Genomic DNA, 57,671 nt, shown 5'->3' on the forward strand with positions numbered 1-57,671 from the left:
ATGGTGCAAGAGGCGGTCACGATCTACAACCAGGAGCGGCCGCACCTGTCTTTAAAATACAAAACGCCCGATGCGGTGCATCGAGCGTTAGGGTGAAATAGGTGTAAACCTATTTCAGGACTAGACACGCTGTTTTTCAGCCTGCTCCGGCTAGCGATCCGGGGTGTGGGGATCGAGTACTCGAGCGATGTCTCGCGCGCTATGCAGAACCCTCTCTATCTGAACATCTCTCTCAACAAGTGAGTAAAAAATCAGGTAGCGACCGTGGGCGATCATTTTCAGCCCCCTGGCACACTCCTCTCGGGAAATTCCTTGATTCGGTTGGCTGGTCAACTGATCACAGCGCACACGCAACTCACCAACGAAGGTCCGAGCACGTCCAAGGTTGTCACGAGCGATAAAGCGGGCGATCTGTTGCAGATCCTCTCGAGCCATTGCGGAAAATAACAACCGCGTCATAAGCGATTTTGCTCAGCTTCGATGTCATCTATAAGCGCATCAATCTCAGCAAAAACGGTGTCGGCTGCGACCGCCGGACGAGGATCGTTACGACTTGCAGCGATTGCCTCGCGCAATTCAGCCGCTCGCAAGCGATCCAGCAACTCCTGATAAGTCGCATGGGCCAAGAGATAGGCAGCTGGGCGATTATGGTTGAGAACGGCGATGGGCTCCGAACCGGCAAGCTCGATCACAGTACTGGGGCTGCGTTTCAATTCAGTAATGCTTACTGAACGACTAGCCAGCAGGTGCTCCATGACGCCTCCAAAAGTACGAAAAATAGTACCTTATAGTGCCCTTTTCAGCACGGAGGGTCAACGAACAGATAAATGGACAATGGCAGCTGAAAACTCAGGGGGAGGAAATGATTTTTTAAAGGGAATTCCTCAAATAGCTTCACTCCGTCGTCCAATCAAACTCGTCGTAATCCTCATCCTCGTCGTATTCCCCCTCAACCTCCTCTTCAAAGACGCCGTCTTCCTCAAGCACATCCTCTTCCTGCTGGCTCAGCAGAAATTCCTTACGCGCTTCAGTAATCGCGCGGCGCATCTCTTCGCCCTTTTGCGGGCAATTGAGGAGTTGGGCGATGCGGTCGATTTTTGGTGCCACGGTGTTCTCCAGCGATTCAGCTATGGCCCGATAGTGCGCGTTTTTGCGGGGCAATGCCAAATGGCTGGGCGAACAGGCGGTCAGTTCTGCTGGATTTTTTCCAGTCGGGCGTCGAGGTCGGCGTTGGGGTAGCGTTTGTGCAGGTTGTTGAACAGGGTGTCGGCCGCTTTTGATTGGCCGGATTCGCGCAGACGCAGGACTTCGCGCAGTTGTTCGTCGAGGCCGTTGGCCGGGGCGGCGGCGCGTTTGCTGGTTTTGGCTTCGTCGGCACTGAACGCTTCGCTTTGCATCGGCGCAGCCATTTCTTCCATCGGCGCGGGAGCGGACAATGCTTCGGGCGCTTGTTTGCGAGCCATCGGCGCAGCGGGTTTGGCAGCCGGGGCGAAGTCGAATTGGGGCTGCGGTTCGGGGGCGCGTTGTACCAGCGAGAGCATCAGGGCGACGCCGACGAGGCTGGCGAAGGCGACTTGCCAGCGCGGTTTGCGGCAGGCGTCGAGCCAGCGTTGCCACAGGCCTGGCTTCGGTGCCGGGGCTTCGCGGTGGGCAGCGTTGAGGATGAACGCGTCGAGGTGCGCGGGCGGTTCAGCGTTGTGCTGTTCGCGAACATGTTTGATCACAGGATCTTCGGGTGTCTGGCGGGCGTCAGTCATGTCAGTACCTCCTCGGCCAGCAGCCGACGCAGTTTTTGCTGGGCATAGCGCAAGCGGCTTTTGACGGTTTCCAGCGGTGTTTCGGTGAGGCTGGCGATTTGTGCCAGGTCGAGGTCGCCGTGGGCGCGAAGCAGGAACACTTCGCGCTGGTCGGCGGGCAGGGTTTGCAGTGCGTTTTCCAGGCGCTGGCTGTCGCGGCTGAGGCTCAGCAGTTGTTCGGGATCACTCGCCTCATCGCTGACCGCGTGCGCCTGTTCGTCATAGCTGTCGTGCAACGGTTGATGGGCGCCGTGCTTGCGCCAGTGGTCGATCAGGCGATTGCGGGCAATCTGGAACAACCAGGTACGAAAGGTCGCTCGTCCTTGTGGCTGACTGGTGCTGCGGATCAGGCTCAGCCAGGTTTCCTGAAAGACTTCGTCGACCAGTTCCGGTTTGCCGCTCAAACCGAGCAGAAATCGATAAAGGCCCTGACGATGACGGGCGTACAAGATCTCGAACGCCGCGCCGTCGCCCTCGCGATAACGCGCCAGCAGCGTTTCATCGCTGCTGGCGGCCGGGCTGTCTGGCGAAGCAAACAGCTGACTGATGAAGCCTTTCAGACGACTCACTATTCAATCCGTCGCTCAGTGGCCAGCGCATTCGATGCGGTTGAGGTGCGCAGGCTCTGCGCCAGTTCGACCAATTGCACAAACTCGCTACGCAGGCCGAAGCGGTCATCGCCCCGCGCGCCACGGGCCAGCGCTTCGGTGTCTTTCAAGCTGAAGTCGCCGGTGTAGCGAGCGTCCTTGAGTTGCTGGGAAAACGCAGCGACGGCGGCGGCAAAGCGCAAATCCTCGCTGGCCGGTGCGACTTGATTGGCAATCGGCCGCTCGATCAGCAGACTTTTCCCACCTTCGGGCTGTTGATATCGCACACGCAGCATCGCCAATTCCCCGTTCTTCTCGGCAATAGCCACACTCGATTTGCCGTAGCGCAGCGGTTCCAGCCAGCCCTTCTCGCCTGTCGGAACAATTTCATACAGCGCGGTCACCGTGTGTCCTGCACCGATTTCACCGGCATCGACTTTGTCATTGCTGAAGTCCTCACGCTTGAGCGCACGGTTTTCGTAGCCGAGCAGGCGGTATTCGCTGACCTGCGCCGGGTTGAATTCCACCTGCAGTTTGACGTTTTTCGCCACCACGGCAAGGGTCGAACCGAGTTGATCGACCAGCACTTTGCGCGCCTCGCGCAGGTTGTCGATGTAGGCGTAGTTGCCATCGCCTGCATCGGCCAGTTGTTCCATCAAGTGTTCATTGTAGTTATCCACACCAAAACCCAGGGTGGTCAGGGAAATACCGGTTTTACGTTTATCCACAGCCATTTGTTTAAGGCTGTCAAAGTTGCTGACGCCGACGTTGAAGTCGCCGTCGGTGGCCAGCAGGATACGGTTGATGCCTTTGGGAATGAACGATTGTTGCGCCATTTGATAGGCCAGTTCGATGCCCGAGGCGCCAGCGGTCGAGCCACCCGCCGTTAACTGCTCGATGGCGGTACGAATCTTGGCTTTTTCCCGTCCGGAAGTCGGCTCCAGCACAACGCGGGATTCACCGGCATACACCACCAGCGACACACGATCCTGCTCGCGCAATTGATCGACCAGCAGTTTCAGCGTGCTTTTGACCATCGGCAGACCTTCGCGGCGATCCATCGAGCCGGACACGTCCACCAGAAACACCAGATTGGCCGGGGCCAGTTCTGCCACGGCGCGGTCGGAGGCCTTGATACCGATGCGCAGCAATCGGGTGTGTGGATTCCACGGTGACGCGGCCAGTTCGGTGGTCACGCCAAACGGCGAGCCATCGCTGGGCAATGCGTAGTCGTAGGGAAAGTAATTGACCATTTCCTCAAGTCGCACCGCGCCTTCCGGCGGCAGGCGTCCCTGATTGAGCAGGCGACGGACGTTGGCGTAGGCGCCGGTGTCGACGTCGGCGCTGAAGGTCGAGACCGGGCTTTCGGCGACGCTGTGGATAGGGTTATCCGCCAGCTTCTGATACTGCTCACGCTGCTCGTCGCGATAGCCTTGTGGATAACTTTCCCGCGCGGGCATCGCAGCGAAACTGGCGATCGGTGCCGGGCGAACACTGCGCTTGGCCATCGCACTGTCGGCCAGCACAGCTTCATGCTGCACCATCGTTTCAGGCTGAGCCGGCGCGGCAACGGATTCCGGGTTGGACGAAACACCACAACCGGCGATGGCCAACAGCACGCCGACCGCAACAGGTCGCAGAAAAGGCAGGGAACGGGACATGGGGGCTGACCTCGGGATGAAATTGATCATTCATCCACTGAGACGGGCAGCCCTTTCAGTTCGGGTTAAACGCGACTGAAAAAATTTTCAGCGGTGATAACGCCGCACCGCACTGCTGTTGCGCAGCACATGGCCTTTGATTTTTTCCATCAGCTCGGCGCGGGTCAGACCGGCCGGCAGTGCGTCCGGGGCCAGGTCGAGGGCGTAGATCTGGATGATGTAGTGGTGCGCGCTGTCACCCACCGGTGGGCATGGCCCCATATAGTGAGTGTTGCCTTTGCTGTTGGTGCCGCCGACGCCTTCGAACGCGGATTTGGCACCGACGCCAGCGGCGATCTGGCGAGTGGTGGCTTTGATGCCGTAGTGAATCCAGTGATCGACGCCCAGGCCTTTCTGACCGTCCGGGTCGTGCATGACGATCGCGTAGCTTTGTGTACCGGCAGGGCCGGCGTTCCAGCTCAGCGCCGGCGACTGGTTCTTGCCGCCGCAACCGGCTGCATCGCTGGCCGCTGCCGAGGTGAACAGACGGTTATCGGACACACCAGGGATGCTGAGGGTGAAGCGCTCCTGGGCGGCCTGCGCCGGAAACTGCACGCAAAGGGCGACGGCAACGGCCGCCAGCCAAGGGTTGAGAGAGGTCAATCGGGTCATTCCGGGAGCACCTTGTGCAGTGGGGCCGTCGTCGGCCTGCAAACTATAGCTGTACCGTTCGTGCCGTGGCAGTGGCAAATGGCTGAACCTCGCACTGTTGCGCAAACTCGTAAGAGAAATGCCCGCGAGGAAGTCGAACATGTCCCTGCACCGTGTCGCCCGTTTCGCCGATGTCCCGCAAGACCGTGGCCTGGAAGTCAAAATCGGTGATTTGAAGATCGTTGTGCTGCGCGCCGCCGGCCAATTACGTGCGTTTCAGGGCGAATGCCCACATGCCGGCGCGCCATTGGCGGACGGCGCGTTGTGTCATGGTCGGCTGATCTGCCCATGGCACAAGGCTGCTTTCCGTATTGAAGACGGCGCCTTATGCGAACCGCCTGCCCTCGACAGCCTCAAGCGTTATCCGTTGGAGCTACGCGGCGAAGAGGTTTGGGTCGATGACCAGCCGATCGCCGATCCGCACACGCCACCGGCAGACGATTCACGCACGTTCGTGATTGTCGGCGCCGGTGCGGCGGGCACTGCATGCGCGGCGGCGCTGCGGGAAAAGGGATTTGGCGGGCGCATAAAAATGATCGACCGCGAAGCAGACGCCGGTTACGACCGCACCGTGCTGAGCAAATTTGTCCTCGCAGGCGAAATGTCGCCGGAAGAAACCCCGCCGCTGCGCGATGAAGATTTTTATAAAGAGCAGCGTATCGAGCGCATTCAAGGCGAAATCACTTCGCTCGACGCCCCAGCGAAAACCCTTCACCTGAACGATGGCCAAACCGTGAATTACAACGCCGCCGTGCTGGCCACCGGCGGCGAACCCAACCCCTTGGAGTTACCCGGCGCGGATCTGCCGCAGGTGTTCCTCCTGCGCTCAAAAGCCCAGGCCGAACAGATTATGCACGCTGCCCAAACCGATCAACGCGCGGTGATCATCGGCGACAGTTTCATCGCCCTCGAATGCGCCTCGGCGCTGCGCCAGCAGGGTCTCGATGTCACGGTACTCGCCCGCCACGCGATTCCTTTCGCCGCCCAGTTTGGCGAAGCCGTGGGCAAAGCCATCCGCGCGCTGCACGAAAAAAACGGGGTGAAGTTCATCACAGAGCATGAGGCCGTGGAGATCACCGGTCACGACAAAGTCGAGGCGGTTTTGCTCGACAACGGCTTGCGGATTGCAGCGGATCTGGTGCTGGCCGGCGTCGGCGTGCACCCGGCCACCGAGGCTTTCACGGTATTACCACGGGAGAAAGACCATTCACTGCGGGTCGACGGCGGCATGCGCGTATCGGAAGGTCTGTGGGCGATTGGCGATATCGCTACGTTCCCGCTCAACGGCCAGCCACAGCGCATCGAACATTGGCGCCTAGCCCAGCAACACGCGCGAATCGCCGCTGCCAACATGCTTGGCGGCGACGAGCACTATCTGGATGTGCCGTTTTTCTGGACGTGGCACTTCGGCAAGAACTACGACTACCTCGGCCACGCCGAGCATTGGGATGAAGTCGAGTTCATGGGCAAGCCCGAACAGCCGCCCTTCCTCGGGCTGTTCGGTCAAAACGGTGTTGTGGTGGCCGCTGTGGCTTGCGAAGAGGAGCGCGCCATGGCGCTGCTGGCCGAGCGAATGAAACAGCCGCTGCCGATCACAGAGGCCTGGCAGTTGATTCGCGAAGTCAGGTCATCCGGTTGACCGGCTCACGATTGTCGTCGTCTTCGGCATGCAAAAAGATCACTCGCGGGTGTTCAAGCGGTGCCAGCGGCGGCGGCAATTCGGCCTGCTGCACCGGCCAGAAATGCGTCACCACATGGCTGATGTCGCCTTCCTGATCGTTGTGAATGGTCATCACCCCCGGGGTGCGCAGCTTTTGCAAGCGGTCGTCGCACAGCTTGAAACTCTTGCTCAGCCCCTCATCGTCGACCACCGGCGCCGGCAGTCGGCGCTGGGCGAAGCTGCGGCTTTTGCGGTGCTGATAACGCGCCCAAGTAATGAGGATCACCGCGTTCACCACCGCCACCCACAGATAAATCTGCAAGGTGCCGAGCGCATCAAACGCCGAGCTATCAATGCGCGGCCCACCTTCGTGGGTTTCGACCAATGGCCACAGGCCTTGCACCAATAGATACAGCAGGCCAACCCAAGCGATAACGGTGAAGATCACATCGATCACGACCAGAAACGGCCGTTGGCGAGTCCGGATGATTTTCATTTGATGACCTCCTCTTCGTCGTCCCCGATCGGCTTGATGCCACGGTCAGGGCTGACCCAGCGCGCACGCTTCTGATGTTGGCCAAACAGCACCTTGGGAAAACTGACCAGCGTGGTCAGCAGGCTGACAAACCAGAACGCAATCGGATACCAGACCACCCAGAACATGGTCTTGCCCAACCCCGGCTCGTAGCGCCGGTCAATGATGATGCTGACGGCAAACTGCACTAGGCAGACAAACGCCAGCAACAACCCGGTAAACGCCGGCGGCATCAGGTGATCCACCGCAATGGCTTCGGGCATGACCACAAACTTGCCGACGCCCCAGAAGATCACCGACAACAGGAAAGTGAACGCCCAACCGGTGGACAGGCAGTATTCGAACAGCAACGGCCACAGGTAACGATGGCGGTACTGCCAGATGCCACGAATGTTCTTGAACAACACCTCGGCGCCGCCCTGAGCCCAACGCAAGCGCTGCTTCCACAGACCGCCGAGGGTTTCCGGCATCAGAATCCAGCACAGCGCGCGTGGCTCGTAGAAGATGCTCCAGTGATCGAGTTGCAGCTTCCAGCTGATGTCGATGTCTTCAGTGATCATGTCCGGGCTCCAGTAGCCGACCCGGTGCAGGGCCGTGCGACGGAACGCGACGATCACGCCCGACACCGTAAAGATCCGCCCGAACACTCGTTGTGTGCGTTTGATCAAACCGATGATCGACGAGAACTCCCCGACCTGCACCCGCCCGACCAGCGTGGAGCGTGTGCGAATCCGTGGATTGCCGGTCACTGCGCCCAACCGCGCGTTATCCAGCATCGGCGCGACCAGATAGGCTGCGGTGTTCGGCGCCAGCAGCGCGTCACCATCGATGCACACCAGATACTCACTGCGCGCCGCGATCGCACCCATGCGCAGGGCGACGGCCTTGCCCTGGTTTTCCGCCAGGTGCAGCACCCGCAGCCGTGGGTCTTCCTTGGCGATCCTGTCCAGCACTTCGGCGGTGTTGTCCTTGGAGCCGTCGTTGATCGCGATGACTTCGATGTTCGGGTAGTGCTGGGCCAGCGCCGCGTGAATCGTGTCGGCAGCGTTGTCGCCTTCGTTGTAGCAAGGGATCAGGATCGAGATCAGCGGTTCGCCCGCCAGCGGCGGCGGCAGGGTGTCGTCCTTCCACGGCCAGTGGCGTTCCCAGTGCAGCCAGAAATACAGGCCACCGGCAATCCACAACCCCGACATGAACAACGGGTAGAAGAACACGAAGTCCATCAGGAACTGGCCCGTCACGAGGAAAATCAGTCCCAGCGGCACGCCGAGGACGAGCGCCAGAACAAGCAGGGCTAACAGTCTATCCAGCATGTTATGGGTTCCATTTATTGGAGAGCGCAGGCCGGACGGTTTTCAGGTCCGGCAAGTTGTCGAGGAAGTTGTCCGGGTAGTAACCGAAACTGGTCGCACCCTGGCGCTTGAGACGGCCCATCCAGTCGGCCAGTTGTTTGCCATCGATGTCGGCCTGTTCTTTTTTGGTCCAGTCGCGCGCCTGCAATTCGAACACGGTGCGATTCAGCGCTCCGGGACGCTTTCTGACGGTTTCCACCAACGACTCCAGCCACGGGCCGGACTCTGCCTGGGTCTGTTTTTCCATCAGCGGCATCGCCATCGGCGCCGTCCAGTCGTAGGTCGCGAGGAAGTCGTCGAGGTTCTGTGCGTACCATTCTTCGCTGTGTGGATTGAGCATCGGCTCGGCGAAGATGTTGCGCGCGGTCAGCACCTGCGGGCCGCGAATGGCGCGAACCTTGGCCGTCAACTCGTTGGTGAAGTCGATCAGGTAGCGGCTCTTGAATCGGGTCCAGCGCTGCATCGCTGCCGGGTCATCGCGCAGTGCCGCGATCGAACCCGGCAAGCCGCTGGCCGCATAGGCTTTGAGCGCCGCCGGGCTGGCATCTTCGAAGTCCGAGAGCAACGCATCGTCGTGGTAGAGAATGCCGTTGACCGAGGTCAGGCGCGCCACGTCTTCGTAGATCTCACCGATGATCCGTCGCACTTCTGGATCGAACGGCGACAAGCGTTGGTACTGATCCGGATCCACCGACGTGGTGCCGGTCTTCGGGTCCCAACGGGTCACGCGCGGCAGTTTCGAGTCGAGACCAAAACTCAGCACCGGCATCCACGCGAAGACCTTCACGTTAGCGCGGGTACGTAGTTGCCAGGCGACGCGGTTAAAAATATCCGCACGCACCGGCAAGTGGCGGTTGGGGAAGTACAGCGAATGCACCAGGCCATCGCCCTTGGGATCGGCGAAGGCTTGCAGGAACACCGTGTTGGCGCCCAAGTCAGCGATGCGCTGCACCAGTTTGCCGAGGTTGATGTCCTGTTGCGCCGGGTCCGGGTCGTAGACATTGTCCAGATCGACATGCACCACGCGCATGACGAAATCCGACTGCACGTCGACGATACTGTTGGCGAAACGCGCGCCGTCAGGATCCGAGGCGACGAGAAAGCGCGGGCTGCTCATCAGGTTGTCGAGGGCGTCGAGACCGTCTTCGAGGGTCAGGGCCATTTCGTAGCCTTCCTCGCCCACCACGGTCAGCGAAGTACCATCCGCCGCGCCGTATGGCCAGACCCACACGCGCGGTTTCTTACCGGTGACTTTGCGAATTTTTTCCGAGATGTTGTTCACGTCGGTACGGATCCGCGCCTGGAAATCGGCCTCGGATTCATAGCGTTTGGTCACTGGGTCATAACGCCGGGTGGCCGCTGCAGGCTGCAGGTTGCCCTGCGGGTTGGCCAAAATACCTTTGTGGTTGGCGTCGGTGTGGGCAGCGATTTCCACCAGCCCGGAGCGTGAGATTTCGCGAATCTGATCCCAGGTCAGAAAGTCGGAACGCGGGCGCGGAGCACCGGCGAAATCCACTGGCTGGTTCAGCGGCGTGTCGATCCAGCTGCCGACCGGCGCCAGCAGCGCGTGCCAGTTGTAGGCGCGCAACACCGGCAGCACGCGGGTGTAGAAGCTTGAGTAACCGTCGTCAAAGCTGAGCAGGATCGCCTTCGCTGGCAGTTCCGGCCCGCCCTTGCGTGCGACCATGATCTGATCGACCGTCACCGGTTTGTAGCCGTTTTCCCGCAGCCACGCGAGTTGCTCGATCAGGCGCTCGGTACGCACCGCCACCACAGCCTGATCGGGGTCGCGATCTTCGACATCGTGATAGGCGATGCCCAACACATGATTTTTCGGCCACGGTTTTTCACTGGCCGCCACCGGGCGCTCCGATGGCGGGGCGAAGGCCGGGGCTTGCTGGGCGCAAGCGCTGGCCAGCAGCACCCCCAGCAAAAGGATGAATCGCGAAATCAAAGGCATCTTCAAACTCTTCTAGAAGCGGAAAGTGAGGTCGACGAGCAGACGCAGATCGGTCTCCCGATCACCGTCGTAGGGCCGGTTGATCACACTGAACAAACCGCCCACCTCGAACACGTCGTTCCAGGCATAACGTTGGCCGTAACCGAGCAACGCCATGCCGCCAGTGCCGTGATCACGCTGACTGTACGTCCCCGCGCCGGCCTGGAACTGCTGGCTCCAAGAGGTTTCGTAGCGGTGATAGAGCACGTGATTGACGTTGACCAGTGGCATGACGCTGAAGTCCGACTTCGGATTGAAGTACGGCACATCATCGGATTTGGAGTTGTGGCTGGTGCCGACTTCCAGTCCCGCATCGACCTGCACGTTCGGCGCGCTGTAGACGCCCTCGCGTCCGGTGAGCAAGGCTTCGACCCGGTTGTTGCCGTCGCTGAAGTGCGACGGGCTCACCGACAGCCGCCACTCGCGGCTTTCGTTGGCGCGCCAGCGAATGAAACCGCTGCCGCCATTGGCCTTGATGTCGCTGTTGAGCGCGCGCAACGGCGTCTCGGCCGACAGGTATTCGAGACTGCCGCCGTACTGCCAGTGGTCGTTGATATCGCGGGCGATCGCCAGACGTGCGCCCTGTTTGTCGCCGAAGCCGTAGGAATGGTTGGAGACTTCGGCTTCAAGCGTCATGTCGCGGGTGCGACGTTCCAGACCGACGCGCTGGAAACGGTGGTGGCCGGTGCCTTCGGCGAAGTCGCCAGTGACATAACCGGCGCCGGCGAACACGCGCCAGTCTTCATCGATGGGCGGACTGTACAGGGTGGTCTGAATACCGAAATCGCGACTCCCGCTGACCGCTCCGGCGTCGCCACTGCCACCGCCGTTGGCCTTGCCGCCGTAGGCTTCGACGCGCAGTTCGGACATGTCGTGGACTTCACGCTCGCGCGCCGCGCGCTGAACCTGACGGTTGTCCGGATATCGCGCCACCACGTCGTCGGTGAGTGCATCCATCTGCCGCCATTCCTGCAACGTCATGGCTGTGCGCGCTTGAGCGACTTCCAGGCCCATGTCGCGCGGCACCATGCTCTCGGTTTCCTTGAGCTGATTCTCGGCGCGGCGCGGCCAGTTGCGAGCCAGGTACAGATCGGCCTGTGCCAGACGCAGGCCGGTGTTGCCCGGCGCCTGTTCGACCAGCGTCTGTAAACGCTCCTCCCCGTGTGGCAGGTCGGAACCGTAGGTGCCGGCCTGTGCCGCGAGTTGTTGGGCGTCCATCCACTCATCGTTGGGATTGCCGATGGGGAGGCCTTTGAGTTCGGTGCGCGGGCGCTGGGACTTGGCTGCATCCTCGGCGACTTTGCGCGCTTCGTCGGCGCGGTCGCTTTCAAGCAGCGAGTAATACAGCGCTGTTGTGTCTTCCAGACGATCGCTGGCATCGGCGTCCGGAGCTGCCAGCACCTGACGGTAGAGGTCGGTGGCGAGTTCCGGCTGACGTTGATCGAGATAAGACGCCGCCACCCAACGCAGGGCGTAGGTCGGGATCTTCACGCCTTCGCCTTGCAGCTTCTGATATTCGCTGATGACATCGCCGGTGCGCGCGCGGGCCTTGAGTGCGCCCATGCGGTCGATGCGCCAGCGGATCACGTCATCGTGAGCGGTGGCGTCCGGGGTCCAGGTGGCGAGCAATTTGTCGTAATCGGCCAACGCGCGGTCGGCGATCACATAGCGTTCTTGTTCGCTGCGGGTAGCGAGTTCAGCGAGACGCACGCGCTCGGCAGCCAGATCGCCTTCGAGGCGGCGCAGGGTGACCGGATCGATCAGGCCCGGACGCTGATTGGCCAGACGCAGCGCCGGTTCCGGCAGACGCGCCTTTTGCAGCGCGACCACGTATTCGCGGGCGACTTCAGGTTTGCTGCCCGCGCGGATAAAGGCCTGATCGTATTCGAACAGGGCGTCGTACTGCTTGCCGGCACGGCTCAGCGCGTAGCCGAGCGCCAAACGACGGGAAGGGTCATCGGGTTTGGCCGCCACCAGCGCTTTGGCGCGGGTGACCGCTTCGTCGGGTTTGCCGGCGTCAGCCTGCGTCAGAGCCAGTCCCAGTTGCAGGTCTGCGTTATCCGGCTCCAGCGCCAGCGCCTTGTTGTAAACCTGAGTCGCCTGATCCCAACGTTTGAGGTTGCGATAGGCACGAGCGGTGGCGGTCAGCGCCTGAACCGGCAGCACACGGTCACGGCCCTGGGTTTCATAAACCTTGACCACTTCGGCGTCGAGTCCGGCCCAACTGGCGATTTGCAGGTGATCGCTGATCTGCCCGGTGGTCGCCTGACCCGGCGGCACCTGGCGCAGCACATTCAGCGCAGGCGTGGTTTGCCCGGCACGGGCATCCCGCACCATCTGATCGTAGGGTGTGTCGGCAAACGCCAAGGCCGGCCAGAGCAATTGGCTGCACAGCGCGACTCGAAACAAAGGGCGTAAACCACGATGTAATACAGGACCATCAATACGCGGCATTCGTCAGCATCCTTACATGGCTAGCCGGGTCGTAATGCCCTCCTTGCCCATTCGTAACGGGGCCGAGCCAGGAACGCTCAGCCAAGCTTAGTCAGGCAGTTTGCATGCAAGCGAGGACCGAAATTCAGAACACAATAATTGTTCAGAATCGGCCGGCGGCTCGGCCGCGACACCGAAAAGCCGAACGCCAGACAGCAAAACGCCCGGCGTCTGTGGGTACAGAGGCCGGGCGTTTCTATTAAGAGCGCAGTATTACTGCACTTGCGTGACGCCCGCGAACTTGCTCATCAGGAAGCCGACGAACTGCTCGACGGTCATCTTCTGGCCGTTGAATTCCACCTGATTGGCGGCGTAATGCAGCTTGGTCACGACGTTGGTGCCTTCCACGATCGCCAACTGCGAGCCGACGGCCATCCCGGAGAACATGTCAGCCGCGCCGGTAGCGCCATCGACGATGGCTTTGGCATCAGTCTGACCATCGAGTTGCGCCTGCACGCTGAGCAGATCAATCAGCATCGGCTTGGACACGGTGATATTGAGATCAAGCAACGCGATCAGCTGTTTGCCCAGTTGATCCGGCGGCAGATCCATCGATTGCGGCTTGGTCAGGTCGATCACCAGATTCGCGCGGCTCTCACCGTTGGCGGTTTTCAGCGACAGATTCTCCAGCGCCACTTGCGGGCCGGCGGCCAGCAGTTTCTGCAGGTCAGCCTTGACCTGCGCCGACTCGGCTTCGGTCAGGTTCAGCTCCGGTGCCGGCAGTCCGGCTGCCGTGGCTTCTGCGGCGGCTTTTTCGTATGGCTGCAGTTTGGTCTGGTAGATCTGCATCAGCGACATCGTCGACGGGATGTCGAGGTTTTTCAGGCTCATGGCCATGCTGGCCGAGCCGATTTTCTTGTCGTTGAGCGTTACTTCACCCACCGTGTAGTCAGCACGGCCGGACGCATTGCTGCCGTTTTCTTCGGTGAGGTTCTTCATTTCGAAGTTCTTCACGCCGAGCACCGATTGCTTGGTGCCGAAGGTGGTTTTGCTGTTGGACAGCTCCAGGGTGTTGTTGCCGGTGTAGTAGCCGTAGCTGCTCTTGGTGAGGTTGCTCGCCAGGGTCAGACCGTTGAGTTCGATCTGCACCGGCGCCTGATCTTCAGCCACAGTCACCAGTTTCAGGCTGTCCATGTAGCCGTCAGCCTTGACCTTCTGTGCCTGGGCGCTGGCGGAGATGTTCAGGGTCAGGCCGGAAAACTTCAGGCTCGACTGCTCATCCAGCGCGGTTTCCAGTGGCAGCAGGTCGACGGTGCTGGTGGTGGACTCGTCGTAGCCGATGTTGGTTACGCCTTTGAGCGGGGCAGCGCCCTTGGTGGCGGCGAACCATTTTTCGGTGGCCGGATTCTTTTCCAGCTGGTAGTTGCTGGTGGCCATGACCGGCAGCCATTTCAGCGACACCAGACGCGAGAACGGCAGCGGGCCGTGCTCGATGTGGTCGACGAACAGCAGCTCGACCGGCGCATCGCCAAACATCTCGCCTTCACCCTTGAGGCGATAGTGCGCGGTGCTGGTGAAGGTGTGGCGCTCCAGCGACACCAGTTCCAGCGACGCGGTGCCGTTGGAACCGGCCATGGCGGTTTGCAGTTCTTTGTTGGCGTTAGAGACGGCGTTGTTCAATACGCCTTCGATCTTGGTCCCGGTGTACCAGGCCCCGCCTGCGCTGATCGCGCCGATGGCAACAACAATTCCGAGTAGCACGCCTGCTGATTTATTCATGAATGACCTGATCGATTTCCGTGGCTGAAAGTGTGGTCGTCTTCCCTGAACCCGTGACCGGGTTGCGGCTCGACTCCGCTGAATTTAGCGGTGGAGATTAGCACTGGGCGCGGGAGACGGCTCAATGTTTAAAGGTGAAAGAGTGTCTATGGGGAGTGTGGACAGTCGACAGACTGGAAGAGTTTCAGTGTTTTTGAGGGTGCTATCGCGAGCAGGCTCACTCCTACAGGGGAAACGCATTCCAAATGTAGGAGTGAGCCTGCTCGCGATGAGGCCAGTCGATTCAGCGGAAATCAGGAGTACTGAACCTCGATCTCATCGAGTTGATGATCAAAGCTCTTCAGCCGCGCCGTCCAGGTATACACCAGCACCTCGAAATCCCGATCGATCACCGCCCCGCCCGGCCCATCGGCGCGTGGGTCGCAGAAATCCAGTTGATAGCGTTCGCGGGCCATGGCCGTGGCGACGTCGGACAATTCCCGGGCATTGTTCAGCCAGTGCCAACCTTCGCTGTCGATCTGCTTGTCGAGCTCCAGACACTGCTTCTTCAGCGCTTCGAGGCTTTTTTCCAGCGGCGTGCCAGTGAGTTCGCCCATGACTTCGGCGAAAGTCCGGCCGGGCTGCCAGTAGCTGCCCCAGAAATATCGGTCGAACACGGTTTCGACCTTGCGCAGGGCAACTTTGGTGTCCCAGATCAGCACCAGGGTCTTGCCCTGTTCAAGTTGTCGCTTCTTCACCCGCTGAACCTGGAGCGATGCCCAAGCCACCACCACGATTGCCATGACCGCAATCAGCGCGACGGCGCTGTCGAGGAAAACCATGGCCTTGTCGATCTGGTGGGCCAGCATGATGCCGTAAAAATAGGTGGCCGAGAGCAGCACCAACGCTACGAGGGCGCACCAGAAGCCGAGAGCGTAAGGGTTTTTCATTATTGGTTTCCCCTAGACCAGCGCTAGCAATGTGCGCTGAAGGGGCGCTTTGCACGGGGCGCCCCTTCAACACTTCAAAGCATAGCTATGGCCTCAGGGTTTGCTCGGGCTTGAAGCTTGCGTTCGTCCGCTTTCCCAGCCGCCGCCCAAAGCGAGGAACAAATCGATCTGGCTCATGGCGACTTGCGTGTTGGCGGCGGCCAGCTGCGCCGTGACATCGGTGTAGGTGCGGGTTGCTTGCAGGTCGGCGAGGAACGACTCGCGCCCGGCCTGGAAGAAGCGGTGCGTCTGGTCTGCGGCGAGTTTCGCCGACTGCTCGGCGTCGGCCAGGGCATCGCGGCGTTGCAGTAACGCGCTGTACTGGGCCAGACCGGTCTGTGTTTCGCGAATGGCGTTGAGCACCACGCCGTCGAAATGCGCCAGTGCGCCTTGGGTCGACGCTTCAGCTTCGCGGATTCGCGCGCGGGCGCCGTTGGTCGGGACTTTCCAGCTCAGCGAGGGGCCGAAACCCCAGCGGTTGGTCGATGGATCACCCAAGTCGTCAATAAGACCGACGGTGCCGATGGTCGCGCCGATGCTGATGTCTGGATACAACTCGCCGGTGGCGACGCCGATGCCCGCAGTCGAAGCGGCCAGTCGACGTTCGGCCTGGCGAATATCCGGGCGACGCTTGAGCAACGCGGCGCCGTCACCGACCGGCACCAGTTGGGCGATTTTCGGCAACTCGGCGCAGGTCGCCGTGCCGGCAGGCAACTGATCGACCGGTTTGGCCAGCAGCATCGACAGGCGAAACAGCCCGGCCTGACGCGCCGCTTCATAGCGCGGCAGCTCGGCGCGCAGGGATTTGAATTGGGTTTGCGAGCGAGTGACCTGGGTTTCATCACCACGCCCGGCGTCACGCAAGCGCTGAGTCAGCGTGGTGCTTTGCGATTGCAGGTCGAGGGAGTGTTGGGCAATTTCCCGTTCTTCATTAGCCGCGCAAACCTGGGTGTAGGCGCGAACTACGTCGGCCACCAAGGTGATGCGTGCAGTGTCAGCCGCCGCTTGAGTCGCATCGGCGTTAGCCTTAGCGCCTTCGATACCGCGTTGCAGAGTGCCCCACAGATCGAACTGATAAGAAGCGCTGATGCCAATATCGCCGACGTTGTCGACCGGGACTTTTTCCGGCAGCAAAAACGCCTGACCGGATTCCTGCAAACGCTGGGCGCCCATCTTCACGCCGGCGCTCCAGCCACCGGCCGCCTCGGCCTCATCGACTTGCGCGCGAGCCCGCGCAAGGTTCGCTGCCGCCACGCGCAGATCAGTGTTGGAGGCCATGGCCTGCTGCACCAGTTGATCCAGTCGCGGATCCTTGTACAACCGCCACCAGTCCGCCGGAACCGGCGCCGACACCACCGGTTTGCCCGAAACGGCCAGTTCGCCCTGAAAGTCCTTGCGCTGAATCGCCGCGTCATCGGGCACCTGATAGTCCGGCCCGACCATCTGACAGGCCGAGAGCATCACACCCAACCCGGCGATCATCAGGGCCCTGTTCATTGCGCGGGCTCCTGCTTTTGATCGTCGATGATCGAGACGGTGGCGGTACGCCCGGCAATCATGCGGAAGTCCGCCGGCACATCATCAAAGGCAATGCGCACCGGAATCCGCTGCGCCAGCCGCACCCAACTGAACGCCGGGTTGACGTTGGGCAACAGGTTACTGCCGCTGGTGCGGTCGCGGTCCTCGATGCCGGCGACGATGCTTTCGACATGCCCGCGCAGCTTGGCGCGATCGCCGACCACGCGGATATCCACCGACTGGCCGACATGAATGCCGTCGAGTTTGGTTTCTTCAAAATAGCCGTCGATGTGGAAGGAATTGCTGTCGACCACCGACAACACCGGGCGCCCGGCGGTGACGAACTCCTGCGTACGCGGCGCGCGGTCGTTGACGTAACCGTCCACCGGGCTGCGGATCACCGAGCGATCAAGGTTGAGTTGGGCGCTGTCCACCGTGACCATGGCTTCGGCCAATGCCGATTGCGCGCGGGCCACGCGGGACTGGCTTTCTTCCAGTTGCTCGGCCGGCACCAGATTGCCGAGGCCACGGTTACGCTTGGCTTCACGTTGCGCCTGCGCCAGGGTTTCTTCGCGATCGGCAACGGCGGCTTTGGCCTGACGCAGGGCCAGTTTGAAACGGTCCTGGTCGATGCTGAACAGCACCTGGCCGCGCTTGATCAACTGGTTGTCCTTCACCTCGACCTGCTGGATCAGCCCGGACACGTCCGGCGCGATCTGGATGATGTCGGCACGGATATGGCCGTCACGGGTCCAGGGGGCGAACATGTAATACATCACCATGCGCCAGACGAGGACAACGGCAAAAGTCACGATCAGCAGGGTGAGTACCACGCGACCGATAGTCAAAAACGGTTTTTTCATGTCATCAGGTATCGACTGAGTGAGTCCACGCCGTACAGCAGCACGGCGTAGAGCGCCACGTTGAACAATGCCCGGTGCCAGACCAGACGGTAAAAGTGCAGCCGCGTGAGCACGCTGTGCACCAGCAGAAACAGCACATAAGTGATGCCCATCAACACCAGCAGGGTCGGCAGGAAAATGCCGCTGATGTCCAGATCACCGATCATAGGGGCGCTCCATCGGGCAGCGGTTCTTCGGGCTCGGCGCTGGAAACGAATTCGACGCCGGGCAGCAACGCCAGACGCAAACCGCTCAAGGCGTGCAACAGATGTAGTCGGGTTTCTTCGTCACCATGGCCATTGAGCGCGCGGCGGGTGCGGTCCATGGTCATCAGCAAGGCGCTCGGCGCCGGCAGGCGTTCGCCAGCCTTGAGGCAGGCGCGGAAATACTCGCCGACTTCGGCGACCACTTGCTGCAACAGCGTCTTCGGCACGCCGTTCACGCGTGGGGTATAGGCGAGCAAATCAAGCAGGTTCAGGCCCACGCGCACTTCGCGCATGGCGATGCCGGTGTCCTGGCCGGTCAGGGCCAGACGCGGAAGATGCTGCATCAGGCGATCGAGCAGTTGCACGCCCAATTGCCGGTGTTCGGCTAGATTCGCCGGTTCGGTCATGTCGACGATGTCTTTCCAACTGAACCGGGTCAGGCGCTTGGCCGCCAGCTCGGCGCCGAACGGACGCGCCACCAGCGTCCAGATAAACGCGAACAACAGACCCATCGGCCCCGCCAGGTTGGAGTTCACGAAGGCGAAGAAGTCCGCGTCATACGCGCCCTGAATACTGATGAACGACGAGGTGTTGACCAGCGTCAGGAGCATGCCAAGGTAGAAACGCGGCTGCACCGTCAGGGTGCCGACGCAGATGAACGGGATGGCAAACGCCAGAACCAGCATCGGGAAGTCATGCAGGTTCGGCAGAATCAGAAACAGATAGAGACTGGCGAACAGCACCGACATGCCCGTCCAGAAAAAGAACCGGTAAATCTGCGGCGCCGGGTCGTCCATCGAGGCGAAGAAGCTGCACGCGACCGCCGCCAGAATCACCGCACTGCCGCCGTCCGGCCAGCCGAGCAGAATCCACAGCACCGAGGCGACGATGATCGCCAGAATGGTCGAGGCCACCGAGTACATCATCAACCCACGGTCGAGAAACGGCGTCAGCCGACCAAGACGCCAGTGGCGATACACCGCGCGCCAGCTGTCCTGCCGCTCGCAGAGAATCGCGTCCTGCAAACTGCGGCAGTCCTGCCACAGATCGATGAATTCGCCGAGGCGGTACAAAGCGTTGGAGAACAACAATTGCTTGCGATCTTCCAGCGCTTGCGCGCTCGGTTGCAGGGCTTCGAGTTGGTCTTTCAGCGCTTGCCAGCGGTCGAGATCGGCATCCTGATGGCTGAGCCATTCACGGGTCGCGGCCAGCAGCGGCGCGAATTTTGCCACCAGTTCCGGCGTGCGCCGTTCGAGGGCGTAGAGCGAATCTTCCAGCGCATCGATCACTGGCAGCAGATGAATCATCCGTCCGCGCAACTCCTTGGTGTTACGCACGGTTTGCGGCCGAGAGCCTTCGTGGGGCAATTGGCCGATCATCAATTCGAGGCTGTTGAAACTGGCGACCATGGCCATGCGCAGGGCGGTGACTTCTTCGGGCTGCACGTCACGGCTGAGAAACTTCAGGCTGTAAGTCGAAGCATCGGTGAACCACTTGCTCACGGCATCGTTGAACACCGGCGCCAGGCGACGCGGCCAGAACATCGCACCGACCACGGCGGCGACGGCGATGCCGAGGAAAATCTCTTCGGTGCGCGCTTCTGCGACGTCCCACACCGCCAGCGGGTTATCCACCACCGGTAAGGCGATCAGCGGCAAGGTATATCCTGCGAGCATCAACGCGTAACTGTTGGCCGTGCGCAGATGCAGGGACAGGAACAGCAGAATCCCCGTCCACAACGCGATCACCACCACCAGCACATAAGGGCTCTGCACAAACATCGGCACGAAAAAAACCGCCGCTGCGGCACCGAGAAAAGTGCCGACGGCGCGGTACAACGCCTTGGAACTGGTCGGCCCGAGAAACGGGCTGGAGACGATGTACACCGTGGCCATCGCCCAATACGGACGTGGCATTTGCATAAGCATGGCGATGTACAACGCGATCATCGACGCTGCAAAAGTACGAACCCCGTAGAACCAGTCCCGGGCCGGCGGAATGCCAGTGAAAAAATCGTTCAAGAATTAACCACCAACGGCGGATTGGCCGCCTCAAAAGCTCTGAGTACCCGAAGCGTAGCCTCCAGATCGCTCTGATCGATCCCTTCGAGCACTTCGTGACGCAAGCGCACCAGTTCGATTTCCACCGCCTGCACCAGTTCACGGCCGGTATCGGTCAGGCTCAGACATTTGGCGCGCCGATCCTGCGCATCTTCAGTGCGGCAGACATACCCGGCATGGCACAACTGATCGAGCAAACGCACCAGCGACGGACTCTCCATCCCGGCCGCCTGCGCCACCTGCACCTGACGCACGCCCTCACCCAACCGGCCGATCATCAACAACGGCACGGCGCAGGCTTCGGAGATTCCGTAATTGACCAGCGTGGTCTGGCAGATCTTCCGCCAATGCCTGGCGGCCACCACCATGGCACTGCTGATGTTCATCTGGAGAGCGTCGAGGGTATCGGGCACGAGAAAATGCACACTGTTAGTTTGCTAACTATCAATATCGCATCGGAGGGGAAATTCAGTCAAGTTTTGAAACAAATTGATTGTCGGCCGAAGAGAAGCGACAAGGATGGGACGAAATCAACTTTTTTTGGCGTTCTCGTAAACACTGCTGCGCTCGCGTTTACCTACCGCGACAACAGAGACCACGACTCGCTCATCGATTACCTGATAAACCAAACGGTAACCGGAAGCCTTGAGTTTGATTTTGTAACAGTCGGGCATCCCGTGGAGCGCGTCCGCTGCGATTCTCGGCAGCGTCATTCTTTCGGCGAGCTTCTTTTTGAATTGATCTCGGAGTGTGTGTCCCAGCTTGTTCCACTCTTTAAGTGCCGACGGCAAAAACTCGAGCTTATAGGTCATCCAGGCTTACCGAAATAGGCGTTTCATGGCTGCGCGAACGCACGATTTCAGCCAGCTCCAAATCATCAAGCCGCTCCATCATTGCCTCGTAAACATCGGCTGGCACCATGTAGCCCATGACGCGGTTGTGGTTCAGAACGGCCACAGCCCCACCCTGTGCGCCGCTTAAAACAGCAGATGGGTTTTTCTTCAACTCGGAAACACTGACAGCCATATCGGCCAGAACATTTTGCATAATAAAAGACCTCAATTGAGGTCGTGATATTGGTCCATTTTTTGATCATAGACAACCGCAAAACGATCCGGCTAAAAGTGCTCGCCATTCAGTTAGTCCTACCGCCCCTTACGCAATAACACATCCAACTGATCCACCACCTCCGCCCAATCGGCATCACCCAGAATCTCGTCGCGCAAAAAACCTGCCTGACTCTTGCTTCAGAAAAACGCATCCGCCAGGTGCAGTTCGGGTTTGAGTGGGGAGTGTGTGGCGATGAATTGGTCGATGCTGGTGGGGTCGTTGTTCAGGCCGAGTTGTTTGAACAGGGATGGCAGACTGTGGGTCGGGCTTTCCATTAAGCAACTCCTTCAAAAATGTGGTGTGTGGAAGATTCATCGCGAGCAGGCTCACTCCTACAGGTTGAACGCGTTCCCATTGTAGGAGTGAGCCTGCTCGCGATGGCGTCAGCAAACCCGCTACAAAAATTAATGACTCAACTCTCGCACCTCGGCATGCGGCACCATTTTCAAAAACTCGGGCATGCTCATGTGCAGGAGGTAGTTGTGGTTGCCAGCCTCCAGATAGATATCTTTCTGCCGAGTCAGCAGCGGGTCGATGACCATGTCCAACCCGTAGGAATCCCCCAGCGGCGGCACCGCGCCGCGCTCGCAGTCGTCGAAGATGTGCGCCAGGTTGCTTTCGCGAGTCAGTTGCCATTCGCCGCTGTTGCGGACCTTGCTCAAGTCCAGGTGATGACTGGCCGGCAGCACCGCCATCAGGTAATGCCCGTGGTGGTCGTCGAGGATCACCGATTTCGCCACGCGCTCGGCGGGCACCCCGGAAACCCTTGCGGTTTCGAGGCTGCTGGACGAGTGCCGGTGGGCGACGATGTCATATTCGCAATGCGCCCGGGTCAGGCTGCTTTGCACCTTTTTGGCCATACGCATGATGCACCTCGGTGTTGCGCTGAACGCTGTTGCCGTGTCTTTGAGTCTAGTTCGGCACACCGCTGGCGCAGGGAAATCCGCCCACTGGACACCTGCGCACATTACTCAAATTTCAGGCCGATCGAGTTACTCAAGGGAATGACGGATTTGTCGGGTAAATCCTGAAGGCCTCAACCACGCGGCGATTACTTCACGACATCCGGTAACGTTGCGGCCATTTCTGCTGCCGGATACACCGACTCCCATCCCCCACCCAACGCCCGGTACAACCCGACCATCGCCAGCGAAACCCCGGTGGAGCTTTCCACCCACTGCTCCTGAGTCGCGAGCAACGCGCTCTGCACGGTGAGTACGTTGACGAAATCGACCACGCCTTCGACGTATTGCTGTTGCGCGGTGCGCAGGGCGATCTGATTCTGGCGCACGGCTTCGGCGAGGCTGTCGCGGCGACGCTGGCTGGCGTTGTAGGCGGTCAGTTGATCGTCGATCTCGTGCCAGGCGCGCAGTACGGTTTGCTGGTAGCCGATGGCCGCTTCCTGTTGCTGGGCTTCGCGCAGGTGCAACATGCCGCGCAGGCGGCCGCCGTCGAACAGCGGCAGGCTGAATTGCGGGCCGATGCCGAACGCGCGCGAGCCCCACGAACCGAAGTCACTCAACTGCATCGCTTGCGAGCCGAGGTTGCCGGACAGGGTGATGCGCGGATAGAAATCGCCCTTGGCCACGCCGATGTTGGCGGTGGCCGCATGCAGCCGCGCTTCGGCCTGACGGATGTCCGGACGGCGCTCGGCCAGTTGCGACGGCAAGCCGATGGCGACCGTGAGCGGCGACTGCGGCACCGCCGCGTCTGTGGATAACGCCTTGGCCAGGGCTTGCGGCGGCTCGCCCATCAATAAGCTGATGGCGTTGATCAGTTGCGATTGACGCTGTTCCAGCGCCGGCAGGCGCGATTCGATGGCCGCAACTTGCGCGGCGGCTTCGGCGACGTCCAGATCCGTCGCCACGCCATCATTCAGACGCAGCTGTGAGAGCTTCAGACTGTGGCGGGCAACGTCGAGATTTTGCTCGGTGACGGCGCGGGTGTTCTGCACGCCGCGCAACTGAATGTAGTTCTGCGCAGTGTCGGCGAGGACGGCGAGCAGCACTCCGCGACGGTCGTTTTCGGCAACTTCGAGGTTGGCATCGGCAGCTTCGGTTTCGCGGCGCACGCGGCCCCAGAAATCCAGCTCCCACGAGGCCGAGAAACCGGCGTCCCACAGATTGAACGCGGAATCGCCGTTTTGCCCGGACGGATCGTTCAAGCCCTCGCCACTGTTGCGCTTGCGTGCGTAACTGCCGGTGGCGGCGGTGTTGGGGTAGCGATCAGCGGTGATTACCTGACGCGCGGCGCGGCTTTGTTGCAGGCGGCTGCTGGCCAGTTGCAGGTCGAGGTTACTGCGCACGGCACGTTGAGTCAGGGCCGAGAGTTGTGGGTCGTTGAAGACTTCCCACCAGCGTTCGTTCAGCGGTTCGCTGACGGCTCGGCTGGGGGCGGATTTGGCGGGTTTTGCCCAGTCGGCGATTTGCGTGGCTTCGGGTTTCTGGAAGTCAGGCCCCACTGTGCAGGCGCTGAGACTTACCGCGAGCAGGGCACCCAAAGCGAGTTGCTGCCAGCGGCCTCTTCGCGAGCAGGCCCGCTCCCACATTTTGGAATGCGTTTCTCCTGTGGGAGCGAGCCTGCTCGCGAAGGCGTCAGTTCGTTCAAAGAAGCTCATCGCTGAGTCACCTCGCGCACCGATTTCGCCGAGCTACGCGTATCGATACTCGCCTCGACCGACATCCCCACACGCAACCGCTCGGCCAGTGGCTGCCCAGGCTCCAGCACAATCTTCACCGGAATCCGCTGCACCACTTTGGTGAAGTTGCCGGTGGCGTTATCCGGTTTCACCGCCGCGAAGGTCACGCCGGTCGCTGGCGCAATACTCTCGACGCGGCCGCTCAGTGCCTCGCCACCAAGGCTATCGACGCGCACTTGCACTTGCTGGCCCGGTTGCACGTCCGTCAATTGCGTCTCCTGAAAGTTGGCAACCACATAGGCCTGCTGCAACGGCACCACCGCCAGCAGCTTGCTGCCCGGCGTCACATAGGCGCCAACGCGCACGGCACGCTCGCCGACCATGCCGTCCTGCGGCGCGGTGATGCGCGTGTAGGAGAGTTCGAAACTGGCGATTTCCAGCGCCGCCTGTGCATGTTTCAACGTACCTTCAGCAGCATTACGCTGGGCGGTGAGGATTTCCACCTGCTTGCGCTCGGCCGCCAGTTTCGCGCTCGCCGTGTCCAGCCGCGCGGAGGCCTGATCGATACGCGTACGGGCCTGCTGCGCGTTCTGTACCGTACCGGCACCCACGCCGGCGAGGTGGTTGTAGCGATTCAATTCCTGCTGGGCAAACGCCATTTCAGCCTTGGCCGAGACCACCGAGGCCTGCGCCTGAGCGATCACCGAGGTCTGGCGTTCGAGCGTGGCCTTGGCGTTCTGCAACTGCGCGCGCGCGACCAGGGTTTGCGCATCCGCGGCCTCAGCGGCGGCACGCAAATCACGATCATCGATCAACGCCAGCAACTGCCCGGCCTGTACCCGTTGGTTGTCTTCTACCAACACTTCCTTGATGAAACCGGCCACGCGCGGCACCACTAAAGTGAAATCAGCGGAGACGAAAGCGTCGTTGGTATTTTGCTGGGTACGTTTGCCAAAAAGGCCGGGCACCGCCATATACAACAGCACGCCCACCGCCAGCGCAGCAGCGACGGCCACCGCGAGTTTTTGCTTTGCTTGAGTCGTCATAAAAACCTTCATTTTCAGTACAGCAATCAAGTCGGTGCGCGTGGCGGGAAGATCCGCGTCGGCAGCCAGAAAATCAGCAGGATCAGCGCCACTGCAACGCCGGCCATGCACACATAGAGATCAGAAGAAGTCAGCACCACGGCCTGTTCATGCAGGCGATGGGCAAGGCCCGGATCGCTGCGGTCGGCCAACGGTGAGTTGCCGAGGCTGTCGACCAGCATGGTCGAGTGAAAATGCAGACGCGCCGTGGTCAGCGCCTCGAGCACCCCGGTGGCGATCACTGCCGCCAGACCTTTCACGGTGTTGAACCAGGCCGAGGCAAACGGCCCGTCCGTTGGCTGGATGCTGCCGGTGGAGAGCATCAACAGCGGCAGTACCGACATCGGCTGACCGAAGATCTGCAGCCATTGCAGGACGTAGAAATTGTCGCGAATCCATTCCGAGGTCAGCAGCGAGCCGCCCAAACAGGATGCCGTCAGCATGCTTAAACCGATGCCAAGCACCCAGCGGCAATCGACCCAGCGCAGGTTGCACATCGCCGCCACCAGCGGCAGCGCGATCAACTGCGGCAACGCCGCGATCAGCATGATCGGCGCGGTCTGCACCGGGCGATAACCCTGCACTTGCGCCAGATAGCTCGACGGAATCAACACCACCGCTTGCAGCACCACCAACACGCCGGCCAGGGTCATCAGCGCGAACGCCAGGTTACGGATGCCGAGCATCTGCAACTTGAAAAACGGAATCGGCTGCGACCACTCGTTGATCAGGAACGCCACCAGCAGCAGCGACCCCGAGCCGAGCAGTGCGCAGATCAGATCCGACTCGAACCAGTCCAGCCGATTGCCCTGCAACAGGCCGATCACCAGCATGCAGATCGCCGGAAAACCCAGCAGCAGGCCTTTCCAGTTGAACGTCTTGAGGCGCTCCAGCCGCAGCGGGTCCTGCGGGATACCGTAACCGACCATGACCATGGCGATCAGGCACGGCACGATGATTTGCCAGAACGTCCATTGCCAGCCGACGTATTCGGTCCACAACCCCGCCAGCGGCGTGCCAAGGCCGGGGCCGAAGGTGGCCGTCAGCGCGTAACCGGCCAGGCCATAAAGTTTGAAGTTCGGCGGCAGGAAGCGCAGGGCGACGGTCATCAGCATCGGCGGCAACGCGCCGCCAGCCAGACCTTGCAGGGTGCGCATCAGCAGCAGGCTTTCGTAGTTCGGGGCAAAGGGGCACAGCACGCCGAGCAAGGTGAACAGGCTGATCGCGCAGAGGGTGAAGCGGCGCAGCGAGAACGTCACCGAGCACCACGGCGCGAACGCCATGGCCGCGACCGAGGTGGCGGTGTAACTGGCGACGAGCCAGGTGCCTTCGTCGTAACCAATGTTCAGCGCGCCGCGAATGTCGGCCAGGGCGACCTTGGTCACCATCTCGTTGAGGCCCGACACCAGCACCGCGACCAGCACGCCGACCAGGCCGATGATGATCCGCGCCCCGAATGCCGGTGGCGCGGCCGCCGTCGCCGGGCTGGTCGCGGCCATTGGCGCCGGGACCGTCAGGGATGTCATGAATGCAAACTCCGGAGGGAAAAATACCGGAGCATCTTAGTCGGGCTTAGTGCTGACGAAAATTGACTTATTGGCAGGATATAAGTGTGTCAAACACAACGATTAACCCTGTAGGAGTGAGCCTGCTGGCGATGGCATCGTTTCAGTCGATATCTACGTTGACTGATACACCGCTATCGCGAGCAGGCTCACTCCTACAGGGGTTTGTGTCGATTGTGGGATTAGGGTTGCGCGGCGAGCCAGGTCTCATCGCAGCAAGTCTTGAGGGTTTCACGCAACCAACGGTGCGCCGGGTCCTTGTCGAAGCGCGGATGCCAGGCCTGGGTCAGCATCAGGGTCGGCAACGGAATCGGCAGGTTGAAGGAGCGCAGCTTCAAGCCCAACCGCCGCACGCTCAACAGCGCTTCCTTGGGCACCGGCAGGATCAGGTCGGAATCCGGCAGAGCAAACATCGCCGCATGAAAACTCGGCGCAATCACTGCCACTCGCCGCTCCAGCCCAAGCGCATTCAGAGCCGTATCGATCGGCCCACGCGCAATGCCACGCCGCGACATGCTGATGTGGGAAAAACCGGCATAACGCTCGGCAGTGATTTCGCCGTCGAGCAGCGGATGATCCTCGCGCACCAGGCCGACGAAATGCGTGGAAAACAGGTTCTGCACTTTTACTTCCGGGGTCACCGGGCGGGTGTTGCTGACGCTCAGGTCGATCCGGCCTTCTCGCAGCGCTTCATCGTCGCCATCGCCTTCCGGGACGAAGCGCAGTTCACAGTGCGGCGCCTGCTGGTCGAGGGTGTCGAACAGTTTGCCGCCGTACACGCCGATGAAAAAGTCATTGGCGCGAATGCTGAAGCGCCGACGCAAACTGCCCAGTTCCACAGTGTCCGCCGAACGGAACAACAGCGCGGCCTGCTCGACCACATCACGCACCTGTTCACGCAACTCCAATGCTTTGGGTGTCGGCACCAGGCCCCGGCCGGCGCGCACCAGAATCGGATCGCCGATGGCTTCGCGAATGCGCGTCAGGGTTCGGCTCATGGCTGCCGGGCTGAGGTTCATCCGTCTGGCGGCGCCAACCACGCTGCCCTCGTCGAGCAAGGCGTCGAGGGCGACCAGAAGGTTCATGTCCGGGAGTTGCATGCTGAGCACTCATGGCTGATCTGGATTGATCTGTGCGCAATGCTAGCAAACATTCAGCTAATGAGGCGGTGGCCGGACCGACGCTTTCGCGAGCAGGCTCGCTCCCACATGGGAATGCATTTCAAATGTGGGAGCGAGCCTGCTCGCGAAGGGGCCGGTCGGAGCGCGACAAATTACCGCTGCATCCCCCACCGCTTGACGGTCACCCGTTCCAGCGTGTCGAACACCAGATTCTCCACCAGCAACCCGATCAGGATCACCACCGCCAACCCGGCAAACACTTTGTCGGTATACAGCTCATTGCGATTCTGAAAGATGTACCAGCCCAGGCCGCCCTTGCCGCTGGTCGCACCGAACACCAACTCAGCGGCGATCAACGTACGCCAGGCAAACGCCCAGCCAATCTTCAGCCCGGCGAGAATCGACGGCAGCGCCGCCGGGATCAGGATAAACAGCACAAAACGCATGCCCTTCAAACCGTAATTTCGCCCGGCCATGCGCAGGGTTTCCGAGACGCCGAGAAACCCTGCATAGGTATTCAACGCCAGCGCCCACAACACCGAATGCACCAGCACAAAAATCAGGCTGTTCTGCCCCAGCCCAAACCACAGCAAGGCCAGCGGCAGCAGGGCAATCGCCGGCAGCGGATTGAACATCGAGGTCAACGTGCTCAACAGATCGCGACCAAACTGCGTCGACACCGCCAACGTGGTCAGGGCAAACGCCAAGACAATGCCAATCAGATACCCCTTGAGCAGCACCACCAGCGATATCCACACCTTGCCCAGCAATTCGCCGCTGAGCAGACCGTCGTAAAGCGCATGACTGGTCTGCACAAAACTGGGCAGCAGCAGATCGTTGTTCTGCACCCGGGCGACGATTTCCCACAGCACCGCGAGCAAAATCAGGATCAGGCTTTTACGCAGCCAGCCCTGTTGCCATAAGCGTTGACCGATAGGTAATTCGCGCTCGACCGGTACGCTGGTCAGCGGCTGCAGCACGGTTTCGAATTCATGTCTTACAGATGATGATTGGCTCATCGGGCAATCCTCCAGGCCGCTCAATAAGCGATGCGAATGTCGTTGAAGTCATGGTCGAGCTCGGTTTCCGGCGACTGGCCTTCATCGAACAACAGCCGATGAATGCGCCGTGCCGACTCCTGAAACGCCACACCGCCAAGGCTTTGCAGGTTGTATTGATGGCTATGGACTTCCGCCCTCACCCGCCCCGGATGCGGCGACAGCAACAGGATGCGATTGCCGACCACCAGCGCCTCTTCAATCGAGTGGGTGACGAACAACAGGGTGAAGCGCACTTCCTCCCAGAGCAGCAGCAACTCCTCCTGCATCTTGCGTCGGGTCAGTGCATCGAGTGCGGCGAACGGCTCGTCCATCAGCAGGATTTTTGGCTGCATCGCCAGCGCCCGGGCAATCGCCACCCGCGCTTTCATACCGCCGGACAAGGTATGCGGATAGGCATCGGCAAACGCCGCCAGACCGACTTTTTCCAGATAGTGCAGTGCACGTTCTTCGGCTTGTTTTTTCTTCAGCGTGCGCGAAGCGAGCAGTGGAAACATCACATTCTGTTTGACGGTTTTCCACGGCGGCAGTTGATCGAATTCCTGAAAAACTACTATCCGGTCAGGCCCCGGCGCATCAACGCGCTGGCCTTGCAGGCGGATCTCGCCTTCGCAAGGCTGGATGAACCCCGCGACGGCTTTGAGCAAGGTGGATTTACCGCAGCCGGATGGGCCGAGCAGCACGAAGCGATCCTGTTGATCGACTTCAAAACTGACCTGGTGAGTCGCTCGGACGACGCGTTGCGGCGTGCGGTATTCCAGGCTGACCTGGTCGACCGCCAACAGCGCTTGCGCCGTGGCGACCGGGTTGCTGGCCGCGTGGCCTTGCAAAGGGGCATTCATCTTGGTCAGCTCCCTTGCAGCGGTTTGGCGTCCTGGAAGAAGTAGTCCTTCCACGATTCAGGCTTGTTCTTGATGGCGCCGACGCGGTAGAGGAATTCGGCCAGTGGGTAGGTATTTTTCGGCGTGACGCTGAATTCGAACTGCGGGTTTTCGATGATTTTCAGCAAGGCGGCGCGGTCGATTTTGGCTTTGGTCACGCGGATGTAAGTGTCGGCCGCCGCGCCTTTATCGTTCTGGGCGAACTGCGCAGCTTCGGTCAGCGCTTCGACGAAGGCTTTGTAAGTCTTCGGGTTCTCGTTGCGGAATTTCTCGGTGGCGAACAGCACCGTAGGCGAGTTCGGACCGAGCACGTCGTAGGAATTGAGCACGACATGCACGTTGGGGTTTTCCAGCGCCTGATCCTGGAACGGCGGGTTGGAGAAATGCCCGGTCAGCTCGGTGCCGCCGGCAATCAGTGCAGCGGTGGCGTCCGGGTGCGGAACGGCGATGGTGTATTTGTCGAGACGATTGAATTCCTTGTCGCCCCACTGCTTGGCGGCCGCGTATTGCAGGAAGCGCGACTGCACGGAGACGCCCACCGCCGGGACCGCAATGCGATCTTTCTCGGTGAAATCAGCAATGGTCTTGACCTTGGGATTGTTGCTCACCAAGTAGTACGGAAAGTTGCCCAGCGAGGCCACGGCTTTGACGTTCTGCTTGCCGTGGGTGCGATCCCAGATGGTCAGCAGCGGGCCGACGCCAGCGCCGGCAATGTCGATGGAGCCGGAGAGCAGCGCATCGTTGACCGCCGCGCCACCGGACAACTGCGTCCAGTCGACCTTGATGTCGAGGCCTTCCTGCTTGCCGTACTTCTCGATCAGGCCCTGATCGCGCACCACGTTGAGCAATAAATAGACGATGCCGAACTGCTCGGCGATGCGGATTTCACCTTCGGCGTGAGCCACGGTCGGCGCCACCAGGCTGCCGGCAATCAGACTGAAACCCAGGCCGATGGCCGCGGCCAGCGGCGCAAATGGAAGACGTTTGGACATGATCGAATCTCCGGCAAATCAGAAAGGCGCGTCGCCCTGAATGGTCGTGCGATACAGCTTGCGGCGCAGGTGCGCAGGGCAACCGGCGGCGAGATGGATCAGGGAACGGTTGTCCCAGAACACCATGTCGTGGGGCTGCCATTGGTGGCGGTAGATGTTGTGCGGCAGCACGCTGTGGGCGTAGAGCTCGGCGAGCAGTTGTTTGCTCTCGTCGTGCGGCAGGCCAACGATGCGTGTGGTGAAGCCTTCACTGACGAACAGCGACTTACGACCATTTTCCGGATGGGTGCGGGCAATCGGGTGCACCACTTCGGCGACTTGGGCGAGTTGCTCGGGAGTCAGGGTCGGGCGCCAATTGCCTTCGAATTTGGTCTCGCTGTAACGCGCGGTGTAGGAGTGCGCAGCCGAGCGGCCCTCCACCGCTTTGCGCAGCGCCTCGGGCAGGCTGTCCCAGGCTTTGTGCATGTCGGCAAACAAAGTGTCGCCACCCTCCGACGGCAACTCCTGCGCATGCAGCATCGAGCCGAGGCTCGGCAGCTCTTTATAGGAAAGGTCGGAGTGCCAGAACTTGCCGGCATCGCCCAGACCGATGTTCTGGCCGTTCTCGACGATGTTGGAAACGATGAGGATTTCCGGGTGGTTGGCCAGCAGGAACTGCTTGAGCACGTGGATCTGCAACACGCCGAAGCGGCGGCTGAAGTCGATCTGCTGTTGTGGGGTGATGCGCTGTTCGCGGAACACCACGACGTGGTGATCGAGGTGCGCGCGGTGAATGCGCGAGAAGTCCTGGTCGTTGACCGGACGGGTCAGGTCGAGGCAGATGATCTCGGCGCCGACGGCACCGCTGAACGGGCGAATTTCGAAGGTTTGCGGCGCGGCGGTCGCGGCGCTTGGAGTGGCAGTAGCTGCGGACATCTTTCAATCTCCCACGCACGGCGCGCTCATGGGCGCGCGCGTCGATCAGAAACTCACGCTGGATTGCGTGTTGGTTCAGGTCGTGCGGCGCGCCGATTGGTCGGCAGGTACGCAGGGGAGTGACTTTATAGCTATAAGAATTGGAAATTAAATACCGTTAGCGAATAACGATATGGCTAATGGTGAGGAATGGACGGGATGGTGAGTGACGGTTTTTGTCACTTACTGACAGGGATGTGGAGTCAGGACTGCCGCCATCGCTGGCAAGCCAGCTCCCACAGGGTTCTCAGCTGGACACAAATATGGGCCCGATACAAAAACCTCTGGGAGCTGGCTTGCCAGCGATGAGGCCAGTTGCCAATGAAGATCTACCGCTCGTGCAACGCCTCGGCACGCGCCCGAATGATCGGCTTGAGCAGATAACTCAACACCGACTTCTTGCCGGTGATGATGTCCACTGACGCGACCATCCCCGGGATGATCAACAACGGCTTCTCATCGGTGCCCAGGTGGCTGCGCTCGGTGCGCACCTTGATGATGTAGTAAGTGGTTTTCTTGTCTTCGTCGGTGATGGTGTCGGCGCCGATCTGCTCCAACTGGGCTTTCAGCCCGCCGTAGATGGTGTAGTCATACGCGGTGAATTTCACGATCGCTTCCTGCCCCGGATGCAGGAACGCGATGTCCTGCGGGCGGATCTTGGCTTCGACCAGCAAGGTGTCGTCCAGCGGCACGATTTCTACCATGTCGCTGCCCGGCTGGATCACGCCGCCGATGGTATTGACCAGCAACTTGTTGACGATGCCGCGTACCGGCGAGGTGACCAGCGTACGGCTGACCCGGTCTTCCAGCGCTTTGCCGGTGGCCTGGGCCTTGTTCAGGTCGGTGCGGGCTTCGTTGAGCTGGGTCAGCGCTTCGCTGCGGAATTTGCCGCGAGTCTCGTCAATCTTGCGCTGCACTTCCTTGATCGCCGATTCAGCGCGGGGAATAGCCAGAGTCGTGGCGTCGAGCTGACCACGGGTTTCCACTTCGGCACGCTTGAGACGCAGCACTTCTACTGGGGATACCGCGCCCTGCGCCACCAGTGGCTCGGACATGTTGATTTCCTGCCGTTGCAGGCCGAGTTGCTGGCGATATTGCGCCTGCTTGGAGCTGAATTCGCGCAGCTCTTGCTGGCGCTGGATCAACTGCTCCTGCAACCCGCCGATCTCGTCGTGCAATTGCTGGCGGCGGCTGATGTAAAGGGATTCTTCGCTCTTGGCCTGACCCGGCACCGCTTTGACCACGTCTTCCGGGAAGTTCAACGGACGGTCATCGACTTCGGCGCTAAGGCGCTCCACGCGCAGCAACATCGACTGCCGATCGGCTTCGGTTTCGCCGACGTTGGAGGCAAATCGTGTGTCGTCCAGACGAATCAGCGGCGCGCCGGCCTCGACGATCTGGCCTTCCTTGACGAACAGTTCGGCGACGATCCCGCCCTCAAGGTTCTGGATTTTCTGGATCTTCGACGAAGGAATGGCCTTGCCGTCGCCCTTGGTCACTTCGTCGATCACGGCGAAATTGGCCCAGAGCATCAGAAAGACGAAGAAGCCGATGATCGCCCAGATGGTCAGGCGAACGACGCGCGGGGCGTCTTCTATCAGCGCCTTGTTGACCTCCGGCAGTGGCTGACCCTGCAGCGATGCGGAGCCTTTGAAGTAACGACGGATCGAATCCTTGACACCCGACTTAAGCAACACTGATCTGCCCCTTCTTCAACGCTTCCATCACGGCGGCTTTCGGGCCATCGGCGAGAATCTGTCCACGGTCGATCACCAGCAGGCGATCCACCAGCGACAGCAGTGATGCCCGGTGTGTCACCAGCACCACGGTCTTGTTTTCAATCACCGCCGCGAGGCGTTGCTTGAGGCGTTCTTCACCGGTGTTGTCCATGGCGCTGGTCGGCTCGTCCATCAACAGAATCGGCGGATTGAGCAACAATGCCCGGGCCAGGGCGACGTTCTGGCGTTGGCCACCCGACAGGTTCTGCCCGCGCTCGCCGACTTGCAGTTCATACCCTTGCGGATGCAGACGGGCGAATTCGTGAACGCCGGCCAGTTCAGCGGCTTGCAGTACCAGCTCGTCTTCTACATAGCGCGCGCCGGAGACAAGGTTGTCGCGCAGGGTGCCGGCGAGCAACTGGATGTCCTGCGGCACGTAGCCGATGTTGTAGCGCAGTTCGCTGACGTCGATCTGGCGAATATCCACGCCGTCGACCAGCAACGCGCCGTCGTCCGGCTGATACAGGCCCACCAGCAGTTTCGCCAGCGAGCTCTTGCCTGAACCGCTGCGACCGATGATGCCGATCTTCTCGCCGGGACGGATCACCAGGTTGATGTTCTTCAACGCCGGGTTCTGTTGTTCCGGGTAGGTGAAGTTGAGTTGACGGCATTCGATGGCGCCTTGCAGAACCTTGCGGCTCAGTGGGCGCTCTTCGAAGTTGCGTTCTTGCGGCAGCTCCATCATCTGGTCGACCGAGGTCATGGTCACCCGAGCTTGTTGATATCGGGTCAGCAGACCGGATAGCGAGGCCAGCGGGCTCAGTGCGCGGCCGCTGAGCATGTAGCAGGCAATCAGGCCGCCCATGCTCAGATGACCGTCGATGATCTGATAGACGCCGAAGACAATCATGATCACCCCGGCCAGTTGCTGGATCAGCAGGGTGATGTTCATCGCCAGACCGGACAGCATTTTCACCCGCAGCTCCAAGCGGCTGAGGGTGCCGATGGTTTGTTCCCACTGGTATTGGCGTTCGCTTTCGGCGTTGTTGACCTTCACCGCGTCGAGGCCGGCGAGGGTTTCGATCAGGCTCGATTGACGCTCGGCGCCGAGGGCCATGGTTCGCTCCATGGTCGCCACCAACGGCTTCTGCAGGGCATAGCCGATCAGCAGAGCGATCGGGAACGCCAGCACCGGAATCCACACCAGATGCCCGCCAAGAATGGCGATGACGATGAAGATCAGGATGGTGAACGGCAAATCGATCAGGCTGGTCAGGGTCAGCGAAGCGAGGAAGTCACGCAGGCTCTGAAACTCGTGGATGTTCTGGGCGAAGCTGCCGACCCGCGCCGGGCGGTATTTCATGGCCATGCCGACGATGCGTTCGAACAGCGTCGCAGAGATGATCAGGTCGGTTTTCTTGCCGGCCAGATCCAGGCACAGGCTGCGCAGGCTTTTGAGGATCAGGTCGAAGATATAGGCGCCGGTGATGCCCAGCGCCAGCACCCACAGGGTCGCTTCGGCCTGGTTTGGCACTACGCGGTCGTAGACGTTCATCACGAACAGCGGCGCGGCCATGGCAATGATGTTGATCAGGAAACTGGCGGCGATGGCGTCGGCGTACAGCCAGCGCGAACGCTTGAGGGTGTCGCGGAACCACGAGCGGGCGCGTGGAATCAGCGTGCCGTGGTTGACGTCGAATTTGTGTTGCGGCTGGGCGAAGAAGACTTTGCCGGTGTAGTCATCGGCAAGCAGTTCGCGGCTGACCACCGATTCGCCGCCATCGCTTTCGCTGAGCAGCACCCGGGCCTGGTTTTCATCCTGCCAGCCAAGCAGCACAGCACTGCGGCCGTCCTTGAGCAGCAACAACGCCGGCATGGCGATCGCCGGAATTTCTTCCAGCTTGCGTTGCAGCACCCGACCTTGCAGGCCGGCGCGAGCCGCCGCGCGGGGCAGCAACTCGACACTCAGACGTTGTTTGGGCAGCGGCAGGCCGGTGGTCAGCATCGCCGCGCTGGCGGGTTTCTGGTGCAGCATGCAAAGGGCTAGCAGACCGTCCAGTAACGGATCGTCGTGCAACGCGCGTGGATCATGACTGAGATGAACTCGACTGACTTCTGATTCCACGCTCGACACTCTTTGGCAATTGAAAAGGGATAACTCAATTCATCCCAGGCAACTGGACCTTGGGCTTCACGTCGTTCTGCACAACGGATGCCAACGGTGCGACCACTCCCTGGCTTCTGAGCAACTCGCCCATGGTCGCCTTGATTCGGTATTGAGTAAATAACTGAATGTTTTTGATTTCAGCCAGACGCCGCGAAGCGGTGAACAACTCGTTTTCGCTGTCGAGCAAGTCGAGCAAGGTACGTTCGCCGAGGCTGAACTGACGCTGGTAGGCGGTACGCACCGAGGTGCTGTGATCGACGTATTGCTGAGCGATTGGCACCTGGGCGTTAGCGTTGTTCAGGGCGTTCCAGGCCAGGCCCAGCTCTTCATTCAACTGACGCAGGGCGTTGTTGCGGATGTCCAGCGCCTGGTTTGACAGGTACGACTTGGATTCCAGATCAGCTTTGTTGCTACCGCCCGAATACAGGTTGAAGCGCATGCGCAACATGGCCTGCCATTCGTTGCTGTGGCCGTTCTGGCCGTCGAGATCGTTGTCGGCGGTGCGGCCCAGCTCGGCGTCGAAGCGTGGGTAGAACGTCGACTTGGCGGTTTGGTATTGCTTCTCTGCAGCAGCGATGTCGGACTCGGCCGAGCGCAGGATCGGGCTGTTTTCCAGCATTTGCGCGCGCGCTTCGTTGAGGTTGGCCGGCATCATCGCCATGAACGGCGCCGGACGCTCCAATTGATCAGGCATCTGGCCGACGGCGCTGAGGAAGTTGGTCTCGGAGTCGGCGAGGTTGGTCTGCTCGGTGATCAGGTTGTTGCGGGCCTGAGCCATCCGCGCTTCGGCCTGATCGAGGTCGGCGCCACTGCCCACGCCACGCTGGGTACGCAGCTGAATCTGGTCATAAATGCGCTGGTGGCTCTTGAGGTTTTCTTCAGCCAGTCGCACGAATTCGCGGCGGGTCAGCACATCCAGATAAACCTGGGCCACGGTTAACGCAGTGCGCTCCGAGGTGCCCAGCAGCGAGTAAGCGCGGGAGTTAACGTTGGCTTGTTGACGCCCGACTTCACTGGAGGTCGCAAAACCGTCAAAGACCATTTGCGAAAGACGTAAACTTGACTCGCTGCGGTTCAGGGTTTCCCAATGATTGCCGCCACCGTTGGCGCGGGTGGTTACGCTGTCGGTGCCTTCACGGCCATAACCGCCCAGCAGATCGACCTTGGGCAGGTATCCCCCCTTCGCTGCCTTTAATTGATAATCCGCAGCTAAACGACTGTTGACCCCTGCCTGGATTTCCGGATGGACATCCAATGCCTGTTGCATGGCTTCTGGTAAGGATTGTGCTTGTGCGAAAGACGCGGCGAGAGCGAAGGGTAGAGCCTTGAACAAATGCGAACGCATGGTAACGATTTCCCAGAACTACTTGTCTTGAATCACAGCTAAACGTGCTGCTGCGTCGGATGATTGGCAACCGGATTGACCGTATGTCGGAAAGTTCGAAACAGGAACTGGATCACACGCAAAAGGACAGGTCGCCGCGGAAATATCAATGTGACATTAGTGGGGCGATTGTTTAGGATGGCACCCATAAGGTCAATAGTTTGGCATAAAGTTAATCGCGAAAGAATATAGCCAAATTATTGACGAACGCATGCGTCAAAACTTGTTTAGCAAATTTTTAAAGTACGTCCAGACTGAATCGGCATCCATGCCATCAGGTCCATGGAAGTCAACTGAACGTGACACCCCGGAGAGTCTTCAATGAGCAGTGTTGTTGCCATCGTCAAAAGCATTGTCGGTCAGGTATTCGTGGTGTCCCCAGAGGGCGTACGTCGCGTACTCGTTGAAGGCGACCGACTGTTTGTCGGCGATCAGATCGACACCGGTCTGTCGGGCGCCGTATCGCTGGAACTGGCTGATGGCCGCACCCTGGATCTGGGCCGTGAAACCCAGTGGAGCGCCAACGCGCCCGACTCCAGCACTGACCTGGCCGAAGCCACCGCGCAGGCGGCGCCGTCGGTAGAAGAACTGCAGCAAGCCATCGCTGCGGGCGTCGACCCGACTACCGCACTTGAAGCCACCGCTGCCGGCGCAACCGCCGCAGGTACGGGCGGCGCGGCGGGTGGCGGTCACAGCTTCGTGATGCTCGATGCCACGGCGGGCCGCGTTGATCCGACCATTGGTTTCCCTACGGCGGGCATCAACGCTGCGGGCCAAATTGCGCAAGACATCACTGGCGGCCAGACCACCGACACCACCACCAACGCCCTGCGTGAGTCGACCCTGAGCCTCAGCGCCACGCCGACCATCACCGAAGCCGGCGGCGTGCTGGTGTACACCGCGACCCTGACCCAGGCGCCGCTGACCGACCTGACCATCACCCTGTCCAACGGCGCGGTGATCGTGATCCCGGCCGGTTCCACCACCGGCACCGTCAACGTGCCATTGGCGCCGAACGACACCGTTTATAACGACCCGACCCAGATCGACGTGACCGTCACCGGCACCACTGGCGGCAACGGCATCACTGTGACCCCGCCAACCACCCCGGCCACGACTCAGGTCACCGACACCCTCGACACCACCACCGTCACCCTGACGGCCGGCCCGAGCGTTACCGAAGGCGGGCAGATCACCTACACCGCGACCCTGACCAACCCGGCGCAAACCCCGGTGACCGTCACCCTGTCGAACGGTTCGACCATTACCATCGGCGCCGGCCAGACCACCGGCACCGTCAACGTGCCGACCCCGGCCAACGACGTCTATAACAACGGCAGCACCGTCACCACCACTATCACTGGTGCCACGGGCGGCAACTTCGAAAACCTGGTGCCGAACCCGACACCGGCGGTGACCACCATCACCGATTCGATCGATAACACCGGCCTGACCCTGACCGCCACCGGCAGCGTCGTCGAGGGCGGCCAGATCACCTACACCGCGACCCTGACCAACCCGGCGCAAACCCCGGTCACCGTCACCCTGTCGAACGGTTCGACCATCACCATTGGCGCGGGCCAGACTACCGGCACCGTCAACGTGCCGACCGCGCCAAACGACGTCTACAACAATGGCGGCACCGTCAGCACGACGATTACCGGCGCCACAGGTGGCAACTTCGAAAACCTGGTGCCGAACACCACGCCAGCGACCACCACCGTTACCGATTCGATCGACACCACCAGCGTCAGCCTCACCGCGACCGGCACCGTCGTCGAAGGTGGCCAGATCACCTACACCGCGACCCTGAGCAACGCTGCGCAAACGCCGGTCACCATTACTCTGTCGAACGGCTCGACCATCACCATTGAAGCCGGCAAAACCAGCGGCAGCGTCAACGTGCCGACTGCGGCCAACGACGTCTACAACAATGGCAGCACCGTCAGCACCACCATCACCGGCGCTACCGGTGGCAACTTTGAAAATCTGGTGCCGAACCCGACGCCAGCGACCACCACCATTACCGACTCCGTCGACACCACTAATCTGTCGCTGAGCGCGACCGGTTCTGTGGCTGAAGGCGGTTCGATCGTTTACACCGCGACCCTGACCAACGCCGCGCAAACCCCGGTGACCGTGACCCTGAGCAATGGCTCGGTGATCACCATTGAAGCGGGCAAGACCACCGGCACCGTGACCGTTCCGGCGCCAGCCGATGACGTCTATAAAGACGCCGGCAAAGTTGAAGTGACGATCAAGGACGCCACCGGCGGCAACTTCGAGAACCTCGTTCCGAGCACCATCCCAGCCGTAACCGAAGTGACCGATACCATCGACACTTCGACCGTCAAACTGAGCGCCGATACGTCGGTGGCTGAAGGCGGCACCGTCACTTACACGGCCACCGTTGGCGCGCCAGTGACCGGTTCGCCGGTCGTGGTGACGCTGGCCAATGGTCAAAGCATCACCATCGAAGTCGGTAAAACCACCGGCACCGTGACCTTCACCGCGCCAAACGATGCGTTGACCGGTAATGCACCGCTGAGCAACTCGATCACTGGCGTGTCTGGCGGCAACTACGAAGATCTCGTGGCCGACAAGACCCCGGTTTCGACCACCGTCACCGATACCGTCGACACCACCAATCTGTCCCTGAGCGCGACTGGTTCCGTGGCTGAAGGCGGTTCGATCGTTTACACCGCGACGCTCACCAACGCTGCCGGTTCGCCGGTTACCGTGACGCTGAGCAACGGCTCGGTGATCACCATCGAAGCGGGCAAAACCACGGGCACCGTGACCGTTCCGGCGCCTGCCGATGACGTCTATAAAGACGCCGGCAAAGTAGAAGTGACCATCGACAAGGCCACTGGCGGCAACTTCGAGAACCTGGTTCCGAGCACCACGCCTGCCGTGACCGAAGTGACCGATACCATCGACACTTCGACCGTCAAACTGACTGCAGACACCTCGGTTGCTGAAGGCGGCACCGTCACCTACACCGCCACCGTTGGCGCGCCGGTTACCGGTTCACCGGTTGTGGTGACCTTGGCCAACGGCCAGAACATCATCATCGAAGTGGGTAAAACCACCGGCACCGTGACCTTCACTGCGCCGAATGATGCGCTGGTTGGACAGGCCCCGGTGACCAATGCAATCACCAACGTGACGGGCGGCAATTACGAGAATCTCGTTGCCGACAAGACGCCAGTCAGCACCACGGTGACTGACACCACCGACACCACCAATCTGTCGCTGAGCGCTACCGGCTCCGTGGCTGAAGGTGGCCAGATTACTTACACCGCGACCTTGACCAACGCCGCTGGTTCGCCAGTCACCGTGACCCTGAGCAACGGCTCAGTCATCACCATCGAGGCGGGCAAAACCACCGGCACCGTGACCGTTCCGGCACCTGCCGATGACGTCTATAAAGACGCCGGCAAAGTCGAAGTGACCATCAAGGACGCCACTGGCGGCAACTTCGAGAATCTGGTGCCAAGCACCGTTCCGGCCGTCACCGACGTCACAGACACCATCGACACCTCGACGGTAAAACTGAGCGCTACCGAAACTGCCGCTGAAGGTGGCACCGTCACCTATACCGCCACTGTGGGCGCGCCAGTGACCGGTTCGCCAGTGACTGTCACCCTGGCCAACGGTCAGAACATCACCATCGAAGTCGGCAAAACCACAGGCACCGTCACCACCACCGCACCGAACGATGCGTTGACTGGCCAAGCCCCACTGACCAACTCGATCACCAACGTCAGCGGCGGCAACTACGAAAACCTCGTGGCCGACAAGACGCCGGTTTCGACCAACGTCACCGACACCGTCGACACCACCAATCTGTCCCTCAGCGCCACCGGTTCCGTGGCCGAGGGCGGTTCGATTGTTTACACCGCGACGCTGACCAACGCCGCCGGCTCGCCGGTGACCGTGACCTTGAGCAACGGCTCGGTCATCACCATCGAAGCGGGCAAAACCACTGGCACCGTGACCGTTCCGGCGCCTGCCGATGACGTCTACAAAGACGCCGGTAAAGTTGAAGTGACCATCAAGGACGCCACGGGCGGCAACTTCGAGAATCTGGTGCCAAGCACCGTTCCAGCCGTCACCGACGTCACAGACACCATCGACACCTCGACGGTAAAACTGAGCGCTACCGAAACTGCCGCTGAAGGTGGCACCGTCACCTACACCGCGACTGTTGGCGCGCCGGTGACCGGTTCGCCCGTCGTGGTGACCCTGGCCAACGGCCAGAACATCACCATCGAAGTCGGCAAGACCTCCGGCACCGTCACCACCACTGCACCGAACGACGTATTGGCCGGTCATGCACCGCTGACCAACTCGATCACCAACGTCAGCGGCGGCAACTACGAAAACCTCGTGGCCGACAAAACCCCGGTCAGCACCACCGTCACCGACACCGTCGACACCACCACTGTTTCGCTGACCGCCACCGGCAACGTCAACGAAGGCGGGCAGATCGTCTACACCGCTACGCTGACCAACCCGGCCGGCACCCCGGTGACCGTGACCCTGAGCAACGGCTCGACCATCACCATCGAAGCTGGCAAGACCACCGGCACCGTAACCGTTCCGGCGCCAGCCGATGACGTCTACAAAGATGCCGGCAAAGTCGAAGTGACGATCAAAGAGACCACGGGCGGCAATTTCGAAAACCTGGTGGCCAATCCGACGCCAGCGGTGACCAACGTCGCCGACACCGTCAACACCACGCACCTCACCCTCAGCGCTGAAAGCTATGTGCTCGAAGGCACATCGATCACCTACACCGCGACCCTGACCAACGCCGCGCAAACCCCGGTGACCGTCAACCTGAGCAATGGCCAGACCATCACCATCGAGGCTGGTAAAATCAGCGGTTCGGTGACCATCGCGGCGCCGAGCGATGACGTCTACAAAGACGTCAGCAAGCTCACCGTGACCATGACCGATGCCACTGGCGGCAACTTCGAGAAGCTCGACGTCAGCAAGACCCCGGTCAGCACCACCGTCAATGACACCGTCGACAAGACCACATTGACCCTGAGCGCCAGCGACACCGTCAGCGAAGGTGGCCAGATCACCTACACCGCGACCCTGAGCAATCCGGCCGGCACCGCCATGACCGTGACCCTGGCCAACGGCGCGGTGATCAACATCGCTGCCGGCGCCACTAGCGGCTCGGTGAACTTCGCAGCGCCGGCGAACACCCCGTACATCGACGGCGGCAAGGTGCAGACCGCGATTGCCAGCCACAGCGGCGGCAACTTCGAGCAGGTCGATGCCAACCGCTCGGCGGTGGTTACCACCGTCACCGACACGGTCGACACCACCAATATCAGCCTGAGCGCCACCGGTTCGGTCGCCGAGGGCGGTTCGATTATCTACACCGCGACCCTGACCAATGCCGCCGGCACGGCCATGACCGTGACCCTGAGCAACGGCGCGGTGATCAACATCGCCAAAGGCGCGACTACCGGCACCGCCACCGTCGCGGCCCCGGCCGATGACGTGTACAAGGACGCCGGCAAAGTCGACGCCAGCATCACCAAGACTACCGGTGGCAACTTCGAAAACCTGGTCGTCGACAAGACACCAGCGGTGACCAACGTCACCGACACCATCGACAACAGCACCGTCTCGCTGACCGCCACCGCCGGCACCGTTGAAGGTGGCGTGGTGGTTTACACCGCATCCGTGACTGCTCCGGTGACCGGTTCGCCGGTTGTCGTGACCCTGTCCAACGGCCAGACCATCACTATCCCGGTCGGCGCCAGCAGCGGCAGCGTCAACTTCACTGCGCCGAACGATGCACTGGCCGGCGGCAACACGCTGAGCGTGAAGATCGACAACGCCAGCGGCGGCAATTACGAGAATCTGGTTGCCGACAAGACCCCGGCCGTGACCTCGGTGACCGACACCGTCGACACCACTAACCTGTCGCTGAGTGCGACCGGCTCCGTGGCCGAGGGCGGTTCGATTGTTTACACCGCGACACTGACCAACCCGGCCGGCACGCCGGTAACCGTGACGCTTTCGAACGGCTCGGTGATCACCATCGAGGCGGGTAAAACCACTGGCACCGTGACTGTTCCTGCGCCTGCCGATGACGTCTATAAAGACGCCGGCAAAGTCGAAGTCACCATCAAAGAAGCTACTGGCGGCAACTTCGAGAATCTGGTTCCAAGCACCACGCCAGCCGTGACCAACGTCACTGACACCATCGACACCTCGACCGTCAAACTGACCGCTACCGAGTCTGCGGCGGAAGGTGGCACCGTCACTTACACCGCGACTGTCGGCGCGCCAGTCACCGGTTCGCCGGTTGTCGTGACCCTGGCCAACGGTCAGAACATCACCATCGAAGTCGGCAAAACCACGGGCACCGTGACCTTCACGGCGCCGAACGATGCATTGACCGGCAATGCGCCGCTGACCAACGCGATCACCGGCGTGACTGGTGGCAACTACGAAAACCTCGTGGCCGACAAAACCCCGGTCAGCACCACCGTGACCGACACCACCGACACCACTAACCTGTCGCTCAGCGCTACCGGTTCGGTGAATGAAGGCGGCCAGATCACCTACACCGCGACCCTCACCAACGCTGCCGGCACGCCAGTGACCGTGACGCTGAGCAACGGCGCCGTGATCACCATCGAGGCCGGTAAAACTACCGGCACCGTGACTGTTGCTGCGCCAGCCGATGACGTCTACAAAGATGCCGGTAAAGTCGAAGCGACTATTTCCACTGCTACCGGCGGCAACTTCGAGAATCTGGTGCCGAGCACTGTGCCGGCGGTGACCACCGTCAACGACACCATCGACACCTCCACCGTATCGCTGACCGCCACCACGAACGTCGCCGAAGGCGAAACCGTGGTCTACACCGCGACCGTGACCGCGCCAGTGACCGGCTCGCCAGTCGTGGTGACGCTGTCCAACGGCCAGACCATCACCATCGCGGTCGGCGAAACCAGTGGCACCGTGAACTTCGTCGCGCCGAACAGCCCACTGGCGGGCGGCAGCTCCCTGAGCGTGACCATCGACGGCGCCACTGGCGGCAACTACGAAAAACTGGCGGTCGACGGCAAGTCCGCCGACACCACCGTGTCGGACACCACCGACACCACCAACCTGAACCTGACCGCGACCGACTCGGTGGCTGAAGGCGGTTCGATCGTTTACACCGCAACGCTGACCAACCCGGCAGGCACGCCGGTAACCGTGACGCTTTCCAATGGCGCCGTGATCACCATCGAGGCCGGTAAAACCACTGGCACCGTGACAGTTCCTGCGCCAACCGATGACGTCTACAAAGACGCCGGCAAGGTCGAGGCGACCATTTCCACGGCAACCGGTGGCAACTTCGAGAACCTGGTGCCGAGCACTGTTCCAGCTGTCACCAACGTCACCGACACCATCGACACCACCACCGTCAAACTGACTGCGACCGAGTCGGCGGCTGAGGGTGGCAGCGTTACTTACACCGCGACCGTGGGTGCGCCAGTCACCGGTTCTCCGGTCACTGTGACCCTGGCTAACGGTCAGAACATCACCATCGAAGTCGGAAAAACCACCGGCACCGTGACCTACACTGCGCCGAACGATGCGTTGACGGGTCAGGCTCCACTCAGCAACTCGATCACTGGCGTGACTGGCGGCAACTACGAAAACCTCGTTGCCGACAAAACCCCTGTTTCGACCACTGTTACCGACACTGTAGACACCACCAATCTGTCGCTCAGCGCTACAGGCTCCGTGGCCGAGGGCGGCTCGATCGTTTACACCGCCACGCTGACCAACGCTGCTGGTTCGCCAGTGACGGTGACCCTGAGCAACGGCTCGGTCATCACCATCGAGGCAGGCAAAACAACCGGCACCGTGACCGTTCCTGCGCCTGCCGATGACGTCTACAAAGACGCCGGTACCGTACAGGCAACCATCACCAACGCCACAGGCGGCAACTTCGAGAACCTGGTGCCGAGCACTGTTCCAGCCGTCACCAACGTCACCGACACCATCGATACGTCGACGGTCAAACTGACGGCCGATACGTCAGTGGCTGAAGGCGGTACTGTCACTTACACCGCGACGGTTGGCGCGCCAGTCACCGGTTCTCCGGTCACTGTTACCCTGGCTAACGGCCAGAACATCACCATCGAAGTCGGAAAAACCACCGGCACCGTGACCACCACTGCACCGAACGATGCACTGACCGGTCAGGCGCCGCTGACCAACTCGATCACCGGTGTAACCGGCGGCAATTACGAGAATCTGGTGGCCGACAAGACCCCGATTTCGACCACGGTCACCGATACCGTCGAAACCACCAACCTGTCGCTCAGCGCAACTGGTACCGTGGCCGAGGGTGGTTCGATTGTTTACACCGCAACCCTGACCAACGCGGCCGGCTCGCCAGTCACCGTGACCCTGTCCAACGGCGCCGTGATCACCATTGAGGCCGGTAAAACCACCGGCACGGTGACTGTTCCTGCGCCAGCCGACGACGTTTACAAAGACGCCGGCAAAGTCGAAGCAACCATTTCGACCGCGACCGGTGGCAACTTCGAAAACCTGGTGCCGAGTACCGTACCGGCAGTGACCAACGTCACCGACACCATCGACACCACCACCGTCAAACTGACAGCGACAGAGTCGACTGCTGAGGGTGGCAACGTCACCTACACCGCGGCTGTCGGCGCGCCAGTCACTGGCTCGCCGGTCGTCGTAACCCTGGCAAACGGTCAGACGATCACCATTGGCGTTGGCCAGACCACCGGTACTGCGACCACCACGTCTTCAAACGACGCATTGACTGGCCACGCTCCGCTGACCAACTCGATCACTGACGTAACAGGTGGCAACTTCGAGAACCTGGTGGCCGACAAGACCCCGGTTTCGACCAATGTCACCGACACTGTCGACACCACCAATCTCTCGCTGAGCGCGACCGGTACCGTAGCCGAGGGCGGTTCGATTGTTTACACCGCAACCTTGACCAACGCCGCTGGCTCGCCAGTCACCGTGACCCTGTCCAACGGCGCTGTGATTACCATCGACGCCGGTAAAACCACTGGCACCGTGACTGTTCCTGCTCCATCGGATGACGTCTACAAAGACGCCGGTACCGTACAGGCGACGATCAGCAACGCCACCGGTGGCAACTTCGAAAACCTCGTGCCAAGCACGACGCCAGCCGTGACCAGCGTTACCGATACCATCGACACCACCACCGTGAAACTGACGGCAACGGCTACTGCGGCAGAGGGCGGCAACGTCGTCTACACCGCCACGGTCGGTGCTCCAGTGACTGGCTCGCCAGTTGTGGTAACGCTGGCCAACGGTCAGACCATCACCATTGGTGTCGGCCAGACCACTGGCACCGCGACCACCACCGCACCAAACGATGCGTTGACCGGTCATGCTCCACTGACCAACGCGATCACCAACGTGACTGGCGGCAACTACGAAAACCTCGTGGCCGACAAAACGCCGGTTTCGACCACCGTCACCGACACCGTCGACACCACCAACCTGTCTCTGAGTGCTACAAACTCGGTTGCAGAGGGTGGCCAGATCACCTACACCGCGACTCTGACCAACGCCGCTGGCTCGCCAGTGACCGTGACCCTGAGCAACGGCTCGGTGATCACTATCGAAGCGGGTAAAACCACCGGCACCGTGACCGTTCCAGCGCCAACCGACGACGTCTACAAAGACGCTGGCACCGTTCAGGCCACGATCACCACCGCCACGGGTGGCAACTTCGAAAACCTGGTGCCGAGCACGACGCCGGCGGTGACCAGCGTTACCGATACCATCGACACCACCACCGTGAAACTGACGGCGACGGCTACTGCGGCAGAGGGCGGCAACGTCGTCTACACCGCAACCGTCGGTGCGCCAGTAACAGGTTCGCCTGTCGTCGTGACTCTGGCCAATGGTCAGAACATCACCATCGAAGTGGGCAAAACCACTGGCACCATCACCACGACTGCACCGAACGATGCGTTGACTGGCCACACTCCACTGACCAACTCGATCACCAACGTGACCGGCGGCAATTACGAGAATCTCGTCGCCGACAAGACTCCGGTCAGCACCACCGTGACTGACACCGTCGACACCACCAATCTGTCGCTCAGCGCTACAGGCTCCGTGGCCGAGGGTGGCTCGATTGTCTACACCGCGACCCTGACCAACGCTGCTGGTTCGCCAGTGACCGTGACGCTGTCCAATGGCGCCGTCATCACGATTGATGCAGGCAAAACCACTGGCACTGTGACCGTTCCGGCACCAGCCGACGACGTCTACAAAGACGCTGGCAAGGTCGAAGCAACCATTTCCACGGCAACCGGTGGCAACTTCGAAAACCTGGTGCCGAGCACTGTTCCAGCTGTGACCAATGTCTCCGACACCATCGACACCACCACCGTCAAACTGTCGGCGACCGGTACAGCGGCTGAGGGCGGCAATGTCGTCTACACCGCCACCGTTGGCGCGCCAGTAACCGGCTCGCCTGTCGTCGTGACATTGGCCAATGGTCAGCAGATCACTATCGACATCGGCAAGACCACTGGCACCGTGACCACCACCGCACCGAACGATGTGTTGACCGGCCACACTCCACTGACCAACTCGATCACCAATGTCAGCGGCGGCAATTACGAGAATCTTGTTGCCGACAAGACTCCGGTTTCGACTACCGTCACCGACACAGTCGACACCACCAACCTGTCGCTCAGCGCGACCGGCTCCGTGGCCGAGGGTGGCTCGATTGTCTACACCGCGACGCTGACCAACGCCGCTGGTTCCCCAGTGACCGTGACGCTGTCGAACGGCGCCGTGATCACTATCGACGCGGGCAAAACCACTGGCACCGTGACCGTTCCAGCACCAACTGACGACGTTTACAAAGACGCCGGCACCGTGCAGGCCACGATCAGCACCGCCACGGGTGGCAACTTCGAAAACCTCGTGCCGAGCACGACGCCAGCCGTGACCAGCGTCACCGATACCATCGACACCACCACCGTCAGACTGACCGCAACCGGTACAACGGCCGAGGGTGGCACTGTCACTTACACCGCCACTGTGGGCGCTCCAGTCACCGGCTCGCCAGTCACCGTGACCCTGGCCAACGGTCAGAACATCACTATCGAAGTCGGCAAAACCACTGGCACCGTAACCACCACCGCACCGAACGATGCGCTGACCGGCCACGCGCCGCTGACCAACTCGATCACCAACGTGACTGGCGGTAACTACGAGAATCTCGTCGCCGACAAGACTCCGGTCAGCACCACCGTGACCGATACCGTCGACACCACCAACCTGACGCTGAGCGCCACGGGCACCGTGGCCGAAGGTGGACAGATCACCTACACCGCGACCCTGACCAACGCTGCTGGTTCGCCAGTGACCGTGACGCTGTCGAACGGCTCGGTGATCACCATCGAAGCGGGCAAAACCACGGGCACCGTGACCGTGCCGGCTCCGGCTGACGACGTCTACAAAGACGCCGGCACCGTGCAGGCGAGCATCACCGGCACCAGCGGCGGCGGCTTTGAAAACCTGGTAACCAGCAACACACCAGCCGTGACCAGCGTCACCGATACCGTCGACACCACCACGGTCAGCATCACCGGCAGCACTTCGGTGACCGAAGGCCAGACCGCCAGCTACACCGTCAGCCTGAACCATCCGGCGCAAACCGAAGTGACCCTGAAAATCGTCTACAGCGGTACCGCTGCCGACGGTTCGGACTTCACTGGCGTGTACACCGTGAAAATCCCGGCAGGCGCCAGCAGCGCGCAGTTCAACGTCGCGACCATCAATGACAAGATCACCGAAGGTACCGAGAACTTCGTGGTCAAGATCGACTCGGCCACCGGTGGCAACTTCGAGAACCTCGCAGTCAGCGGCACCAATGGCAGCGTCAGCACCTCGATCATCGACAACGATGCGCCACCGGTCATTGATCTGGACGCCAACAACTCCAGCGGTGCAACCGGTGCCGACTACAAGGTGACCTTCACCGAAAACACTCCGGGCGCGGGTGTGTCGATTGCCGACACCGATATCAGAATCACCGACCCGGACAGCACCATGCTGACTGGCGCGACTGTGGTGCTGACCAACCGTCAGGACGGCGATGCGCTGAACCTGGGCAACAGCGTCAATGGCATCACCATCAATGCCAACAGCACCAACGGCACGGTGACCCTGACCCTGTCGGGCAACGCGACACTGGCCGACTACATGCAGGCCATCAAGAACATCAGCTTCACCAACAGCAGTGAAGACCCGAGCACTGTGCCGCGGATCATCACCGTGACCGTGACTGACGGTGGTAACTACTCCAACACCGCGACCACCACGGTCAACGTGGTGGCAGTCAACGACGCGCCAGTCGCAGCGCCAGTCAACGTCACCGGCACCGAAGACACCCCGCTGATCCTCGGCTGGTCGACCTTTGGTGTGACCGACGTCGACAGCCCGGCGAGCAGCCTCGGGGTGAAAATCACCCAGCTGCCGGGCGAAGGCAAACTGCAGTACCTGGACGGTTCGACCTGGAAAGACGTCGCCAACAACCAGACCTTCAGCAAGGCTGACATCGACGCCGGCAAACTGCGCTTCATGCCGGATGCCAACGAGTCGGGCGTGAACGGTTACGGCGGCACCGGCCTGGGCAACAACCAGGCTGACTACGCGCAGATCAAGTTCCAGCCAACCGACGGCCAACTGCTGGGCAACACCGGCACCGTGAAGATCGACATCACGCCAGTGGCGGATGCCCCGACCGTGAGCGTGGCCGACAACAGCGTGAAGTCCACCGGGCTGATCAAGGAAGTCTGGACCGGTCTGTCGGGTCTGGGCACCAACGGCAACGGCGCGGATTCGACCACGCTGAAAAACGTGATCGACGGCGCCGGCACACCGAACTCCAGCGGCACCGTGAACAACGTGCAGTCGGACGGCAGCGTGACCGCCGGTACCGCCTCGAAAACGTCGGGCCTGATCTATCTGGAAGCCGGCAAGACCTACACCTTCAGCGGTGTCGGCGATGACAGCTTGCTGGTCACCATCGGCGGCAAGAACGTGGCCTCGATCACGTGGGGCGCGGGCGGCAACCTCAATGGTTCGTTCACTCCGACCACCAGCGGCTACTACACCCTGGACATCTACCACCACAACCAGAGCGGCCCGGGCAGCTACGACGTCAACCTGTCGATCAACGGCGGCGCAGCAGTCGACCTGAGCAGCGCCGGCGTGCCGATCTACACCGGCGTGAAGGATCTGGTGAATGCCGGTGTGACTGTCTCCGATCTGCACGGCACTAACGGCGAAGGCTATTACGACGGCTACAAGCTCAACACTGGCGCCGAAGGCACCACGGTGAAACTGTCGGCAGTCTCCACCGCGCTGACCGACACCGACGGCTCGGAAACCCTGAGCGTGAAGATCAGCGGCGCGCCGGTCGGCTCGGTGCTGAGCGACGGCGCAGGCCACAGCTTCACCGTCACCGCGAGCAATGGCGAAGCCAACGTCACCGGCTGGAACCTCAGCAGCCTGACCGTGACCCCGCCGACCTACTACAACGGCCAGTTCAATCTGACCGTCACCTCGACTTCCACCGAAGCGGTGGGCGGTTCGGCGAGCAGCACAGCGACCATTCCGGTCACCGTGGTGCCGGCGGTCTACAACGCCGTGACCGCGACTTCAGGTGACGACACCGTCACCGGGACTGACGGCAACGACATCGTCGTGGCTGACATCGGCGGTCTGACCGTGGTGCCTGGCACCAACTACAACATCGCGTTCATGGTCGACAGCTCGGGCAGCATGAGCACTTCGTCGCTCAACGCCGCGAAGGACTCGCTGACTTCGGTGTTCAACACCCTCAAGCAAAGCCTGGGCGGCAGCAACTCGGGCACGGTGAACATCTTCCTGGTGGACTTCGATACCCAGGTCAAACAGTCGGTGTCGGTGAACCTCAACGACCCCAACGCCCTGACCAAACTCAAGGCAGTGCTGGACTCGATGACGTCCGGCGGTGGCACAAACTACGAGGACGTGTTCAAGACCACGGCCAACTTCTTCCAGAGCGCTGAAGCGGTGGCCAACACCGGTGCGAAGAACCTCACGTACTTCATTACCGATGGTCAGCCGACCTACTACCAGAGCAGCGAGTCGACCAACCCGTACCTGTACGGCAACAAAACCCTCGACAGCCTGATCACCACCAGCAACTACAAGTTGGGCACAGCCGTCAGCCTGTATCCAGACAGCACGCACCAGATCGATATCAGTGCGACGGGGTCCGTGACGGTCTGGAGCAAATCGGGCAACAACTGGTCGTACCAGACCTTCGGCACGCTACACGCTCAGGGCGACGGCACCTATGAGTTCTCCAACCTCTCGGGTACCGGCAGCAGCACCACAACGGCCACCACCGACAACTCGACGAGCAGCTTCGCATTGCTCAGCGGTCTGTCGAACGTTGAAGCCATCGGCCTCAACAGCGGCGTCAGCCTCAACGACCTGAAACCGTACGATTCGGACAAGACGCCGCAGACCAACATCGATCCGAAGGATCTGGCCAACTCGATCATCGGCCACACCGAAGCGACGATGCCGGGCAACGACACCGTCAGCGGTGGCAACGGCAACGACATCCTGTTCGGCGATCTGGTGAGCTTCAACGGCATTGCCGGTGAGGGTTATCAGGCGATGCAGGCGTTCGTGGCCAAGGAAACCGGCGTCGACGTCAGCAAAGTCACCACCAGCAACGTGCACCAGTACGTCACCGAGCACTATCAGGCGTTCGATGTGTCCGGTGCGCATGACGGCAACGACACCCTGCTGGGCGGCGCGGGCAATGACATCCTGTTCGGCTCGGGCGGCAACGACCTGCTCGACGGCGGCAAAGGCAATGACATCCTGCTCGGCGGCACCGGCAACGACACATTGATCGGCGGCCAGGGCAACGACATCCTGATCGGTGGTTCGGGTGGTGACACCTTTGTCTGGAAATCGGGCGACACCGGCACTGATGTGATCAAGGACTTCAAGGCTGCCGAAGGTGACCGTATCGACCTGCGTGATCTGTTGCAGGGCGAAACCGGCAGCACCATCGACAACTTCCTGAAGATCACCACGGTCGATGGCGTGTCGTCGCTGCAAGTCAGCTCGGGCGGCAAGTTCAACTCGGCCGACGCCGCTGCTGCAACACCGGACGTGACGATCAAACTGGAAGGCAACAACTGGTCGAGCGCCAACATTCACAACCTGATTGCCGGCAGCGACCCGACCATCAAGGTCGACCACAACAACAGCTGATCCGTGAACAACGGCCGCCCTTATGGGGCGGCCGTCACGTTTGCGCCCGGCGAAGCGGTGACGATTTCATCGCCGCACCGCATACTTGCGCGCAGTTGGCTATGCTGCTGACAGCATGACGCTGGTTCATTTCCGAGGGATGCTCAATGTTTTACGTGCAACGCGATGCGCAAGGCCAGTTGATTCGCGTGGAAGCCGCAGCGTACGCCGAGGCCACGGAAACGCTGCCGGCCGATCACCATGAAATCCAGGCGTGGTACGCCAACGAAGCCGTGGAAAACAGCCTCAAACAGCTCAAGCAGAGCGACTTTGAAATGATTCGGGTACTCGACGACCTGATTCAGGTGCTGACCCAGAAAGGCGTGATCCGCGTCACCGACCTGCCACCAGCGGCGCAGGCCAAATTGATGGATCGGACCCAGGCGCGGGAAGCGTTGGGTGGGTTGAGCCAGCTCATTGATGAAGATGAAAGCGGCTTGATCTGACCCGGGACCTTGGGTGACTGGACTGACCCTTTCGCGAGCAGGCTCGCTCCCACATTGGAATGCATTTCAAATGTGGGAGCGAGCCTGCTCGCGAAGGCGGCATCACTGACACCACCGCACTAAAAGATTACTTCCAGGGCTTGGGCTCACCGAACAACTGTCCCTGAACCCCATACAGGCCCATCTCGCGAATCACCGACAACTCCCCTTCCGTTTCGACCCGTTCGGCAATCAACGGCAGATCAATGCTGTGCGCCGCACGCTGGATCGCTTCGATGAACAGACGCTTGTCGCTCTCCTGATCAATCGCACGAATGTAGCTGCCATCGATCTTCAAGTACGCCAGCCCCAGCCGCGCCAGGTTGCCGATCATGCTGAAGCGCCCGCCGAAGCGCTGCAGGCTCAGCGAGAAACCAAGTTCACGCAGACGCCGGGTCAACTGCTCCAGCACCGCTTGTTCCGGCAATTGCTCTTCGCCGATTTCCAGGGTCAGGCGTTCGCCGAGATTGGAATGCGCACGCAGGATCTCGAACACTTTGTTCAGTGCCTGCGGATCGGCCAGGGTTGCCGAGGACAGGTTCAGCGCCAGCGAATCTTCATGCTCTTTCATCTGCTCCAGCACGCGTTCGAGCATCAAGCGATCCAGTCGCGCGGTCCAGCCAAAGCGTTCCAGCCACGGCAGGAAACGCCCGGCGGGAATGGTCTGGCCCTGATCATCGAGCAAGCGCGACAACACCTTGTAATGCAGCACCAGTTGCGTGTCCTGAGCGGCCACCACCGGCTGGAAATACAGTTCAAAACGCTGCTGACTCAACGCCTGATCGAGCAAGCGATGCCAGGCGTGGTGATCGTCGCCGACATCCGCCGTGAGGCTTTGATCAATGCACGCCCAATTCTGCTCGCCCTGCCCTTCAGCTTGCGCCAGCGCCTGATCGCCGAGCGTCAGCACCGCTTGCGGCGAGTCGCCGTGAACGAATGGCGCCAGGCCGATAGAGGCCACCGCCGGCACATCTGTCGCGCCCGTGGCGTGCAGACTGCTCAGGGCACTGTCGAGGTTCTGCGCCAGTTGCAGCGCTTCCTCGCGCACCAGCCCGGGCGCCAGCACGGCGAATTCACCGCCGCGAATACGGGTGACGAGGTTCTGGGTTTCCGGGTACTTCGCGCACTCGCGGGACAGTTGCTCGCCGACCGCTTTCAGCAGTTCGTCGGTGCGCTGACCGCCAAGCCGCTGGTTGAGCCCGGCCAGATCCTTGACCCGCAACAGCAGCAGGTAACCGGAACTGGCCTGCTCCGGATTGCTCACCCGATTGTTCAGCTGCATTTCGAAATAGCGCCGGTTGGCCAAACCGGTGAGGTTGTCCTGATAGGATTCGGCGCGCAGTTTTTCACTGCGCTCGGCCTGCTCCTGAAACAGCGCCTTGAGCTTCTCGACCATCTGATTCATGGCCAGCACCACACGCCGCAACTCCGGCGTGCGCGGCAGCTCCGGCAGGCTGAGGAATTCGCGACGGGCGATGGCGTGGGACTGCTTGACCATGTAATCCAGCGGCTTCAACTGCCGGCGCAGCAGCAACGCACCGAGTACGGCACTCAGCGCGCCGCAGATCAGCAACCAGCCAAGGCTGCCCAGCGCGCTCTGCCACAGCTTGGCCACGGCAAACATCGGATGGCTGACCACCTCGACCCGCGCCGCCTGTTCCCAGCCACGGCTGACCAGCGCATCGCCACCAGCCGGTTCCAGACCGATCAGGTTGACGAACCAGTCCGGCACATTAGTGACCGCCGGAATGCCATTGCGCTCGACGATGGTCTGGTCGGTCTTCAGATCGACCACGCGGATGCTCGCGTAATAACCACTGTCAAAAATCGAACTGACCAGCAGCTCGACCATCGCCGGGTCGTCGATATTCGGCGTCAGCGACAACGCCAGCGCCGTGGCAGCGTCCTGGGCGTGGGAGCGCAACTGATTGACGTACTGGGTGCGCGAGCTCTCCAGACTGACCATGAAGCTGCCGGTGAAGGCGACCACCAGGAACAGACAGATAGCGATCAACAGCTGTTTGAACAAAGACATCTGAGCGCGTGCTCCTAGTTAATCGACTCGACCGGAAAACCTTCGGCCTGCATTTTTTTCAACACATCCTGCCAGCGCGACAGGCGTTTAGTGTCTCCGACCTTTTTGTTGCCTTTGGCACCCGGCAGATACAGACCTTCTGCATTGAAAGAGTAGACCGGCAGCAAATCGGTTCGCTGGGCCGCCGGCTGGATCGGATCGATCAGACTGTCGAGCACCAATGGCATGGCATCGGGAGTGGCATAGTACGTCAGCACCATGTGCGCGCGGTTCTGGCGCAGGGCCTTGACGTAGGTGATGCGCAGTTTGTCACTGGATACCCCGAGATGGCGCAGGCTGAAATACTTGGCGATCGCATAGTCTTCGCAGTCGCCGGCACCTTTCCACAAGGCTTCGATAGGGGTTTCCCAATAGTCGACCTCGTGCCACAGGTCGATATCCTCGACGTAACGCACCTGCTTGTTGAAAAACAGGTTAACCACTTTGAGCTTTTCCATCTCGCCGACCTGTTTCTGCGTGGCCAGCAGATTTTGCCACGCATCGATTCGCTGCTGCCCGGCGCCCAGTGGTCCATAAAGTGCTGTAGCTTTGCGACTGATCGCGGAAAAATCCCAATCGGCATGCAGACCGCCCAGCATGACGCCGGCCAGCAACAGTGCGCAGCCTAGCCAGCGCAGAGTCCGGGGGATCGCGAAACATACCGCCACAGCAGGTTTCCAGAAGGCAGGAAGGAAAGCGTTTGATGGTGAAGCTTAGCCCGGTAAAAAACAATGGCACCATGAGATCATCGCGACCGCGCTAAACTGATGAAGGCACTGAACCGTTACACGGTTTGACAACCTGTAGAGCAATCACTAGTGTCCTTTGGATCCAAATCAAGCCGACATACAGGGTGCGTAGTCGTGACACAGAAGCCCAAACCGCTGCACAGCATCAAAGTCGACGGGCCGATTCCCGCACACTTGGCTCGGTCCGTCATCGAAGAAACCTTGCGCGCCGCCATCCTTGATGGGCGTTTGCCATGCGGCACAGCGTTGCGCCAGCAGGATCTGGCCGATCTGTTCGGGGTCAGCCGCATGCCCGTACGCGAAGCCTTGCGTCAGCTCGAAGCGCAGGAATTATTGAGCGTCACCACGCACAAAGGCGCCGTGGTTGCGCCGCTGATCCAGGGCGATGCCACGGAAACCTACGAGTTGCGGATCCTGCTCGAGTCCGAAGCCATGCGTCAGTCCATTCCGCGACTGACCGCTGCCGATCACGCACAAGCAGCGAGTTATATCGAAGAGCTCGAGGCCCAACACGATTACACGGAAATCGGCCGGCTAAACCGCTTGTTCCACATGGCGCTGTACAAAAAGGCACCCAACCAGCGTCTGCTGCGGCTGGTCGAAGAGGGTCTCAACGAGGAGGAGCGTTTCCTGCGCTTCAACCTCGAAGCCATGGGCCTGGGCAGGCTGTCCCAAGAGGACCACCGCGCGATGCTGCAAGCGGTCATCGAGCGTGATGTCGAACACTCGATCACATTGCTCGAACAACACCTCAACCGCGGCGTTGAGGTCATCACCCGCTATCTCGCCAGCCCTGCCGCCCAAAGCCGCAAAGCCGCGCGCTGAAACTTCCACGCCGGGATCAGACCACTGCGTCCTCCCGGCGAATAACCCACTTACAAATCCCCCGTTCCCCGGCCACGAATCCACTGGCATATCCACATCTTCGCTCTAACCTCCCTGCGCCAATCAGCCCGATATTTGCACCCTTCTCGGTGATGAATCGGTAATAGCCGTGGCGGCCATTTACCCTCACTCTTGAACGGCCAAACCAATAAAGAACGGGCGACGCACCGCACCGTCGGCGCAGTCCCCGCAACAGGAACCTACGGAAGGAGCCTTGTCACGGGAAAAGGAAAGAATCGGCGTCGTTCCGGGCCAACTTTCATCCCCTCAAATAACTTCATTCTCTTTATTAAAAAGCTGCTTCGAGTGAGGCATTCACTCTGTTTATTCGATTTTGGTCTTTATTGACTGAAAGGAGCAACTTCGCCCCAATAAAACTTATTCAAATAGTTTTATCGGTGACTCTCATACTTGAAAAACACACAACTAAAAATAATTGAAAATATACTTGTTAAGTTGTTTTGCGATGTATTAGCTTTTCTCCGACCCGGCGTACCACGCCTGGTTCATCAAGACACTCGATCAAGGCCATACCGGCCAAGGCATCAAGCCAACAGCACTTTCACGGCACTAATAGCAAAATTTTCATCGACTCGAATGAGGCTTTAGCTCGACCAAAAAACATACACGCCGTTGTTATCCGTTATTGCGCAATTGAATGAGCGACTCCCACTATTCCAACAACTGTGAGGCCAACCAAGATGCCAACTAAAGAACAACTCGCCCTGAAAAAATCCGAACTCAGCATTCACCCGATCTTCGCTGAAATCGATTCCTTGGCGGTTTTGCGCCGTTTCATGGAAACCCATGTGTTTGCCGTCTGGGATTTCATGTCGCTGACCAAACGCTTGCAACAGGAACTGACCTGTACTCGTCTGCCCTGGTTGCCGCCGCGTGATCCGCATGCCGCCCGCCTGATCAACGAGATTGTCCTCGGTGAGGAATCCGACAACCGTTTGAGCCACGGTCATTACAGCCATTTCGAGCTGTACCTGGATGCGATGCGCGAAGTCGGTGCGAGCACCTCGGCCGTGGAACGCTTCGTCGCGCTGCAACAGGAAGGCGTGAGCTATGACGTGGCACTGCAAAGCGTCGAGGTCGATCCTGCCGCCGCGCAGTTTGTCCGCGCCACTCTGCGCATTGCCCTGCATGCACCGGGGCACAGCGTTGCCGCCGCGTTTCTGCATGGCCGCGAAAGTGTGATCCCGACCATGTTCCAGCGAATTCTGGACGACTGGGGCATCGGCATCGAACAGGCGCCGA

The 57,671-nt window shown here is 60.7% G+C and carries 40 protein-coding genes and 1 pseudogene (1 of these 41 running past the window's edge); 6 read left to right on the forward strand and 35 right to left on the reverse strand.

The annotated features are described in order from the left end of the window. Nucleotides 1–96: integrase core domain-containing protein (locus tag IAI51_RS21505; protein ID WP_187680288.1), on the forward strand; the 96-nt coding region annotated here is incomplete at its 5' end. Between the two features lie 54 nt (nt 97–150). On the opposite strand, the gene IAI51_RS21510 is transcribed toward IAI51_RS21505, so the two are convergent. From IAI51_RS21510 to IAI51_RS21540, 7 genes are all read right to left on the reverse strand, one after another. Then, the gene (locus IAI51_RS21510; protein ID WP_187680289.1) at nt 151–459 is read right to left on the reverse strand and encodes a type II toxin-antitoxin system RelE/ParE family toxin; all 309 of its coding nucleotides are present in this window, start codon (nt 457–459) and stop codon (nt 151–153) included. Continuing rightward, nucleotides 456–755, reverse strand: coding sequence for a type II toxin-antitoxin system Phd/YefM family antitoxin (locus tag IAI51_RS21515; protein ID WP_187680290.1), 300 nt, complete (start codon nt 753–755; stop codon nt 456–458). The genes IAI51_RS21510 and IAI51_RS21515 overlap by 4 nt, the downstream gene beginning before the upstream one ends. A 139-nt stretch (nt 756–894) precedes the next feature. Continuing rightward, nucleotides 895–1,167 carry a hypothetical protein gene (locus IAI51_RS21520; protein WP_187680291.1) on the reverse strand — a complete coding sequence of 91 codons (273 nt, stop codon included), beginning with the start codon at nt 1,165–1,167 and terminating at the stop codon, nt 895–897. A 20-nt stretch (nt 1,168–1,187) separates the two neighbouring features. After that, on the reverse strand, nt 1,188–1,757 hold the full coding sequence (locus tag IAI51_RS21525) for a hypothetical protein (protein ID WP_187680292.1): 570 nt from the start codon (nt 1,755–1,757) through the stop codon (nt 1,188–1,190). Beyond that, nucleotides 1,754–2,335: an RNA polymerase sigma factor gene (locus IAI51_RS21530; RefSeq protein WP_222944241.1), complete on the reverse strand. Its 582-nt coding sequence runs from the start codon at nt 2,333–2,335 to the stop codon at nt 1,754–1,756. The genes IAI51_RS21525 and IAI51_RS21530 overlap by 4 nt, the downstream gene beginning before the upstream one ends. Nucleotides 2,336–2,364: 29 nt before the next feature. Next, nucleotides 2,365–4,044: a vWA domain-containing protein gene (locus IAI51_RS21535; protein ID WP_187680294.1), complete on the reverse strand. Its 1,680-nt coding sequence runs from the start codon at nt 4,042–4,044 to the stop codon at nt 2,365–2,367. A gap of 87 nt (nt 4,045–4,131) precedes the next feature. After that, nucleotides 4,132–4,695: a YbhB/YbcL family Raf kinase inhibitor-like protein gene (locus IAI51_RS21540; protein ID WP_187680295.1), complete on the reverse strand. Its 564-nt coding sequence runs from the start codon at nt 4,693–4,695 to the stop codon at nt 4,132–4,134. A gap of 139 nt (nt 4,696–4,834) precedes the next feature. Between IAI51_RS21540 and IAI51_RS21545 the strand changes: the two genes are divergently transcribed. Continuing rightward, complete coding sequence (locus tag IAI51_RS21545; protein WP_187680296.1) at nt 4,835–6,373, forward strand: FAD-dependent oxidoreductase; 1,539 nt, start codon at nt 4,835–4,837, stop codon at nt 6,371–6,373. On the opposite strand, the gene pgaD is transcribed toward IAI51_RS21545, so the two are convergent. The 26 genes and pseudogenes from pgaD to IAI51_RS21675 form a co-directional block, all read right to left on the reverse strand. After that, nucleotides 6,357–6,890: a poly-beta-1,6-N-acetyl-D-glucosamine biosynthesis protein PgaD gene (gene pgaD, locus IAI51_RS21550; RefSeq protein ID WP_187680297.1), complete on the reverse strand. Its 534-nt coding sequence runs from the start codon at nt 6,888–6,890 to the stop codon at nt 6,357–6,359. The two genes, IAI51_RS21545 and pgaD, sit on opposite strands and share 17 nt — an antisense overlap. Continuing rightward, nucleotides 6,887–8,242 (reverse strand): poly-beta-1,6-N-acetyl-D-glucosamine synthase, encoded by a 1,356-nt coding sequence (gene pgaC, locus IAI51_RS21555; RefSeq protein WP_187680298.1) that lies wholly within the window; start codon nt 8,240–8,242, stop codon nt 6,887–6,889. The genes pgaD and pgaC overlap by 4 nt, the downstream gene beginning before the upstream one ends. 1 nt (nt 8,243) lies before the next feature. Next, nucleotides 8,244–10,241 (reverse strand): poly-beta-1,6-N-acetyl-D-glucosamine N-deacetylase PgaB, encoded by a 1,998-nt coding sequence (gene pgaB, locus IAI51_RS21560; protein ID WP_187680299.1) that lies wholly within the window; start codon nt 10,239–10,241, stop codon nt 8,244–8,246. Between the two features lie 12 nt (nt 10,242–10,253). Beyond that, the gene (gene pgaA, locus IAI51_RS21565; protein WP_187680300.1) at nt 10,254–12,734 is read right to left on the reverse strand and encodes a poly-beta-1,6 N-acetyl-D-glucosamine export porin PgaA; all 2,481 of its coding nucleotides are present in this window, start codon (nt 12,732–12,734) and stop codon (nt 10,254–10,256) included. A 252-nt stretch (nt 12,735–12,986) separates the two neighbouring features. Then, nucleotides 12,987–14,492, reverse strand: a complete 1,506-nt coding sequence (locus IAI51_RS21570) for a YdgA family protein (RefSeq protein WP_187680301.1) — start codon at nt 14,490–14,492, stop codon at nt 12,987–12,989. Nucleotides 14,493–14,785: 293 nt separating this feature from the next. Continuing rightward, the gene (locus IAI51_RS21575; RefSeq protein WP_187680302.1) at nt 14,786–15,421 is read right to left on the reverse strand and encodes an NADH:ubiquinone oxidoreductase subunit N; all 636 of its coding nucleotides are present in this window, start codon (nt 15,419–15,421) and stop codon (nt 14,786–14,788) included. Between the two features lie 93 nt (nt 15,422–15,514). Then, nucleotides 15,515–16,957, reverse strand: a complete 1,443-nt coding sequence (locus tag IAI51_RS21580) for an efflux transporter outer membrane subunit (RefSeq protein WP_187680303.1) — start codon at nt 16,955–16,957, stop codon at nt 15,515–15,517. After that, nucleotides 16,954–17,841 (reverse strand): HlyD family secretion protein, encoded by an 888-nt coding sequence (locus IAI51_RS21585; RefSeq protein WP_187680304.1) that lies wholly within the window; start codon nt 17,839–17,841, stop codon nt 16,954–16,956. Before IAI51_RS21585 ends, IAI51_RS21580 begins: the two co-directional genes overlap by 4 nt. Beyond that, nucleotides 17,838–18,047 carry a DUF1656 domain-containing protein gene (locus IAI51_RS21590; protein ID WP_187680305.1) on the reverse strand — a complete coding sequence of 70 codons (210 nt, stop codon included), beginning with the start codon at nt 18,045–18,047 and terminating at the stop codon, nt 17,838–17,840. Before IAI51_RS21590 ends, IAI51_RS21585 begins: the two co-directional genes overlap by 4 nt. Continuing rightward, a complete protein-coding gene (locus IAI51_RS21595; RefSeq protein ID WP_187680306.1) occupies nt 18,044–20,107 on the reverse strand; it encodes an FUSC family protein in 2,064 nt (687 codons plus the stop codon). The genes IAI51_RS21590 and IAI51_RS21595 overlap by 4 nt, the downstream gene beginning before the upstream one ends. Beyond that, a complete protein-coding gene (locus IAI51_RS21600) occupies nt 20,104–20,532 on the reverse strand; it encodes a MarR family winged helix-turn-helix transcriptional regulator (protein ID WP_187680307.1) in 429 nt (142 codons plus the stop codon). The genes IAI51_RS21595 and IAI51_RS21600 overlap by 4 nt, the downstream gene beginning before the upstream one ends. Nucleotides 20,533–20,676: 144 nt before the next feature. Further along, a complete protein-coding gene (locus tag IAI51_RS21605) occupies nt 20,677–20,958 on the reverse strand; it encodes a type II toxin-antitoxin system RelE family toxin (RefSeq protein ID WP_187680308.1) in 282 nt (93 codons plus the stop codon). Next, nucleotides 20,948–21,193 carry a type II toxin-antitoxin system Phd/YefM family antitoxin gene (locus IAI51_RS21610; protein WP_187680309.1) on the reverse strand — a complete coding sequence of 82 codons (246 nt, stop codon included), beginning with the start codon at nt 21,191–21,193 and terminating at the stop codon, nt 20,948–20,950. The genes IAI51_RS21605 and IAI51_RS21610 overlap by 11 nt, the downstream gene beginning before the upstream one ends. A 98-nt stretch (nt 21,194–21,291) precedes the next feature. After that, nucleotides 21,292–21,531: pseudogene (locus IAI51_RS21615) on the reverse strand (DUF2789 domain-containing protein). Between the two features lie 129 nt (nt 21,532–21,660). Then, entirely contained in the window at nt 21,661–22,122 is a 462-nt protein-coding gene (locus tag IAI51_RS21620; RefSeq protein ID WP_187680310.1) for an aminoacyl-tRNA deacylase, read from the reverse strand. A 185-nt stretch (nt 22,123–22,307) separates the two neighbouring features. Beyond that, the gene (locus IAI51_RS21625; RefSeq protein ID WP_187680311.1) at nt 22,308–23,873 is read right to left on the reverse strand and encodes an efflux transporter outer membrane subunit; all 1,566 of its coding nucleotides are present in this window, start codon (nt 23,871–23,873) and stop codon (nt 22,308–22,310) included. Next, a complete protein-coding gene (locus tag IAI51_RS21630) occupies nt 23,870–24,940 on the reverse strand; it encodes an HlyD family secretion protein (protein WP_187680312.1) in 1,071 nt (356 codons plus the stop codon). Before IAI51_RS21630 ends, IAI51_RS21625 begins: the two co-directional genes overlap by 4 nt. Nucleotides 24,941–24,966: 26 nt before the next feature. After that, nucleotides 24,967–26,505 carry an MFS transporter gene (locus tag IAI51_RS21635; RefSeq protein ID WP_187680313.1) on the reverse strand — a complete coding sequence of 513 codons (1,539 nt, stop codon included), beginning with the start codon at nt 26,503–26,505 and terminating at the stop codon, nt 24,967–24,969. 221 nt (nt 26,506–26,726) lie between these two features. Next, complete coding sequence (locus IAI51_RS21640; protein WP_187680314.1) at nt 26,727–27,644, reverse strand: LysR family transcriptional regulator; 918 nt, start codon at nt 27,642–27,644, stop codon at nt 26,727–26,729. Between the two features lie 173 nt (nt 27,645–27,817). Next, complete coding sequence (locus IAI51_RS21645) at nt 27,818–28,684, reverse strand: ABC transporter permease (protein ID WP_187680315.1); 867 nt, start codon at nt 28,682–28,684, stop codon at nt 27,818–27,820. 20 nt (nt 28,685–28,704) lie between these two features. After that, entirely contained in the window at nt 28,705–29,565 is an 861-nt protein-coding gene (locus IAI51_RS21650) for an ABC transporter ATP-binding protein (RefSeq protein ID WP_187680316.1), read from the reverse strand. A 5-nt stretch (nt 29,566–29,570) separates the two neighbouring features. Continuing rightward, nucleotides 29,571–30,596, reverse strand: coding sequence for an ABC transporter substrate-binding protein (locus IAI51_RS21655; RefSeq protein WP_187680317.1), 1,026 nt, complete (start codon nt 30,594–30,596; stop codon nt 29,571–29,573). A gap of 18 nt (nt 30,597–30,614) precedes the next feature. Beyond that, entirely contained in the window at nt 30,615–31,511 is an 897-nt protein-coding gene (locus IAI51_RS21660) for a TauD/TfdA dioxygenase family protein (RefSeq protein WP_187680318.1), read from the reverse strand. A gap of 368 nt (nt 31,512–31,879) precedes the next feature. Next, nucleotides 31,880–33,247, reverse strand: coding sequence for an HlyD family type I secretion periplasmic adaptor subunit (locus tag IAI51_RS21665; protein WP_187680319.1), 1,368 nt, complete (start codon nt 33,245–33,247; stop codon nt 31,880–31,882). Beyond that, a complete protein-coding gene (locus IAI51_RS21670) occupies nt 33,237–35,393 on the reverse strand; it encodes a type I secretion system permease/ATPase (RefSeq protein WP_187680320.1) in 2,157 nt (718 codons plus the stop codon). The genes IAI51_RS21665 and IAI51_RS21670 overlap by 11 nt, the downstream gene beginning before the upstream one ends. Nucleotides 35,394–35,427: 34 nt before the next feature. Further along, nucleotides 35,428–36,780 (reverse strand): TolC family outer membrane protein, encoded by a 1,353-nt coding sequence (locus tag IAI51_RS21675; RefSeq protein ID WP_187680321.1) that lies wholly within the window; start codon nt 36,778–36,780, stop codon nt 35,428–35,430. A 360-nt stretch (nt 36,781–37,140) separates the two neighbouring features. Between IAI51_RS21675 and IAI51_RS21680 the strand changes: the two genes are divergently transcribed. Beyond that, nucleotides 37,141–52,176, forward strand: coding sequence for a LapA family giant adhesin (locus tag IAI51_RS21680; RefSeq protein ID WP_187680322.1), 15,036 nt, complete (start codon nt 37,141–37,143; stop codon nt 52,174–52,176). Nucleotides 52,177–52,322: 146 nt separating this feature from the next. Beyond that, nucleotides 52,323–52,661 carry a tryptophan synthase subunit beta gene (locus tag IAI51_RS21685; protein ID WP_129387275.1) on the forward strand — a complete coding sequence of 113 codons (339 nt, stop codon included), beginning with the start codon at nt 52,323–52,325 and terminating at the stop codon, nt 52,659–52,661. A gap of 127 nt (nt 52,662–52,788) precedes the next feature. On the opposite strand, the gene lapD is transcribed toward IAI51_RS21685, so the two are convergent. Then, complete coding sequence (gene lapD, locus IAI51_RS21690) at nt 52,789–54,735, reverse strand: cyclic di-GMP receptor LapD (protein WP_187680323.1); 1,947 nt, start codon at nt 54,733–54,735, stop codon at nt 52,789–52,791. Nucleotides 54,736–54,749: 14 nt separating this feature from the next. After that, on the reverse strand, nt 54,750–55,442 hold the full coding sequence (gene lapG, locus IAI51_RS21695; RefSeq protein WP_187680324.1) for a cysteine protease LapG: 693 nt from the start codon (nt 55,440–55,442) through the stop codon (nt 54,750–54,752). A gap of 195 nt (nt 55,443–55,637) precedes the next feature. On the opposite strand from lapG, the gene IAI51_RS21700 reads away from it, so the two are divergent. Both IAI51_RS21700 and IAI51_RS21705 read left to right on the forward strand, forming a co-directional pair. Continuing rightward, the gene (locus IAI51_RS21700; protein WP_187680325.1) at nt 55,638–56,348 is read left to right on the forward strand and encodes a GntR family transcriptional regulator; all 711 of its coding nucleotides are present in this window, start codon (nt 55,638–55,640) and stop codon (nt 56,346–56,348) included. Nucleotides 56,349–57,109: 761 nt separating this feature from the next. Beyond that, nucleotides 57,110–57,671 carry the 5' portion of a DUF3050 domain-containing protein gene (locus IAI51_RS21705; protein ID WP_187680326.1) on the forward strand. The gene runs 212 nt beyond the window's last position, so only the first 562 of its 774 coding nucleotides appear in the window; the start codon lies at nt 57,110–57,112; its stop codon lies off the right edge, out of view.

It is taken from the genome of Pseudomonas sp. N40(2020) (genome assembly GCF_014472415.1).
Lineage (GTDB): Bacteria > Pseudomonadota > Gammaproteobacteria > Pseudomonadales > Pseudomonadaceae > Aquipseudomonas.

What these genes read in the sequence shown, in the direction of transcription:
- IAI51_RS21510 (WP_187680289.1), bottom strand. Translation starts at nt 459, where the DNA reads ATGACGCGGTTGTTATTTTCCGCAATGGCTCGAGAGGATCTGCAACAG.
- IAI51_RS21515 (WP_187680290.1), bottom strand. Translation starts at nt 755, where the DNA reads ATGGAGCACCTGCTGGCTAGTCGTTCAGTAAGCATTACTGAATTGAAA.
- IAI51_RS21525 (WP_187680292.1), bottom strand. Translation starts at nt 1,757, where the DNA reads ATGACTGACGCCCGCCAGACACCCGAAGATCCTGTGATCAAACATGTT.
- IAI51_RS21535 (WP_187680294.1), bottom strand. Translation starts at nt 4,044, where the DNA reads ATGTCCCGTTCCCTGCCTTTTCTGCGACCTGTTGCGGTCGGCGTGCTG.
- IAI51_RS21540 (WP_187680295.1), bottom strand. Translation starts at nt 4,695, where the DNA reads ATGACCCGATTGACCTCTCTCAACCCTTGGCTGGCGGCCGTTGCCGTC.
- IAI51_RS21545 (WP_187680296.1), top strand. Translation starts at nt 4,835, where the DNA reads ATGTCCCTGCACCGTGTCGCCCGTTTCGCCGATGTCCCGCAAGACCGT.
- pgaD (WP_187680297.1), bottom strand. Translation starts at nt 6,890, where the DNA reads ATGAAAATCATCCGGACTCGCCAACGGCCGTTTCTGGTCGTGATCGAT.
- pgaC (WP_187680298.1), bottom strand. Translation starts at nt 8,242, where the DNA reads ATGCTGGATAGACTGTTAGCCCTGCTTGTTCTGGCGCTCGTCCTCGGC.
- pgaB (WP_187680299.1), bottom strand. Translation starts at nt 10,241, where the DNA reads ATGCCTTTGATTTCGCGATTCATCCTTTTGCTGGGGGTGCTGCTGGCC.
- pgaA (WP_187680300.1), bottom strand. Translation starts at nt 12,734, where the DNA reads ATGCCGCGTATTGATGGTCCTGTATTACATCGTGGTTTACGCCCTTTG.
- IAI51_RS21570 (WP_187680301.1), bottom strand. Translation starts at nt 14,492, where the DNA reads ATGAATAAATCAGCAGGCGTGCTACTCGGAATTGTTGTTGCCATCGGC.
- IAI51_RS21575 (WP_187680302.1), bottom strand. Translation starts at nt 15,421, where the DNA reads ATGAAAAACCCTTACGCTCTCGGCTTCTGGTGCGCCCTCGTAGCGTTG.
- IAI51_RS21580 (WP_187680303.1), bottom strand. Translation starts at nt 16,957, where the DNA reads ATGAACAGGGCCCTGATGATCGCCGGGTTGGGTGTGATGCTCTCGGCC.
- IAI51_RS21585 (WP_187680304.1), bottom strand. Translation starts at nt 17,841, where the DNA reads ATGAAAAAACCGTTTTTGACTATCGGTCGCGTGGTACTCACCCTGCTG.
- IAI51_RS21590 (WP_187680305.1), bottom strand. Translation starts at nt 18,047, where the DNA reads ATGATCGGTGATCTGGACATCAGCGGCATTTTCCTGCCGACCCTGCTG.
- IAI51_RS21600 (WP_187680307.1), bottom strand. Translation starts at nt 20,532, where the DNA reads ATGAACATCAGCAGTGCCATGGTGGTGGCCGCCAGGCATTGGCGGAAG.
- IAI51_RS21605 (WP_187680308.1), bottom strand. Translation starts at nt 20,958, where the DNA reads ATGACCTATAAGCTCGAGTTTTTGCCGTCGGCACTTAAAGAGTGGAAC.
- IAI51_RS21610 (WP_187680309.1), bottom strand. Translation starts at nt 21,193, where the DNA reads ATGCAAAATGTTCTGGCCGATATGGCTGTCAGTGTTTCCGAGTTGAAG.
- IAI51_RS21620 (WP_187680310.1), bottom strand. Translation starts at nt 22,122, where the DNA reads ATGCGTATGGCCAAAAAGGTGCAAAGCAGCCTGACCCGGGCGCATTGC.
- IAI51_RS21625 (WP_187680311.1), bottom strand. Translation starts at nt 23,873, where the DNA reads ATGAGCTTCTTTGAACGAACTGACGCCTTCGCGAGCAGGCTCGCTCCC.
- IAI51_RS21630 (WP_187680312.1), bottom strand. Translation starts at nt 24,940, where the DNA reads ATGACGACTCAAGCAAAGCAAAAACTCGCGGTGGCCGTCGCTGCTGCG.
- IAI51_RS21635 (WP_187680313.1), bottom strand. Translation starts at nt 26,505, where the DNA reads ATGACATCCCTGACGGTCCCGGCGCCAATGGCCGCGACCAGCCCGGCG.
- IAI51_RS21640 (WP_187680314.1), bottom strand. Translation starts at nt 27,644, where the DNA reads ATGCAACTCCCGGACATGAACCTTCTGGTCGCCCTCGACGCCTTGCTC.
- IAI51_RS21645 (WP_187680315.1), bottom strand. Translation starts at nt 28,684, where the DNA reads ATGAGCCAATCATCATCTGTAAGACATGAATTCGAAACCGTGCTGCAG.
- IAI51_RS21650 (WP_187680316.1), bottom strand. Translation starts at nt 29,565, where the DNA reads ATGAATGCCCCTTTGCAAGGCCACGCGGCCAGCAACCCGGTCGCCACG.
- IAI51_RS21655 (WP_187680317.1), bottom strand. Translation starts at nt 30,596, where the DNA reads ATGTCCAAACGTCTTCCATTTGCGCCGCTGGCCGCGGCCATCGGCCTG.
- IAI51_RS21660 (WP_187680318.1), bottom strand. Translation starts at nt 31,511, where the DNA reads ATGTCCGCAGCTACTGCCACTCCAAGCGCCGCGACCGCCGCGCCGCAA.
- IAI51_RS21675 (WP_187680321.1), bottom strand. Translation starts at nt 36,780, where the DNA reads ATGCGTTCGCATTTGTTCAAGGCTCTACCCTTCGCTCTCGCCGCGTCT.
- IAI51_RS21680 (WP_187680322.1), top strand. Translation starts at nt 37,141, where the DNA reads ATGAGCAGTGTTGTTGCCATCGTCAAAAGCATTGTCGGTCAGGTATTC.
- IAI51_RS21685 (WP_129387275.1), top strand. Translation starts at nt 52,323, where the DNA reads ATGTTTTACGTGCAACGCGATGCGCAAGGCCAGTTGATTCGCGTGGAA.
- lapD (WP_187680323.1), bottom strand. Translation starts at nt 54,735, where the DNA reads ATGTCTTTGTTCAAACAGCTGTTGATCGCTATCTGTCTGTTCCTGGTG.